46 protein-coding genes, 2 tRNA genes, 1 other RNA gene and 1 pseudogene (2 of these 50 running past the window's edge) are annotated in these 57,671 nt (G+C 58.2%); 29 read left to right on the top strand and 21 right to left on the bottom strand.

Going from position 1 to position 57,671, the window contains the following annotated elements; translation table 11 throughout:
• Positions 1-543: the beginning of a hypothetical protein gene (locus BFN10_RS12830; protein ID WP_083351507.1), read on the bottom strand. The gene continues 1,281 nt to the left of window position 1, outside the view; only the first 543 of its 1,824 coding nucleotides appear in the window; the start codon lies at positions 541-543; the stop codon falls past the left edge of the window.
• A 166-nt stretch (positions 544-709) separates the two neighbouring features.
• On the opposite strand from BFN10_RS12830, the gene BFN10_RS12835 reads away from it, so the two are divergent.
• Complete coding sequence (locus BFN10_RS12835; protein WP_071489973.1) at positions 710-1,198, top strand: TIGR00645 family protein; 489 nt, start codon at positions 710-712, stop codon at positions 1,196-1,198.
• A gap of 15 nt (positions 1,199-1,213) precedes the next feature.
• On the opposite strand, the gene BFN10_RS12840 is transcribed toward BFN10_RS12835, so the two are convergent.
• The 12 genes and pseudogenes from BFN10_RS12840 to BFN10_RS12895 all read right to left on the bottom strand — a co-directional run bounded on the left by BFN10_RS12840 (position 1,214) and on the right by BFN10_RS12895 (position 18,670).
• Positions 1,214-2,647, bottom strand: coding sequence for an ArnT family glycosyltransferase (locus tag BFN10_RS12840; RefSeq protein WP_071489974.1), 1,434 nt, complete (start codon positions 2,645-2,647; stop codon positions 1,214-1,216).
• Positions 2,648-2,763: 116 nt separating this feature from the next.
• The gene (locus BFN10_RS12845; protein ID WP_071489975.1) at positions 2,764-3,789 is read right to left on the bottom strand and encodes a hypothetical protein; all 1,026 of its coding nucleotides are present in this window, start codon (positions 3,787-3,789) and stop codon (positions 2,764-2,766) included.
• A 112-nt stretch (positions 3,790-3,901) separates the two neighbouring features.
• A pseudogene (locus tag BFN10_RS12850) lies at positions 3,902-4,111 on the bottom strand (DUF6124 family protein); the annotation flags it as partial.
• A gap of 237 nt (positions 4,112-4,348) precedes the next feature.
• Entirely contained in the window at positions 4,349-4,867 is a 519-nt protein-coding gene (locus tag BFN10_RS12855) for a cysteine hydrolase family protein (protein ID WP_071489977.1), read from the bottom strand.
• Positions 4,868-5,265: 398 nt separating this feature from the next.
• On the bottom strand, positions 5,266-7,611 hold the full coding sequence (locus BFN10_RS12860; RefSeq protein ID WP_071489978.1) for a restriction endonuclease subunit S: 2,346 nt from the start codon (positions 7,609-7,611) through the stop codon (positions 5,266-5,268).
• The gene (locus BFN10_RS12865) at positions 7,608-9,077 is read right to left on the bottom strand and encodes a type I restriction-modification system subunit M (RefSeq protein WP_071489979.1); all 1,470 of its coding nucleotides are present in this window, start codon (positions 9,075-9,077) and stop codon (positions 7,608-7,610) included. Before BFN10_RS12865 ends, BFN10_RS12860 begins: the two co-directional genes overlap by 4 nt.
• 88 nt (positions 9,078-9,165) lie before the next feature.
• A complete protein-coding gene (gene hsdR, locus BFN10_RS12870; protein ID WP_071489980.1) occupies positions 9,166-11,532 on the bottom strand; it encodes an EcoAI/FtnUII family type I restriction enzme subunit R in 2,367 nt (788 codons plus the stop codon).
• Between the two features lie 184 nt (positions 11,533-11,716).
• Positions 11,717-12,604 (bottom strand): hypothetical protein, encoded by an 888-nt coding sequence (locus BFN10_RS12875; protein ID WP_071489981.1) that lies wholly within the window; start codon positions 12,602-12,604, stop codon positions 11,717-11,719.
• Between the two features lie 573 nt (positions 12,605-13,177).
• Positions 13,178-13,574, bottom strand: a transfer-messenger RNA (tmRNA) gene (gene ssrA / locus BFN10_RS12880).
• 104 nt (positions 13,575-13,678) lie between these two features.
• Positions 13,679-13,957, bottom strand: a complete 279-nt coding sequence (locus BFN10_RS12885; protein ID WP_010206635.1) for a hypothetical protein — start codon at positions 13,955-13,957, stop codon at positions 13,679-13,681.
• Positions 13,958-14,094: 137 nt separating this feature from the next.
• Positions 14,095-16,905, bottom strand: a complete 2,811-nt coding sequence (locus BFN10_RS12890; RefSeq protein ID WP_071489982.1) for an FAD-binding and (Fe-S)-binding domain-containing protein — start codon at positions 16,903-16,905, stop codon at positions 14,095-14,097.
• Between the two features lie 70 nt (positions 16,906-16,975).
• On the bottom strand, positions 16,976-18,670 hold the full coding sequence (locus BFN10_RS12895) for a lactate permease LctP family transporter (RefSeq protein WP_071489983.1): 1,695 nt from the start codon (positions 18,668-18,670) through the stop codon (positions 16,976-16,978).
• A 248-nt stretch (positions 18,671-18,918) separates the two neighbouring features.
• Between BFN10_RS12895 and BFN10_RS12900 the strand changes: the two genes are divergently transcribed.
• Positions 18,919-19,686: an FCD domain-containing protein gene (locus tag BFN10_RS12900; protein WP_071489984.1), complete on the top strand. Its 768-nt coding sequence runs from the start codon at positions 18,919-18,921 to the stop codon at positions 19,684-19,686.
• Between the two features lie 37 nt (positions 19,687-19,723).
• Here the strand turns inward: BFN10_RS12900 and smpB are convergent, their stop codons facing one another.
• Entirely contained in the window at positions 19,724-20,206 is a 483-nt protein-coding gene (gene smpB / locus BFN10_RS12905; RefSeq protein WP_058427663.1) for an SsrA-binding protein SmpB, read from the bottom strand.
• 166 nt (positions 20,207-20,372) lie between these two features.
• Between smpB and BFN10_RS12910 the strand changes: the two genes are divergently transcribed.
• Positions 20,373-20,807: a type II toxin-antitoxin system RatA family toxin gene (locus tag BFN10_RS12910; protein WP_071489985.1), complete on the top strand. Its 435-nt coding sequence runs from the start codon at positions 20,373-20,375 to the stop codon at positions 20,805-20,807.
• Positions 20,800-21,102 (top strand): RnfH family protein, encoded by a 303-nt coding sequence (locus tag BFN10_RS12915; RefSeq protein WP_071489986.1) that lies wholly within the window; start codon positions 20,800-20,802, stop codon positions 21,100-21,102. Before BFN10_RS12910 ends, BFN10_RS12915 begins: the two co-directional genes overlap by 8 nt.
• A gap of 62 nt (positions 21,103-21,164) precedes the next feature.
• On the opposite strand, the gene BFN10_RS12920 is transcribed toward BFN10_RS12915, so the two are convergent.
• Positions 21,165-21,692, bottom strand: a complete 528-nt coding sequence (locus BFN10_RS12920; RefSeq protein ID WP_071489987.1) for an outer membrane protein assembly factor BamE — start codon at positions 21,690-21,692, stop codon at positions 21,165-21,167.
• Between the two features lie 98 nt (positions 21,693-21,790).
• Between BFN10_RS12920 and fur the strand changes: the two genes are divergently transcribed.
• Complete coding sequence (gene fur, locus BFN10_RS12925; RefSeq protein WP_003194220.1) at positions 21,791-22,195, top strand: ferric iron uptake transcriptional regulator; 405 nt, start codon at positions 21,791-21,793, stop codon at positions 22,193-22,195.
• A gap of 87 nt (positions 22,196-22,282) precedes the next feature.
• Here fur and recN read toward each other — a convergent pair whose 3' ends face one another.
• Entirely contained in the window at positions 22,283-23,956 is a 1,674-nt protein-coding gene (recN, locus tag BFN10_RS12930; RefSeq protein WP_071489988.1) for a DNA repair protein RecN, read from the bottom strand.
• A 254-nt stretch (positions 23,957-24,210) separates the two neighbouring features.
• On the opposite strand from recN, the gene grpE reads away from it, so the two are divergent.
• The 8 genes from grpE to BFN10_RS12970 all read left to right on the top strand — a co-directional run bounded on the left by grpE (position 24,211) and on the right by BFN10_RS12970 (position 34,678).
• A complete protein-coding gene (gene grpE / locus BFN10_RS12935) occupies positions 24,211-24,771 on the top strand; it encodes a nucleotide exchange factor GrpE (protein ID WP_071489989.1) in 561 nt (186 codons plus the stop codon).
• A 102-nt stretch (positions 24,772-24,873) separates the two neighbouring features.
• The gene (dnaK, locus tag BFN10_RS12940) at positions 24,874-26,790 is read left to right on the top strand and encodes a molecular chaperone DnaK (RefSeq protein ID WP_071489990.1); all 1,917 of its coding nucleotides are present in this window, start codon (positions 24,874-24,876) and stop codon (positions 26,788-26,790) included.
• A 317-nt stretch (positions 26,791-27,107) separates the two neighbouring features.
• Positions 27,108-28,232 carry a molecular chaperone DnaJ gene (gene dnaJ / locus BFN10_RS12945; RefSeq protein ID WP_071489991.1) on the top strand — a complete coding sequence of 375 codons (1,125 nt, stop codon included), beginning with the start codon at positions 27,108-27,110 and terminating at the stop codon, positions 28,230-28,232.
• 10 nt (positions 28,233-28,242) lie between these two features.
• Positions 28,243-29,049, top strand: coding sequence for a 4-hydroxy-tetrahydrodipicolinate reductase (gene dapB / locus BFN10_RS12950; protein WP_071489992.1), 807 nt, complete (start codon positions 28,243-28,245; stop codon positions 29,047-29,049).
• A 259-nt stretch (positions 29,050-29,308) separates the two neighbouring features.
• Entirely contained in the window at positions 29,309-30,445 is a 1,137-nt protein-coding gene (gene carA, locus BFN10_RS12955; protein WP_071489993.1) for a glutamine-hydrolyzing carbamoyl-phosphate synthase small subunit, read from the top strand.
• Between the two features lie 105 nt (positions 30,446-30,550).
• Positions 30,551-33,772, top strand: coding sequence for a carbamoyl-phosphate synthase large subunit (gene carB / locus BFN10_RS12960; protein ID WP_010206612.1), 3,222 nt, complete (start codon positions 30,551-30,553; stop codon positions 33,770-33,772).
• On the top strand, positions 33,769-34,245 hold the full coding sequence (gene greA / locus BFN10_RS12965; protein ID WP_060752268.1) for a transcription elongation factor GreA: 477 nt from the start codon (positions 33,769-33,771) through the stop codon (positions 34,243-34,245). The genes carB and greA overlap by 4 nt, the downstream gene beginning before the upstream one ends.
• Before the next feature lie 28 nt (positions 34,246-34,273).
• A complete protein-coding gene (locus BFN10_RS12970) occupies positions 34,274-34,678 on the top strand; it encodes an MFS transporter (RefSeq protein WP_071489994.1) in 405 nt (134 codons plus the stop codon).
• 9 nt (positions 34,679-34,687) lie between these two features.
• Here BFN10_RS12970 and yhbY read toward each other — a convergent pair whose 3' ends face one another.
• Positions 34,688-34,996 (bottom strand): ribosome assembly RNA-binding protein YhbY, encoded by a 309-nt coding sequence (gene yhbY / locus BFN10_RS12975; protein ID WP_028617972.1) that lies wholly within the window; start codon positions 34,994-34,996, stop codon positions 34,688-34,690.
• A gap of 106 nt (positions 34,997-35,102) precedes the next feature.
• On the opposite strand from yhbY, the gene rlmE reads away from it, so the two are divergent.
• The 16 genes from rlmE to BFN10_RS13050 all read left to right on the top strand — a co-directional run bounded on the left by rlmE (position 35,103) and on the right by BFN10_RS13050 (position 51,329).
• Positions 35,103-35,753, top strand: coding sequence for a 23S rRNA (uridine(2552)-2'-O)-methyltransferase RlmE (rlmE, locus tag BFN10_RS12980; protein ID WP_010206606.1), 651 nt, complete (start codon positions 35,103-35,105; stop codon positions 35,751-35,753).
• 200 nt (positions 35,754-35,953) lie between these two features.
• Positions 35,954-37,864 carry an ATP-dependent zinc metalloprotease FtsH gene (gene ftsH, locus BFN10_RS12985; protein ID WP_058427653.1) on the top strand — a complete coding sequence of 637 codons (1,911 nt, stop codon included), beginning with the start codon at positions 35,954-35,956 and terminating at the stop codon, positions 37,862-37,864.
• Between the two features lie 8 nt (positions 37,865-37,872).
• Positions 37,873-38,724: a dihydropteroate synthase gene (gene folP / locus BFN10_RS12990; protein ID WP_071489995.1), complete on the top strand. Its 852-nt coding sequence runs from the start codon at positions 37,873-37,875 to the stop codon at positions 38,722-38,724.
• Positions 38,725-38,740: 16 nt separating this feature from the next.
• Positions 38,741-40,078: a phosphoglucosamine mutase gene (glmM, locus tag BFN10_RS12995; protein WP_071489996.1), complete on the top strand. Its 1,338-nt coding sequence runs from the start codon at positions 38,741-38,743 to the stop codon at positions 40,076-40,078.
• A gap of 66 nt (positions 40,079-40,144) precedes the next feature.
• Positions 40,145-40,900 carry a triose-phosphate isomerase gene (gene tpiA / locus BFN10_RS13000; protein ID WP_015885920.1) on the top strand — a complete coding sequence of 252 codons (756 nt, stop codon included), beginning with the start codon at positions 40,145-40,147 and terminating at the stop codon, positions 40,898-40,900.
• A gap of 4 nt (positions 40,901-40,904) precedes the next feature.
• Positions 40,905-41,288: a preprotein translocase subunit SecG gene (secG, locus tag BFN10_RS28770; protein WP_003194191.1), complete on the top strand. Its 384-nt coding sequence runs from the start codon at positions 40,905-40,907 to the stop codon at positions 41,286-41,288.
• A 22-nt stretch (positions 41,289-41,310) separates the two neighbouring features.
• A tRNA-Leu gene (locus BFN10_RS13005) sits at positions 41,311-41,396 on the top strand.
• Between the two features lie 96 nt (positions 41,397-41,492).
• A tRNA-Met gene (locus BFN10_RS13010) sits at positions 41,493-41,569 on the top strand.
• Positions 41,570-41,709: 140 nt separating this feature from the next.
• Positions 41,710-42,168 (top strand): ribosome maturation factor RimP, encoded by a 459-nt coding sequence (rimP, locus tag BFN10_RS13015; protein WP_003235029.1) that lies wholly within the window; start codon positions 41,710-41,712, stop codon positions 42,166-42,168.
• Between the two features lie 47 nt (positions 42,169-42,215).
• A complete protein-coding gene (gene nusA / locus BFN10_RS13020; protein ID WP_025857112.1) occupies positions 42,216-43,697 on the top strand; it encodes a transcription termination factor NusA in 1,482 nt (493 codons plus the stop codon).
• A gap of 27 nt (positions 43,698-43,724) precedes the next feature.
• Positions 43,725-46,250: a translation initiation factor IF-2 gene (infB, locus tag BFN10_RS13025; RefSeq protein WP_071489997.1), complete on the top strand. Its 2,526-nt coding sequence runs from the start codon at positions 43,725-43,727 to the stop codon at positions 46,248-46,250.
• A 159-nt stretch (positions 46,251-46,409) separates the two neighbouring features.
• Positions 46,410-46,805, top strand: a complete 396-nt coding sequence (rbfA, locus tag BFN10_RS13030; RefSeq protein WP_003176137.1) for a 30S ribosome-binding factor RbfA — start codon at positions 46,410-46,412, stop codon at positions 46,803-46,805.
• A gap of 3 nt (positions 46,806-46,808) precedes the next feature.
• Positions 46,809-47,726, top strand: a complete 918-nt coding sequence (truB, locus tag BFN10_RS13035; RefSeq protein ID WP_034117853.1) for a tRNA pseudouridine(55) synthase TruB — start codon at positions 46,809-46,811, stop codon at positions 47,724-47,726.
• A 115-nt stretch (positions 47,727-47,841) separates the two neighbouring features.
• A complete protein-coding gene (rpsO, locus tag BFN10_RS13040; protein WP_003177875.1) occupies positions 47,842-48,111 on the top strand; it encodes a 30S ribosomal protein S15 in 270 nt (89 codons plus the stop codon).
• Positions 48,112-48,305: 194 nt separating this feature from the next.
• Positions 48,306-50,411, top strand: a complete 2,106-nt coding sequence (pnp, locus tag BFN10_RS13045; protein ID WP_071489998.1) for a polyribonucleotide nucleotidyltransferase — start codon at positions 48,306-48,308, stop codon at positions 50,409-50,411.
• Between the two features lie 297 nt (positions 50,412-50,708).
• On the top strand, positions 50,709-51,329 hold the full coding sequence (locus BFN10_RS13050) for a BON domain-containing protein (protein ID WP_071489999.1): 621 nt from the start codon (positions 50,709-50,711) through the stop codon (positions 51,327-51,329).
• 162 nt (positions 51,330-51,491) lie between these two features.
• On the opposite strand, the gene BFN10_RS13055 is transcribed toward BFN10_RS13050, so the two are convergent.
• The 4 genes from BFN10_RS13055 to acs form a co-directional block, all read right to left on the bottom strand.
• Complete coding sequence (locus BFN10_RS13055) at positions 51,492-54,410, bottom strand: DUF748 domain-containing protein (RefSeq protein WP_071490000.1); 2,919 nt, start codon at positions 54,408-54,410, stop codon at positions 51,492-51,494.
• Positions 54,411-54,498: 88 nt separating this feature from the next.
• The gene (locus tag BFN10_RS13060; protein ID WP_071490001.1) at positions 54,499-55,515 is read right to left on the bottom strand and encodes a class I SAM-dependent rRNA methyltransferase; all 1,017 of its coding nucleotides are present in this window, start codon (positions 55,513-55,515) and stop codon (positions 54,499-54,501) included.
• 57 nt (positions 55,516-55,572) lie between these two features.
• Positions 55,573-56,442, bottom strand: coding sequence for an oxygenase MpaB family protein (locus BFN10_RS13065; protein WP_071490002.1), 870 nt, complete (start codon positions 56,440-56,442; stop codon positions 55,573-55,575).
• 16 nt (positions 56,443-56,458) lie between these two features.
• Positions 56,459-57,671, bottom strand: the 3' portion of a protein-coding gene (acs, locus tag BFN10_RS13070) for an acetate--CoA ligase (RefSeq protein WP_071490003.1). 725 nt of this gene lie beyond the right edge of the window; only the last 1,213 of its 1,938 coding nucleotides appear in the window; its start codon lies beyond the right edge, outside the window; it ends in the stop codon at positions 56,459-56,461.

Consider the following 57,671-nt stretch of genomic DNA (forward strand, 5'->3'; position numbering starts at 1 on the left):
GGGGTTGGTCAGGTTGGAGCTGCTGGGGCTCAGCTGGATACCCGGATCGGTTTCCGACCATTCCGGCTGGAAGGGGATGACCTTGTTGTTGCTCAGGGTCACCGACTGCCATTCCAGGCCGTGGGGGAAGGGGAACTGGTCAGGCATGTTGAAGTTGAACGGGAACACCGGCTGCAAGTCGGTCAGGTAGTCGGAATGGGAGCTCTTGCGCAGCACGAACAGGCCATTGATGTAGGTGTCCACCAACGCCTGGGGCGTGGGGTAGTGCTTGAGCAGGGCCAGGGAGTCTTCGCCGTACTCGGCTTCGATGGGCTTGCTGGCGAGTTTGACCCGCGCCCGCTCCAGTAACAGCAGCGAACCGCCCAGGTCGGCGACGGCGTCACGCAGCTTGGGGTCCTGGATGCTGTCCAGGGAGTGTTCGAACTTTGCGGTTTTCTCTTCGAGGGTGGTCTGCTTCTGCTCGTCACTGGGGGAGCAGCCGCCAGCCAGCAGCAATGCCGCGCACAGGCCGATACTGGCCAAAGGGGATCGCACATCCATCATCTGAGTTTTTCCTGTCCGACGTCATCGAGCCGAGTTGTTATTGGGCTCGACACTAGCAGAAAAATTCTCTTACAGATGCCGCACAGGTCAGTTTTCTCGTGGTTACAGCTGTCTTGTAGCGGCTGGTATACTCGCCGCCATTTCTAGCCAAGCTGTGTGAGATCCAATGGAACGCTTTATCGAAAATACTATGTACGCCTCACGCTGGCTGCTGGCGCCTATCTATCTGGGGCTTTCCCTGGGCCTGCTGATCCTGGCGCTGAAGTTCTTCCAGGAAATCATCCACGTCCTGCCCAATGTGTTTTCCATGCTGGAAGCTGATGTGATCCTGCTGCTGCTGTCGTTGATCGACATGGCCCTGGTCGGCGGCTTGCTGGTGATGGTGATGATTTCCGGCTACGAGAACTTCGTCTCGCAGCTGGATATCGATGAAAACAAAGAGAAACTCAACTGGCTGGGCACCATGGACTCTTCGTCGCTGAAGATGAAAGTGGCGGCGTCCATCGTGGCGATTTCGTCCATCCACTTGCTGCGCATCTTCATGGACGCCAAGAACGTCGATCCGCAGCACCTGATGTGGTACGTGATCATCCACATGACCTTCGTGGTCTCGGCGTTTGCCATGGGTTACCTGGACAAGGTCACCAAACACTGATGCCCTGCGCCGGCCTTACTGCTCCACAAAGTAGTAAGGCTGGCGGTTGATCGACATCTGCTTGATCACCTTCACCGGGGTGGCCAGGTCATTGGTATGGTCCAGCAACGCAATGTTGCCGGGCTTGGCGCCGAGGTAGTTGTGCAGCTCGGCCTCGGTCTTCAGGATCGGCAAGTAGGCCTGCAGATAGAACACGCTGGCCCCGGCGATGCGTTCGTTGGGCTGGAACAGCACCACCTCCCTGCTTTCATCTTTAAACGCCTGAACCTGGCTGATCACCGGGACGAACGACTGGCGCACATCGGCCTTGGGCGCAAACCAGAACGCTGCAATCAGATAGCAGCCCACGGCCAGGGTGAACACGCCGCCCACGAGGGTTCTGTGATGTGTGTAGAGCGCAGGTTTGCGGGTTTTCAGCCACGCCAGCAGCACCCGTGCATATTCCGCGGCCAGTACGGCGGCGGCCGGGGCCAGTGCCATCAGGTACACCGTGCGTTTGCTCGAGGCCAGGGTCAACAGGGTGAACTGCGCCACCAGCCAGACGCTGAAGAACAGGTGGTAGCGGTTGCGCACCAGGCTTTTGCGGAAATGCCACAGGCCCAGGTACACCAGGATATTCCACGGCAGGAACGCCTCGGGCAGCTTGGCGATGTAGTAGTAGAACGGCTCGTAATGGCCTGCCTCGACAAACGAACCGCTGAAACGGCCGACGCTGTTGGTCAGCAGCACTTCGGCCACCGCTTGCATGCCGCCACGCTGGAACAGGAAGCCCAGCCAGATCACCAATGGCACCAGCGCCAGCAAGGTGAACAGCGCGGGCTTGAGCCAGTCGCCAAGGCGCAGGCGCTTGTCCATGAGGCTGGTGCTGACCAGATATACAAAAATCACAATGCCCGGCATCGCCAGGCCCAGCACGCCTTTGCTGAGGGTGGCAATCACCATCCCTGCGGTAAACAGTGCCCATGCGCCTGTGCTTGACCCTTCACGATCGGGCCGCACGGCCTGGTAAAACCCCAGCAGTGCGGCGGTCACGCCGAGGGTGAGCAGCGAATCCTCACCCACACCGCGCGCATTGCTCCAGTAACTGGCCATGGTCGCCAGGATCAGCGCGGCGCTGAAGGCCAGCGTCTGCGGCCGGCCGAACCTGCGCAGCATGGTGTAAAGCAGCATTACGCTGAACAACCCAGCAAAGGCCGAAGCCAGGCGCACCGCCCAAGTGGTGCCGCCAAACAGGCGAATCGCCCCGGCATCGATCCACAGGCTCAAGGGTGGTTTTTCCAGGAACGGTTCACGAAACAACTGGGGCACCACCCAGTTATTGTCCAGGTGCATGGCCATGGCGATCCCGGCCACGCGGGCTTCGGTGGAGCCTTGCAGCTCGTGGTTACCCAGGGCAAAGAAGAACAACAGACCAGCAAGCAGGAACAGCAGGGGAGCGGGACGCGTCATGGAGTGTGGCTACCAGGGCAGGAGGACCGTCCGGGGGAACGGTCATTGCAATGGGCTAGTATCCGTCGGCGTTTCTGAATATTTCGTGAACGAATGTGGGTTTTTTGTAAGGCCGGTCACGGCGCCATCAGGCTGGGCAGTGCGGCTCTACCTTCCGGGCTCAGCACCGGCTCCAGTTGCTCCCAGGTAAAACTCAGTTCGTTATCGCAGCCATCACCCTGGGCGGGCGTCGACAGTTGCAGGCCCTGGGTGTTGAAGCTCAAGTCGAACGAGGAATAACTTGTCACGGCTGGGCACCCTTCGTCGGTGGTGGTCTGCCTGGCCAGCCAGCTGCTGAAAGCGGCCGGCAACTTGACCTGGCCCGAGTAGGGCGTGTCCCATTGCTCATGGCCGCCCAACCACGTCCAGGGGTCGACCTTTTCACCGGTTTGCAGATTCCAACTGTGCAGGCCCCAACTGATGCCCCCGCGTCCGTAGCCCGCCGACCAGCGATAGAACCGCACGGTGATCCAGTGCGATGACCAGTAGAACGGCTCCACCGCGATCTCACTGGTGGTGGTGCCGCCGCTCTGGTCCAGTGAGTTGCGCCGCTCCCTGTAGAAATCGGCCTGGCCGTCCGGGTTGATGGCCATGCGCGCGAGCTCTCGGTTGATCTTGTCGATGGCCGCACCGTCGCCTTCAAGTTTCAGGATGACCTGGCCTCCTTGGGTCTTCACTTGATAGGCGTGTTCGGCGAAGGTTTTCCGTTCGACCTTTACCGCGGGTGGCACGGCTTCAAGCGCATTGTTATAGGCATCGCTGGCGCAACCGTCCGTGTCCCTGCGTTTCAGCACCAACGCGAGGCTTTTACCCTCGAGGGATTTGCTCCAGGTACCCGTCAACGTGTCGCCTTGGGGATCATCCAACTGCCAGAACCCGGTTTGCCCTTCTTCAACCCATGGCTCACTGGCGTTGACCTGAGTGAGCTGAATGGGCGTGAGAATCCTTTGATAGTAATAACTGCCATTGGCGCCGTGGGCACCGTTGAAACACACGGTGATCGCGGATTTACCCAAGGTGCCTGTCCAGACACCGGCCAGGTCGGCGGCGGTGGCAAGCAGAGGAGCGCAGGCAAGGATGAGAACGGCGAGAGGCTTGAACACGGGTATCGGACTTCCGGATGTCTGATAGAGGAGAGCAGGGTAATCGCAAGTGTGGTGGGATTCCAGACGCACAACAAAAGGCCGAGTCGCTGAACGCGTCTCGGCCTTTTGGTTACTGGAATGTTTGTGTGTCTTGAGTGAGCACCAGCACGCGCTCAACCAACAACTCGCCCAGCACGATCAGTTGCTGAGTGGCCAGCAGCTTGTGACGGTACGCGCCTTCGAGTTCGAAGGCCAGGTCGGTGGTCATGGCGTTGAGAGAGGCAAGGGTTTCGCTGGCTTGGATCAGCAGGGTTTCGGGGGAGATGTCTGGGGCGACTGTGCGCGGGTTAGCAGACCAGGCATCAAGGAACCCGGCGCATCCGAAAGTGCCCCACGCACAGCCGCCATAATACGCACCAGCGGATGCTGAAAGCTTCGCAAGAACGGATGGTGGCTTTGCAGGCGACTGGGGGAGGCTAGGCGTGTTGGTTGGAGTGCGCTAGTTCATCAATAGCGCGGCATCTTGCAGGGAAATTCCGAAGCCCGGCCCTGTTGACCTCCCCGTCGTTAGGCTCTGTTAAAAGCTCCAGTCCTCAGCCCGAACCAACTGGCAGAACGGCCCGTTGAGCGTGGCATTGTGATGAGCCACGATGGCCTCGGCTTTCATCAAGGGCGTATCAGAACAGGTATGACCGTCGGCGATAAGCACCGCATCGAAGCCAAGATCACGCGCGGCACGGCAGGTGCTGTCGACGCAGTATTGCGTTTTCATCCCAGTGACGACCACGCCGGTGGCGCCGTTGGAGCGCAGACTGCTAGCCAGATCAGTCATTGCAAAAGCGTTAGGCCGACGCTTTTCGAAAACCACTTCTCCACCCAGCAACTTCAGTTCCTCTGCAACCAGCGTAAGCGGGCTGCCCGGCTCGATTGGCGAGCCAACGGGGCCGATGTGACGCGCGAGAAAAATCGGCGCGCCTGCGCTGCGGGCTTTGTGCATCAGGGTATTCAGCGTTTCCAACAGCTCGTCGCAGCGCCAGGGTTTCTCCGGGCCGTGAATGAGTCCGACTTGGATATCGAGTATCAACAGGGCGTACATGGGTGCATCTCCTTGCGTGTGAACCAGCGACACAAGGGCATAAAAAAGGCCCTGTCCATCGCTGGCGGGCCTTTGAAGTTCGTTGATTATTGGCTCACGACACCTCGCACGCTCCGCTTGATGCGGTCGTGGTGGTGGTTGTCGAGGTGAGGCAATGGGTTGTCATGGGGCGACACTAGCATTGTGGTTGCTGGAATGCCAGGTACAACAAAAGACGTCTGTGGATGTCTCTTTTCGTGCCGGGGTAATCTGAACTGAGTTTTTAATTATTTGATTTAATTGATTAATATTGGTTTGTAAATTTCTTTGGAATACCGATTGGAACACCGAGAGAAGCCGGAATGAGCAATATGCTTCGTTTCTGTATCTTGCAAAGGACGGCCAAGGGGGGCATCTGTTTACTCGAAGCCGGGCAAGCTGAGCATGCCACCTTTGGTGCGCTTGCCAAAGCCGGTGGGCATTAGGATCTTATGTTTTTTCATCTCCGCAATTACCGCCAACCATTCGGTTTTGCCAAAGCGCAGCTTTGTGTCGTTCCAGCTATGCATGACTTCGTTCACGATGGCTTCATCGGAAACCAGGCGGCCTTCGAGAATAAAGTCGTTCCAGGCGGCATAAAGCGTCACAGTCATTTCGCAACGATCAGTATCCCAGTCCCGCATTAGCTCGATGACCTGCTCAATGGTGGCCCGCTCAGCGACCGACCAGGCGCTGCTATATGCCTGCCGATGCTGCCCAGCTTGGGACAGCGGGCGGTAAGCATGTCCAACAGTCTCGCGCTCGATGCGCTCATACCACTGATGGGTTTGCATCTGGCCTTCAACCTTATTCATCAACTGGCGATCATGAGGCCCCGCGGCATCGCGCAAGTATTCCCCTTGGATAGCGGAGAGCCCAGCTGCGTGCTCGGCCAAGTAAATCACTTTCTGCAGCTTGCGTTGTCCAAAGGTGCGCTGGTTATGAAGGCGGTGAGTGACTTCTGCGGCGAGCAGAGTACGGGCTGCTTGCTGGTGCGTACCAATGGGAGTCTGTTGGACATTACCGGCAAGAGCACGTTCGACCAAGGTGCTGGCTAGCTGTTCGTTCAATTGACGAGCCCGAGTTAGGCGGGTTTTGAGTTGGTTACAGAAGACCATTAGCTCCTCGACTTTGGCGACTATGCGGTGTTGTTCGGCGAGAGGCGGAATTGCGATCAAGAAATTAGCAATTTTACGCAAAACAAGGTTTTTATTACCCACTCCTTCGGTGCCATCTGCAGACTGTTTTTTCACAAATGGCGATCCTATCAGTAGTTGTAAGTAGTTAACGTTCAGATGGTCCCAAGGTGCTTTAATCAATCCAACACTTACAAAGATACTAAAAGGTTGATCCGTGTCGACTATGACGGGTACGCCCGTAGTGCCGATTTTCGTGAGCAGGAGATCGCCACGCTGCGGGTGGCAACGCTTCGAAAGTAACTCATGTGCTTCCTCAGAAATAAATCTTGTAGCTGTAAAGTCTAAGGTACCTCCGCTCATATCCTTCACAGATAGAAACGGTATTCCAGCGTCAATATATGTTGGCGTGTGGTGCGCTCCATCAGTTATCTGAAAAGTAATATTAGCAAGTCGCGTCCACTCCCAACTTGTTGGTATTTGGAAGGATTTATTCACCCCGTCAATCGGATCCGCTTGTTTTGGTCTCTTAAGTTTTCCCGTTTCGATCTGACGATTTTTTTCACGCTCAATTTTTTTAATCAGCTCACCTGCAGGCTCATCGCTAGGATCTTGCGTTAACAGCTTGCCCATCACGGCTAGTTGCAGCAGGGTTTGCTTGAGGGCGCCGATGCTGGGTTCGGTAGTGAACAGGGTGTGGAAGTGTTCGGCCAGGCGTTGCCAGTTGGCGGCGAACTCGGTGGCATCCCTAGCCTGCGTCAGGCTATCGAGCAGCGCTTGTACCAGTTGGGCGTGGGCGTTTCCGGCGTCGGCCTGCTGGGCTTCCAGGCGGTCGCAAAGGGTCATCAGCTCATCGACTTTTGCGACGATGCGGTGTTGTTCGGCGAGTGGGGGCAGTGGAAACGGATTTGCTTCAACAAAGTCTTTGGGCAATCGTTTCTGACCTGCTGTCCCTGTCATCTTGGTTTCGCCAACAAGCAAGAACTGCGGAGATTTCAGATAGGCCAGTACGTATCTAGGATCAAGAGTTCCGGTAACAGGACGAACAATGTGCAGCTCAGTCGTACCTGCGCCTAAACCATTCACGAGATTGGAAAAGACGCATGCTTTGCTGTTCTCAAAGCAAGGTGTGATTTTCGCCACACCAATATCCCCCTCGGCAAAATGCGTGAAACCTTGCTTCACTTCACCCCACAGACGGGGCTCTTGCGCATGCTGATCGTCGAAGCGTGTACCAATAAAAGTCATAGGCACAAACGAGACTTCAAGTGAGTCTGTTGCAGCATTGCGGGGGTTAACAAATGCCACTTGCACCAATGAACTCCACTTCCAACCTGCTGGCAATTCAAACGGCTGTGCTTCCTCGTAAATCATGGTCAGCGGCTTCTGCTTCTTAAACTTCCCCTCAGCTACCAGCCGCGCCTTCTCCTCGGCAATCCGCTTTAGCAACTTATTGGCCGGCTCATCATTCGGATCTTGCGGTACCAACTTGCCACGCACCGCCAATTCCAGAATCAGTTCACGCAGTTTCTTAATGCCGTTGGGTGCTCCGGCCAATAGCGGCAGATTATCGGTGAGCAACGCCGTCATACCTGGCGCTCCAGGGCTTCAGCCAGTACTGCTTTGAGTTGGTCGCGCAGATCGCCGATCTCGCCTTGTAGAGCGGCATAACTTCGCAGCAGCTCCTCCGGGTCGTGGTTAATCAGTTCTCCGATATGTGGATTTTTGCAGTCGAGGTTCCAGTTGCGTGTTTGCAGATCTTCGACATTGACCTTCCAGGCGAATTCGTTCTCCACCCGAGTCGCAAAGCCGTCGGTCTCGCTGCCCCACCAGGTTTCCTCGACGGCGAACTCTTCGATGCGCATGGGGCGGGTCTTGGAGTAGTTCTTAACCCCGGCCGGGTATTGGTGTTCATAGAACCACACCTGTTTGGTCGGCGTGCCCTTGGTGAAGAACAGCAGGTTTGTCTTGATGCTGGTGTAGGGGTTGAACACGCCGTTGGGCAGGCGAACGATGGTGTGCAAGTTGCACTCGGTCAGAAGCTTTTCTTTGATCCGGCTTTTAATTCCTTCACCAAACAGAAAACCATCGGGCAGTACCACGGCTGCGCGACCACCGTCTTTCAGTAGCTGCATGATCAGCACCAAAAACAAATCGGCGGTTTCTCGGGTGCGGAAAGCGGCGGGGAAGTTGGTTTCGATGCCATCTTCCTCCATACCGCCGAACGGTGGGTTAGCGACGATGCAGTGCACGCGCTCGCTTGGGCCCCAACTGATCAACGGCTTGCTTAGGGTGTTGTCGTGGCGGATCTGGTTGGGCACCTCGATGCCGTGCAGGATCATGTTCGTGGTGGCCAGCAGGTGCGGCAGCGGCTTTTTTTCCACGCCGAAAATGCTGGCCTGTAGGGTGCGTTCGTCTTCGGCGGTTTTTACATAGCGGCTGCGTTTGTGTTCAATGGCGCAAGTGAGAAAGCCACCGGTGCCGCAGGCCGGGTCCATAACCTTTTCGTCCAACTTCGGATCGACCATACGCACCATAAACTCGGTGACAGGGCGCGGGGTGTAGAACTCGCCAGCGTTACCAGCGTTCTGTAGGTCTCGCAGCAGTTGCTCGTAGAGGTTGCCGAACTCGTGGCGCTCCTGAGCCTTGTTGAAATCCACGCCCCCCTGAATCTTGTTGATCACCTGGCGCAGCAACTGCCCGGACTTCATATAGTTGTACGCGTCCTCAAACACGCTGCGCACTACAAAGGCCGAGGGTGTGTTGCTGTACTCGTGCAGGTTCTGCAGTTGGGGGAACAGGTTGTTGTCGATAAAGTCCTTGAGCGCATCGCCGGTCATGCCTTCCGGATCGGCGGCCCAGGTACGCCAGCGGCAGCTGTCGGGAATTGGCGAGCGGTAGTTGTCATCCATTAGCTCCCATTCCAGCTCGCGGTCATCGAAGATCTTCAGGAATAGCAGCCAAACCAACTGGCCGATGCGCTGGGCGTCGCCGTCTACGCCAACGTCTTTGCGCATGATGTCCTGGATGGACTTGATGGTGGAGCTAATGGACATGAAGTTCTCTCAACGCGTACCGCAAGGGGGACGAAATTCTACAGGATAGTGGGGGCGGCTGCTTTGGCAGGTCGTCGGCAGATGGCCGTTAGCTTGCGTAAAGTTCGTCTTCCAGTTCATGGATAGCCTTGTTGTAGCCAGCCTTGCCGCCAAAGGCTTTGACCAACTCCATGGGCGCGCCGAACTGGCTGAATGGGTCGAGCTGCAGGATTTTGATGTCCTCGATATGCTCGACGCCAGTATCGGCGTACTTATCCACTAAGGCCTCTAGAACCTGGCGTGCTGCGCCAGAATACTTGGCGAAATAGTTGCGCTTTTTCACCTGCTCGGCTCGCTCACGCCGTGATAGGGCAGGCTGATCGAAGGCGACGTGGCAGATCAGGTCGAACGGATCGAGCGACTTGCCCTGTTTCTTTTCCACTTCTTCGGCCAAGGCTTCCCACATCACGCCCTGGACGGCCATCTCCTCGATGATGACTTTCTTTTGTTCGGCATCACTCCAGCGCCGGAGGAAGTCGTCCAGCGAGGCGAACTGCTTTTGCACGCAGGCGCGGGTGTAGTCGTGCAGCGATTCGGTGATCAGTCGGCCATCCGGGCCGTAATACTGCACACGCTCGGCGATGACATAAATCGGGACGTTGTCGATGACGTACTTGATGCGTTTTTTGCCCTCATCTTCGCCGGTAAAATCCAGGTCATCGCCCTCGTTATCGTTGCCTGCGCTTATGCCATCTTCATCGGCAAGCGGGTCATCCGGCGGTACGGGGGAGTCACCACCTTCGGGGGCGTAGATCACCACCGGGTCGCCGTCGAAGGCTGGGTCGGCAAACAGCTCGGTGGCCTTTTTGAAGTCCATGATGGTGAACCAGTACTTGCCGTAGTCCTCGTTGATGCGAGTTCCACGACCGATGATTTGCTTGAACTCGGTCATCGATTTGATGTGCTGGTCGAGCACGATCAGCTTGCAGGTCTGAGCATCGACGCCGGTGGTCATCAGCTTGCTGGTGGTGGCAATTACCGGGTAGCGTTCTTCCGGGTTGATGAAGTTATCCAGCTCAGCCTTGCCTTCCTGGTCATCGCCGGTGATACGCATGACGTATTTGCGATTCTCGGCCACGCGCTCAGGGTTGAGGTTGACAAGCGCCTGGCGCATACGCTCGGCGTGGTTGATGTCGTCGCAGAAGACGATGGTTTTTTGAAACGGATCGGTAGCCTTGAGGAGTTCGGTAACTTTCTGCGCCACTAGTTGGGTGCGCGCCTCAATGACTAGGGTGCGATCCATGTCCTTGAGGTTATAGATGCGGTCTTCGATCAGTTCGCCGTTTTTGTCGAGCATGCCCTTGGGCGGACGCCACCCTTGCAGATCTTTGTCGAAGTCGATACGCACCACTTTATAGGGAGCGAGGAAGCCGTCCTCGATGCCTTGCTTCAGTGTGTAGCTGTAAATTGGCTCACCAAAGTAAGTGATGCTCGATACCTCTTTGGTCTCCTTCGGTGTGGCGGTGAGGCCGACATGGGTGGCGCTGGAGAAGTAATCGAGGATTTCGCGCCAGGCGGAATCCTCGGAGGCGCTGCCACGGTGACATTCGTCGATCACGATCAGGTCGAAGAAGTCGCGGGAGAACTGCTTGTAGATGTTCATCTCTTCATCAGTGCCGGTGACGGCCTGATAGAGCGACAGGTAGATTTCGTAGGAGGTATCAATCTGGCGTTTGGCGATTTTGGTCATCGCCTGGCCGAAGGGCTTGAAGTCATTGTTCTTGGTCTGGTCGACCAGGATGTTGCGGTCAGCCAGAAACAGGATGCGTTTCTTCTGTTTCGATTTCCACAGCCGCCAGATGATTTGGAAAGCGGTGTAGGTCTTACCGGTACCCGTGGCCATCACCAGTAGGATACGGTCTTGGCCACGCGCTACAGCCTCGACAGTGCGGTTGATCGCATTCATCTGATAATAGCGAGGCATGCGCCCGGAGCCGTCGTCATAGTAGGGCGCTTCGATTTTGTGTTGGGCTGTTGTATCCAGCCCCTTCCACTGGCAGTAGCGCTGCCAAAGTTCGGCAGGGCTGGGGAATTGATCAAGGGTGAGTTCTGTTTCTATCTGGCTGCCCGTGCCACTGCGGTCGTGAAACAGGAAGCCATCGCCATTGCTGGAGAACACGAACGGTACGTCCAGCGCCTCTGCATAGCCCAGGGCTTGCTGCATGCCGGAGCCAACGGAGTGCTTGTTGTCCTTTGCCTCGATCACAGCTATAGGTAGGTTGGCCTGGTGGTAGAGGATGAAGTCTGCACGGCGTGCTTCGCCACGGCTGTGAAGTTTGCCCCTGACGATAATGCGACCTTTGGTAAAGCTGACTTCCTCGCGCACCTGCTTGTGCATGTCCCATCCAGCTTGCTGAACGGCTGGGGCGATGTACTTGCTGCAGATGTCCCGCTCGGAAAGCGACTTTTTGTCCATAACCCCAATTCCCTTTCAAGCCGGCCTGGTCGCTCCATTCCGGCACTGCTGATCGTGCTCGATGGGCGTAAATGTACCTTGTTTGATAGTGGCACGGGGGAAGATCAGGTTTGGGTCGTAGAAGCTGTAGGCAAGAAGAGTCGAGGCGATGACAGCGCGAGTGTTTTGCGTGGTCCCGATTCTTTTATCTGGGATCGTTATTTGCCGCAGGCTGAAGATGACTAGGGTGGATAGGGCCACATGTGAATCGTTGGTACTGAATTAACTTCCGTCGGCGTGCGTCACCTATCTGGCGAAGCGTGTTCGGTCGCTCTCGATCCAAGTAGGTAGCAGGAAACAGCGCTGGGTCGTAGGGGATGGCGTCCAGCACGTCGATTCCATATTCGACATAAACACGTTTGCCAAGCTGTGTCAGTGCTAAGGCTTTAATTCGACGGATGTGCTCCGATATGACTCGATACCCATCATTTACCAGCAAGTCGCGCAGGTAGTGGTTCGATGCGCGTAGTGCGATCTTTACCCGAACCGACTCTCGGTGCGGTCGATCTTGCCAGTAAGCGAATAAATTGAATAAACGAGACTTCAGACATGTGATCGGGTCGATGACGGCGACCTGCACACCTTCGATATCCAGGACGGATAAATACTTGAAAATCTCTTTTTTGGGCGCCCCCCCGACGCTGTCCATTTCCAGGATATCGACGATGACCTCTTTACCGTCAACCCAGTCAATGTACGCGGCGGCAATATTTATCGTGTTGTCGTCCATCTTCGCCTTGCGAAAAGGGACGCCCATTACGCGGGCGCAATAATCAATAGAGTTGGGCTTGCCGATAAAGTCCAAGTCATCGCTAGTGACGAATCCGACATCCTCGCCTGTCATTTCGTCGATGAGGTATTGCCGGGCCCAAAGCGTAAGCGATTGCCCGCCAACGATCACAAGGCCGTAATCGGTGACAGCTGATTGAATTGAGGGGCGGTAGACGCGCTGAATTAGATCGAGCAGGAAAGCGAAGAGCTCTGAACGTTCAAGTAGGGCGAACGGGGCATCTTCGTTTACCGCCTCGGGCATCAGTTGCTTAGCGCAGAGAATCGTTGTGGGCGAGCGATTGATGCAGAGTTGCCACGAAGGGCGGCTTTGGCACGGGCAGCAGCCATTTCGAGCATCTCAGGGGCAGCAGCATAGACAGCATCAACCTGGCGGTCACGTGAGCTGCTTTTAAGGCTCATTATTTCCGCAAAGCTAAGGTCTTTTGAATGATGGTGGCCGCTGATCATGGCGAAAGTACCCATAAGGGTGAAATGGACTTGGATTTGAGGTTAGCACACTCGGTCGGTCCGCTATAGGGGAAACACTGTGAGTGCAAGGTATTAATCGACGAAATGCATGGTTCATCACCCTGTCCAGGTGCAAAGGGCCGGTTTCACCGGCCCTTTGCACCTGGACAGCTTCTGGCCGCATAAGATGCAACGATCTTTGTCAAGAGGATCATCTGTCAAGTGAAATGTCAACATGACGTGCAATTCAAGCTGGCTGGGCCTGTCGGTAAATAATCGCCTATGAAGGCTAAAGGCAATGAAGCCTTTTAACTCATTGATTACCAGGCACAAAAAAGACGTCCGTGGACGTCTTTGATTGATCATTTGGTGGAGCCGGGGGGATTTGAACCCCCGTCCGCCAGTACTCCGCTGTCGGTACTACATGCGTAGCCGTTTCTATTAAGTTAACCCTCAGCGACCCGAAGGGCAGGGTGCTTTGGGCGAGTTGTGTAAGTTTTAGCCGCTTCGTCCACAACGTACTGCACGGCGATTCTGTTCTATATGACAATCACTTTGGGTTTACAGACATCCCCTGGTGATTGCTGGACCCGAAGGTACCAGAAGCTCAGGGCTAAGGCTGCTTACGCAGCGAGAGCGAATTCCTGGCCGTAGTTTTCGTCATTGGCAACTATAAGAAGTTGCAACAGTGGATTTACGAGTTCTGTTACCAACTCGGCATGCACCTAAAGTTTCGCGACCGGCGTCGAATCCTAAACGGCCCCGTGCTTGTAACTCGTTGTTTCTTAGTGAGTGACAAGCCTATGCAGTGTACGCCAAACACTCGCGGAAGGCCAACCCGAAGGTTGGTCTTCCGCTATAGCGCTGCCTATTGGCCGCCTTTTTCGCTGTTCTGCAGGTCTTGCAGCGCCTTCGAGGTGATCTCGATGCACTTTTTGTCATCACCCGCGGCGTGGGCCGCCTTGGCCTGGGAGACGGCAGTGTCTATCTCGCCGCTTTTACCACTGGTGTCGGTGGCGAGCAGCGCTTTACCGTTGTTGATTTTGTCCAGATTGATTTTGCACAGATCGGGCTCGCCCGCCGCGAACACAGGGGAGGCCAGCATCGCAGCGGTAATGAACAAGCCAGCAAGAGCGGAACGCTTCATAGGGTATCTCCTTGCGCAAAAGGGCTCGACGCTGCTGGCGTTCAACCGCTGCCAGCGACATCACTGATAAACCTCGCTTGGCGAGGCCTATGCAGATGACTACGCCGGCGCGCAGGGGTTCTGTTTTTTTTGCAGGCTCAGTGAGCGCGGGCCTGGGTGACGCGGTCCACCAGGTAGACCAAGCCGTGATAGTCGATGCCGCCATGCTGGCTCAGGCCGATCTCACAGGTGCGGCTGGTGGAGATGCCTTCGCTGCAATATTGCACCGCATCCTTGAGGGTGCGCAGTGAGTGGGCGTTGAGTTCCGGCGTGGTGAAGCCCTTGTCGCCGGCGAACCCGCAGCAATGAATGCCTTCCGGGATCACCACGGTGTTGGAGCAGCGGCGAGCGAGGTCGATCAGGGCCTGGCTCTCGCCCAGGTGCTGGGTGCTGCAGGTGACATGCACCGCGATGGGGGCTTCCTGGGGGGTGAAGTCGAGGCGGTCCATCAGGTGCGTGCGGATAAATCCTACGGGGTCGTAAAGATCCAGGCGCGTTTCGCCCAGGTCCTGCACCAGGCGCAGGGTGCAGGGGCTGGTGTCGCAGTAGATCGGGTCGAGCCCGCCACGGCTGGCGTGGAGCAGCGCGCCGATCAGTTCCTGGCGCTTGTGTTCGGCCTGTTCCGCGTAACCTTTGGAGGCGAACGGCTGGCCGCAGCACAGGCTGTCCTGGTTGTCGGGAAATACGACTTGGTATCCGGCTTTTTCCAACAGGTTGCGGGTTTTGTCGTACAGCGACATCTGCTCTTTATCGCCCGCCGCCGGGCCCATGGCGCGTGAGACGCAGGCCGCCAGGTAGACCACCCGGGGTCGCTCGTCCGTCACCGCCGGGCTGAAGCGAATGGCTTTCTCCGGCTGCGGCATGGCGTTGGTCCACTGCGGAATCTGCCCCTTGGACAGCCTGGTCACGCCGGCCGATAGCTTCGCCAGGCGCGGGGCGCCCAGCAGCATGCGTGCGCCATTGGCCACATGCAGTGTAAAACGCGCGCCTTGCAGCGCGGTGGCGAAATGCGTGGCGAGCCAGTCGGCGGTTTTCGTACGGTCAGCATCGCGGCTGCGCAGTTTTTTCACCAGGTCGCCGGTATTAATTCCTACAGGGCAACGCTGGGCGCACAGGCCGGTGGCGGCGCAGGTGTCGATGCCCTGGTACTGATAGGCGGCTTCCAGCTCAGCGGTGTCGATACCAGCGCGTTTTTTCGCCTGGATATCGCGCCAGATCACGATGCGCTGGCGGGGGCTCAGAGTCAGGCCTTTCGACGGGCACACCGGTTCGCAGAAACCGCATTCGATGCACTTATCCACAAGCTCGTCGGCGGCAGGCAGCGGCTTGAGGTGCTTGAGGTGGATTTGCGGGTCTTCGCTGAGCACCACGTCCGGGTTGAGAATGCCGTTGGGGTCGAGCAGGCGCTTGAGTTGCCACATCAGTTTGTAGGCGTCGCTGCCCCATTCCAGCTCGACGAACGGGGCCATATTGCGGCCGGTGCCGTGTTCGGCTTTCAGCGAACCACCGAATTCCACCGCTACCAGTTGTGCCACGTCGTCCATGAACGCTTGGTAGCGTGTGACTTCTTCCGCGCTGTTGAAGCCTTGGGTGAACACGAAGTGCAGATTGCCTTCCAGCGCGTGTCCGAAAAGTATCGCTTCGTCGTAGTGATGTTTGTCGAACAGCTCGATCAAGCGATTCACGCCGATTGCCAGTTGTTCGACCGGGAAGGTCACGTCCTCGATGATTACCGTGGTGCCGGTTTTGCGCACGGCGCCGACAGCGGGAAAGGTGTCCTTGCGGATCGCCCACAGGCGGGCGTTTTCCACGGGGTCTTCGGTGAAGTCGACCTGCTTCTCGACCGGAAACTGGGCCAGGGAAGCCATGATCAGCGCCAGTTGCTCGTGCAGTAACGACGAGGACGCTGCACGCGACTCGATCAATAGGGCGCAGGCATTTTCCGATAGGTGCTGTACGAAAGCGGGCATGCCCGGCTTGTTCTGTACCGAGCGCATGCTGCGACGGTCCAGCAGCTCAACGGCCGAAACGGGTTGGGTCTTGAGGACGGTGACTGCATTGCAGCAGGTTTCGACGTCTGGAAACACAATCAACGCCGACGCTTTGTTGGGGTGATCGATCACGGTGTCGTAGGTGACCGCGCTGATAAACCCGAGGGTGCCCTCGGAACCTACCAACAGATGGCTGAGGATATCGAGGGGGTCGTCGAAATCCACCAAGGCATTGAGTGACAGCCCGGTGGTATTTTTCAGACGATATTTGTGGCGGATCTTTGCCGCCAGTTCAGTATTTGCACGGGTCTCGCGCCCCAGTGCCGCCAGACGCTCAAGCAGCGCGCCGTGCTGTTCGCGAAACGCCGCCACGCTGGCTGCGTCTTCGGTATCCAGGCGGCTGCCGTCAGCCAATACCAGGCGTATCCCGGCCAGGGTGTGGTAGGTGTTCTGCGCCGTGCCGCAGCACATGCCGCTGGCATTGTTGGCGACGATGCCGCCGATTTTGCAGGCGTTGATCGACGCTGGGTCCGGCCCGATCTTGCGTCCGAACGGCGCCAGCCACGCGTTGGCCTGGGCGCCGATCACGCCGGGCTGCAGGCGGATTTGTGTGCCTTGGCCGCGAATTTCGCGGCCATTCCAGTTGTCCCCCAGTACGATCAGCACCGAGTCGCTGATGGCTTGCCCGGACAGGCTGGTGCCAGCGGCACGGAAGGTCACTGGAACGTGGTCGCGTTGAGCCAGTTGCAGCAGCGCGACGACTTCGTCTTCCGACTCCACGCGGATTACCAGCTGTGGGATCAGTCGGTAAAAACTGGCGTCGGTGCCGAAGGCGAGGGTGGAAAGCGGGTCGTCGAAGCGTCGATCTTTCGGGATCAGTTGTGCGGCGTCGCGCAGGAAAGCAGCAGGCAGGCTCATCGGTCCTCCAGAAATAGCAGACGCCGGAACCGTTGTCCGGCGTCGATTCTTACCCTATTGCATGCAGGTCTCAGTGCACCAGCATACCGGTGAACCAGTAGGCCTGGGCCAGGGTGATCAGCCCGACGATGGTGGCAAAGAACAAGCTGTGCTTGAGGGTGAAGCGGAACAGGTCGGATTCCTTGCCCACCAGGCCGGTGGCGGCGCAGGCCACGGCGATGGATTGTGGCGAGATCATTTTGCCGGTGACGCCGCCGCTGGTGTTCGCGGCAACCAGTAGGGTGTCGTTCACACCGATCTGATGCGCAGTGGTGGCTTGCAGCGAGCTGAACAGGGCGTTGGACGACGTGTCGGAGCCTGTCAGGAAAACCCCCAGCCAGCCGAGGAAAGGCGAGAAGAACGGGAAGGCTGCACCGGTGCCAGCCAATACCAGCGCCATGGTCGACGACATGCCGGAGTAGTTGGTGACGAAAGCAAAGGCCAGCACCATGCCGATGGACAGGATCGGCCAGCGCAGTTCGTAGAAGGTCTCTTTTAAAGTGGTAAGACCAGTCTTGATGTCGATCTTCAGTACCAGCATCGAGATCAGCGCGGAGAAGAAAATCGCGGTGCCGGTCGCGGAAATCGGGTCCAGCTTGAACACGGCCGGAATCGCAGTGGGGTTGGTCACGATCGGGGCGACCTTGATCACCAGTTGATCCAGGTGCGGGATCGCAAAGTTGAACACCCAGCTGTACATCGAGCCACCGGCGGCGAACATCGCTTTGAACGGCTTGAGGGTCCAGATGGTGACCAGCACCGTGAGAATCAGGAACGGCGACCAGGCCTTGAAAATCTGCACCAGGCTGTAGGGCGAGACAGTTGTGTTGCGCGGCAGGCCGAAACCGCCCGCACTCGCGGTGACCGCAGCGCTGGAGGTGGCGCCGGCTATCTGTGCGCCCGCAGTGCGCTTGGGCTGCCAGACTTTCAGGAACAGCGTCAGGGAAATCAGGCTGGCCAGGGCCGAGGTGATGTCCGGCAGTTCCGGGCCGATGAAGTTGGAGGTGAAGTACTGGGTGATGGCAAAGCTCAAACCTGCCACCAGAGCGGCCGGCCAGGTTTCACGCACGCCGCGCAAGCCGTCCATCATGAACACCAGCCAGAAAGGCACGAACAGCGACAGCAGCGGCAATTGGCGGCCGGTCATGGCGCCGATCTTGAACGCGTCGATGCCGGTGACTTGCCCGGCCACGATGATCGGGATGCCCAAGGCGCCGAATGCGACAGGCGCGGTGTTGGCGATCAGGCACAGGCCGGCGGCGTACAGCGGGTTGAAGCCCAGGCCGACCAACAACGCTGCGGTGATCGCCACGGGGGCGCCAAAACCGGCCGCACCTTCCAGGAAGGCGCCGAAGCAGAAGCCGATCAGCAGCACTTGCAGGCGTTGGTCATCGGTAATCGACAGGACCGAACTGCGGATGATCTCGAATTGGCCGCTTTTGACCGTGAGTTTGTAGAGGAACACGGCCGCGACGATGATCCACGCGATAGGCCATAGGCCGTAGGCAAAGCCGTAACCGGCGGCGGCCAGCGCCATGTCCACAGGCATCTGGAAGGCGAAGATCGCCACCAGGATCGATAGCGCCAGGGTGATGCTGCCGGCCACATGCCCTTTGAGGCGAAACACGGCCAGGGCCAGGAAGAAGAATACGATCGGGATGACGGCCGCCAGTGCGGACAGGCCGAGGCTGCCGAGCGGGCTGTAGAGCTGTTGCCAGGTTTGCATATGGGGTGGCCCCTGATTGTTGTTGTTTGGTCAGCTTGGATAATTGGTAATACCAATTTACAATCGCTGTTGGCTAGAGTAAAAGCCTTGCCAGGGGCGTGTCAATTTGCCGCTTGCGAAACTTTGGTCGTAGGTCGGTGTGCAGGGGGCTGATCGGTTGAAAGGAAGGCGTTCTGATAGGTGCCGCAAGCGCTGCGATAGGCCAGAATAGAGCCCCGGCGAGTGGTCGGGATGGTGGAGAGTGAGTGATGGGGTTTGATCAGGTGCGTCAGCGCCGTTTGTCTGACGATATTGTCGAGCAGCTTGAGGGCATGATCCTCGAGGGCACGCTGAAGTCGGGCGAGCGCTTGCCGGCCGAGCGCGCTTTGGCTGAGCAGTTCGGGGTGTCGCGGCCTTCCTTGCGCGAGGCGATCCAGAAGTTGGCGGCCAAGGGTTTGCTCGTCAGCCGTCAAGGCGGTGGCAATTATGTGGCTGAGTCCCTGGGCTCCACGTTCAGTGATCCGTTGCTGCACCTGCTGGAGAACAATCCCGAGGCCCAGCGTGATCTGCTGGAGTTTCGTCAGACCCTCGAAGCGTCTTGCGCCTATTACGCCGCGCTGCGCGCCACGGAGGTTGATCGCGAGCGGCTGACGGCGGCTTTCGAGGTGCTACAGGATTGCTACACCCGCTGCGATGAAGTGAGTCGAGCGGAAGAGGGCGCGGCGGATGCGCGGTTTCACTTGGCGATCGCCGAAGCCAGTCATAACGCCGTGTTGCTGCACACCATTCGCGGTCTGTTCGACCTGCTGAAACGAAATGTGGTGACCAACATTGGTGGCATGTACCAGCAGCGTACGGAAACCCGCGACATGCTGATCAATCAGCATCGGGATTTGTACCAGGCGATTATCGAAGGTCGCGCCGAGCAGGCGCGCGAGGTTTCAACACGTCACCTGCTGTATGTGCAGGAAGTGCTGGAGGAGGTGCGTCAGGAAGTTCAGCGCGTGGCGCGTGCGGAGCGGCGCAAGGGGGTGTAGCCGAGGGGGGGCGCCCACGGCTGCATCGCAGCAAGGATTATTCTTCCTTGCCCTTGTTGCGCACGGCGCGATGCAGTTCGCGGTTGGAATCACGTTCGCGCTCGGAATCACGCTTGTCGTATTCCTTCTTGCCCTTGCCCAGTGCGATTTCGCACTTGACCAGGTGCTTGCTCCAATACCAGGACAGACAGACGCAGGCATAGCCCTTCTGCTGTACAGCGGCTGCGAGCTTTTCCAGTTCGCGGGCATTGAGCAGCAGCTTGCGCGTACGCACCGGGTCGGCGATCACGTGGGTGCTCGCGGTGGTCAGCGGGGTGATATGACTGCCGAGCAGCCATGCCTCGCCATCCTTGAGCAGCACATAACTGTCGACCAGTTGCAGCTTGCTGGCACGCAGACTCTTTACTTCCCAGCCGGCCAGGACCAGACCAGCCTCGAACCGATGTTCGATGAAGTAATCGTGTCGCGCCTTTTTGTTTTGCGCGATGGTCCCTGTGGGGTGTTTCTTTTGTTTAGCCATAGGGGCGGCATTATAGGGAGTTGCGAGCGTGTCGGCTACGGTCAACCTGCGTGCTTGAGCGTGTTGGATGAATCCCGGACAATGCAGGCAGTTCTCTGGATTTTTTCTTTCGCGGATCGGGCTGTTTTTTCGCGATGTTTGCCTCAGCTGTGGAAATAACGCACACATGACGACGCATATTCAACGTTCAGCGCTGCTGCCCTATCCGGCACAGGCGCTCTATGACCTGGTCAACGACGTGGCGCGTTACCCGGAATTCCTGCCGTGGTGCTCAACGGCCGAGGTGCTGGAAAGCAGTGATGACCACATGGTCGCCAGTGTCGGGGTCGCGAAGAGTGGCCTTAGTCAGCATTTTGTTACGCGTAATGTGCTGGTGCCCGGTAAGTCCATCGAAATGAATTTGCAGGAAGGGCCGTTTACCCAACTGCATGGCGTATGGGTGTTCAAGGCGCTGACGGATAAGGCCTGCAAAATCAGCCTGGATCTTTCTTTTGACTATGCCGGGCCTATTGTGCGGGCGACGTTGGGGCCGTTGTTCAACCAGGCCGCCAATACCCTGGTGGATGCTTTTTGTCAGCGAGCCAAGCAACTGCATGGTTGAGATCGAAGTGGTGTATGCCGCCGAGGATCGCCAGGTGTTGCTGGCGGTGTCGGTGCCGGTGGGCACTCATCTGCGTGCTGCGGTGCAGGCGTCCGGTATTGCAGCGCAATTTCCCGAGCTGGATCCAGCGAATTGCCCTTTGGGGATATTCGGCAAGGTGGTTGCGGACGCCGACGTGCGCGCAGTGCAGGCCGGTGACCGTATTGAGATTTACCGTCCGTTATTGGTGGATCCGAAAGAGGTGCGCCGGCTCCGCGCGGCCAAGGCGGCCCTGGCCAAGCAGCAGCACCCATAGGCCAGCCAAATGGCGGCAACAAAAAGCCCGGCATGCCGGGCTTTTTGTTGAGCGCCGCACACTTACTGCGGGCTGGTGTCCAGAGGCTGCGGCGTCGGGACGGGTACTGTCTCCACCCCGTCGACGTCTTTCTGGATCTTGTCGAGCAAGGAGCCAGGCTTGGCCGGTACTTCGGACTTCGGCTTCTCGCCTTCCTGCGCAGGCGCAGTCACGTTGTTACCGTTATCCTTGCCAAGCAGGGCTTCATCACGGCTTACGCCGGGCATGAAGTCGCCGGACAGGCTGACAAGCTGGTCATTGCCATTGAAGATGACACTGACGCGCTCCTGCTGGCGTTCACCGCCACCTGGTTGCAGGCTGTAGAGATAATCCCAGCGATCGGCATGGAAAGTGTCGGTCAGCAGGGGATTACCCATGATAAACCGTACTTGCCGTCGGGTCATTCCGGGGCGTAACTGGTCTATCATGTCCTGCGTGACGACATTGCCCTGCTGGATGTCGATTTTGTAAACCCCGGGGAATGAACAACCGGCGAGTGCGAGCAGTCCCACAAAGGTGAAACTGGTTAGCAAGAGCTTGGTGTTTTGCATCGGTGGGCGACTTCCACTATCTTGGCTGGGACAACGTAAACGCCGATCATACCCGTATTAAGAGAAGCTGCGAAGCAGCATCCGCGAGAAAGCTAACCATGGTTGAAAATAGCGAACTACGCAAAGCCGGTCTCAAAGTGACTCTGCCACGAGTCAAGATTCTACAAATGCTCGATTCTGCTGAGCAGCGCCACATGAGTGCCGAGGATGTCTACAAGGCGCTGATGGAGTCTAATGAGGACGTTGGTCTGGCCACGGTTTACCGTGTGCTGACCCAGTTTGAAGCCGCTGGGCTGGTGGTTCGTCATAATTTCGACGGCGGTCATGCAGTGTTCGAATTGGCTGACGGTGGTCATCACGACCACATGGTTGACCTGGATACCAACGAGGTTATCGAGTTCACCAGCCCGGAAATCGAAGCGTTGCAGCATAAGATTGCTGAAGAGCATGGCTTCGATCTGGTTGACCATAATCTGGTCCTGTACATCCGTAAGAAAAAGTAACAAGCGCTGCAGATTTACGCTGCAAAACGATCGAAGGCGACCTCAGGGTCGCCTTCGTGCTTTCTATAAAGAAGGAATGTTGTTCGCTCAGGCCTTTGCTGCCACGACCATTTTCTTCGCGTGCGCCAACGACTCCTTGGTCAAATCAATACCGCCGAGCATGCGCGCCACTTCTTCCACACGTTCGGACTTGTTCAGCTTGGACACGGCCGTGTGCGTCGCATCACTGCCGCGTACCTTGTGCACAAACAAGTGTTGATGACCTTGGGCTGCCACTTGCGGTAAGTGGGTGACCGTCAGTACCTGGCCTCGATCCCCCAGGCGTCGCAACAGTTGGCCAACAATTTCTGCTGTCGGCCCGCCAATGCCCACGTCAACTTCGTCGAATACCAGTGTCGGTACCCGGGAGGTTTGCGCGGTAATTACCTGGATCGCCAGGCTGATCCGCGAGAGCTCGCCGCCGGATGCCACTTTTGCCAACGCCTTGAGCGGCTGTCCAGGGTTGGCGCTTACCAGTAGTTCAACCTGCTCCAGTCCGTGGGGTTGCAGCTCGTTGCTGGTGTTGGCGTGCAGTTCGATGGTGAAGCGTCCGCCCGGCATGCCCAGGCGTTGGATCTCCAGCTCTACTGCGCTGGCCAGGCCGGTCGCGGCTTGTTGGCGCAGGTCGCTCAGTTCGCGCGCTTTCTCCTGGTAATGACGAGCGAACGAGGCGAGTTCTTCGCCCAGTCGTTCGATGGACTCGTCATTCGCATTCAGGGTCTCGATTTCATCCAGCAGCTTTTGCTGCATTGTCGCCACTTCGGTGGGCTGGATTCGATGCTTGCGCGCCAGGGTATAGATGGTGTCCAGGCGTTCTTCTATTTCCTGCAGGCGTGCCGGGTCGGCATCGAAGTGATCCAGGAAGCGATTCAGTTCGCCGACCGCTTCCTCCACCTGGATTTGTGCACTGGTGAGCAGCGTCGTAGCTTCGCTCAGCGAGCCAGAGGCATTGTTCACGCTCGACAAGCGATTGAGGCTGGCAGTCAGTGCATTGAGCACGTTGCCTGAGTCGCTTTCACTGCATTGCTCAACCACCTGGCGACAAATACCCAGCAGGGTTTCTGCGTTGGTGAGGTTCTTGTGTTCCTGCTCGAGCTGCTCCAGTTCGTTCTCGCCCAGGCCCAGGCTCTCCAGTTCTTCGAGTTGATAGCTGAGCAACTGATGGCGAGCACGTTGTTCATCGCCGGAGTTGGAGAGTCGCTCCAGTTCCTGGCGAGTCTGGCGCCAGCGCTGGGCGGCCAGTTGCACCTGGCGGGCAAGGTCTGTGGCGCCGGCGTATTCATCGAGCAGGCGGCGATGGGTGTCGGTCTTCAGGAGCGACTGGTGCTCATGCTGGCTGTGGATATCGATAAGCAGCTCGCCCAGGGCTTTCAGGTCGCCCAGTGGGCAGGGCGTACCGTTGATATAGCCGCGCGAGCGACCTTCCGCCGTGATAACCCGTCGCAGGATGCACGGGCCTTCATTATCAAGGTCGCGTTCGGCCAGCCAGGTTTCGGCCTCGGGAATATCGGCCAGGTCGAAGGTGGCCAGGATATCAGCCTTGTCTGCGCCGGGGCGCACTACGCCGCTGTCGGCGCGATCACCCAGGGTGAGACCCAGGGCATCGAGCATGATCGACTTGCCGGCGCCGGTTTCGCCTGTGATTACGCTCATCCCGCGATCCAGTTCGAGATCCAGGTGTTCAACGATGGCGTAGTTATGTACGGACAGGTGCACGAGCATGACGGCCGCTCCCAGGCTTTAGGTCTGGTTATTTATACAGTGTTTTGTTCGGGGCTGACAATCCTGGCGTTTAGCTCGATTTGCTTGAATAGACGCGTTTTTTAGCGCGCTGAGGAATGAAGGGGCAGGAATTGATCCCGGTCATGGGAAAGACTTTTGGTAACGCCTACGCCCTTGAACCTGGAAATTGTGGCCCCATATACCGGAACAGAAGCGCGAGTTGAGTTCGCGCATGATTTTGAAAGGAGAAAACTATGGCTGACGAACAGACGCAGGATACGCAAACTCCAGACGCCAATTCGGCTGTCGGCGACGAGCTGGCAACTCGCGTGCAAGTGCTCGAAGAGCAATTGGCGGCTGCGCAGGATCAGTCTTTGCGTGTTGCCGCCGATCTGCAGAACGTCCGCCGCCGTGCCGAGCAGGATGTAGAGAAGGCTCACAAGTTCGCACTGGAAAAATTCGCCGGTGACTTGCTGCCGATCATCGACAGCCTGGAGCGTGGTCTCGAGTTGTCCAATCCGGATGACGAAAACATCCGCCCAATGCGCGAAGGGATCGAGCTGACCCTGAAAATGTTCCAGGACACCCTGAAGCGTTATCAGTTGGAAGCCATCGATCCAACCGGCGGCGAACCGTTCAACGCTGAACATCATCAGGCCATGTCCATGCAGGAAAGCCATGACCTGGAGCCTAACAGCGTGCTGAAAGTGTTCCAGAAGGGCTATCAGCTCAACGGTCGCCTGCTGCGTCCGGCGATGGTCGTGGTGAGCAAGGCGCCTGCACCGGTTGCGCCTTCTATTGATGAGCAGGCTTGAAATACGCTGTAAAGCCCCCATCTATAAGTCAAGCGTTTAAGTGCTACCGCAGTTAGCCACCACTGCTGCGGCAACCAAATTCAAGTTTCGGGAGAGTAAATCATGGGCAAAATTATCGGTATCGACCTGGGGACCACCAACTCGTGTGTGTCCGTCATGGAAAACGGCAAGGCCAAAGTCATCGAGAACGCGGAAGGCGCGCGTACCACTCCGTCGATCATTGCTTACGCAAATGACGGCGAGATCCTGGTCGGTCAGTCGGCCAAGCGCCAGGCTGTCACCAACCCGCACAACACTCTGTACGCAGTAAAGCGTCTGATCGGTCGTAAATTCGACGAAGAAGTCGTACAGAAAGACATCAAGATGGTGCCTTACAAAATCGCCAAGGCTGACAACGGTGACGCCTGGGTTGAAGTAAATGGCAACAAGATGTCCGCACCGCAGATTTCGGCTGAAGTCTTGAAAAAGATGAAGAAAACGGCCGAAGATTACCTGGGTGAAACAGTGACCGAAGCGGTGATCACCGTTCCGGCCTACTTCAACGACAGTCAGCGTCAGGCCACTAAAGATGCCGGTCGCATCGCGGGCCTGGACGTAAAACGTATCATCAACGAACCAACCGCAGCTGCGCTGGCTTACGGTATGGACAAGGCCAAAGGCGACCACACCGTGATCGTTTATGACCTGGGTGGTGGTACTTTCGACGTGTCGGTCATCGAGATCGCTGAAGTTGACGGCGAGCACCAGTTCGAAGTGTTGGCCACCAACGGTGACACCTTCCTGGGTGGTGAAGACTTTGACATTCGTCTGATCGACTACCTCGTTGACGAATTCAAGAAAGAAAGCGGCATCAACCTCAAAGGTGATCCGCTGGCGATGCAGCGTCTGAAAGAAGCTGCTGAAAAAGCCAAGATCGAACTGTCTTCGAGCAATTCGACCGACGTGAACCTGCCGTACATCACTGCAGATGCCACCGGTCCTAAGCACTTGAACGTGAAGATCTCTCGCGCCAAGTTGGAAGCACTGGTTGAAGACCTCGTTCAGCGCACCATCGAACCTTGCCGCATCGCGCTGAAAGACGCCGGTATCGACGTGGGTTCCATCAACGACGTGATCCTGGTGGGCGGTCAGACCCGTATGCCATTGGTTCAACAGAAAGTTACCGAGTTCTTCGGCAAGGAAGCACGTAAAGACGTGAACCCGGACGAAGCGGTTGCCATGGGTGCTGCCATCCAGGGTGCGGTACTGGCCGGCGACGTGAAAGACGTGCTGCTGCTGGACGTCAGCCCGCTGACCCTGGGTATCGAAACCATGGGCGGCGTGATGACTGCGCTGATCGAGAAAAACACCACGATTCCTACCAAGAAATCCCAGGTGTTCTCGACTGCCGACGACAACCAGGGCGCGGTGACCATTCACGTGCTGCAAGGTGAGCGTAAGCAGGCTGCTCAGAACAAGTCCTTGGGCAAGTTCGACCTGGCCGAGATTCCACCAGCTCCACGTGGTGTGCCACAAATCGAAGTGACCTTCGACATCGATGCCAACGGCATCCTGCACGTTGGCGCGAAAGACAAGGCGACTGGCAAAGAGCAGAAGATCACCATCAAGGCCAACTCCGGTCTGTCTGATGAAGAAATTCAACAGATGATTCGTGATGCTGAAGCGAACGCTGATGCGGATGCCAAGTTTGCCGAGCTGGCTGGCGCCCGTAACCAGGGTGATGCGCTGGTTCACTCGACGCGCAAAATGGTCGCTGATGCTGGCGATAAAGTGACTGCCGAAGAGAAGGCTGCCATCGAAGCTGCTGTCGTTGCCCTGGAAACCGCCGTGAAAGGCGATGACAAGGCAGCTATCGAAGCCAAGATCGAAGAACTGTCGAAAGTGTCTGCGCCAGTTGCTCAGAAAATGTACGCCGAACAAGGTCAGCCAGCTGACGGTGCTGCGCAACAGGCAGAGCCTGAAGCCAAGCACGACGACGTTGTCGATGCCGAGTTCGAAGAAGTCAAAGACCAGAAGTAAGTTGGTCGCCCGGTTGACCGCTATCAAGCGGTGACTGGTAGGATGTCGCCGCGCGGGAGCTTGCTCCCGCGTTGGCGTGTCTGGGGTATGCGAATTTTTACAGCATGCGACAGTCTTCGGATGCTGGCGGTGTGATCGGGAATGCTCCTGCTTTCCGAGCAGTAAATACCGCATTTTTGGCCGGGTCCCTGGCTAAAAGTAGTAATGACCAGGATCGTTGAATTGACGTGAGTTGGGTCCGGGCCTGTATTGGGGCTCAACGAGTTTGGCAAGGCTCAGGAGGGTCTGGCCGAACGTCCTTAAGAGTGCAAAGACTTATGGCAAAGCGTGACTATTACGAAGTATTGGGTGTGGAGCGCGGCTCCAGCGAGACGGACCTGAAGAAGGCCTACCGTCGCCTGGCGATGAAGCATCACCCGGACCGTAATCCGGATAGCAAAGAATCCGAGGAAATGTTCAAAGAGGCCAACGAGGCCTACGAATGCCTGTCCGATCCCAACAAACGGGCAGCGTACGACCAGTATGGCCACGCCGGTGTCGACCCGAGCATGGGCGGTGGCGGTGCCGGTTTTGGTGGCCAGAACTTCTCCGATATCTTCGGCGATGTATTCAGCGACTTCTTCGGTGGTGGCCGGGGTGGTCAGCGTGGCGGCGCCCAGCGTGGCAGCGACTTGCGGTACACCCTGGAGTTGAATCTGGAAGAAGCCGTACGCGGCACCAGCGTCAATATCCGTGTGCCGACGCTGGTCAACTGCAAGCCGTGCGACGGCTCGGGGGCCAAGAAAGGCTCTTCGCCGATCACCTGCCCAACGTGCGGCGGTATTGGTCAGGTCCGTATGCAGCAGGGCTTCTTCTCTGTGCAGCAGACCTGCCCGCGCTGCCATGGCCAGGGCAAGATCATTTCCGACCCGTGCGACTCCTGCCACGGCGAAGGTCGTGTCGAAGAGTACAAAACCCTTTCGGTGAAAGTGCCGGCGGGTGTGGATACCGGTGATCGCATTCGTCTGTCGGGTGAAGGCGAGGCGGGTACGCAGGGTGGCCCTACGGGGGACTTGTACGTGGTGATCAATGTGCGCGAGCACTCGATCTTCCAGCGTGACGGTAAGCACTTGTTCTGCGAAGTGCCGATCAGCTTTGTTGATGCGGCGCTGGGTGGCGAGCTTGAGATTCCAACGCTCGACGGTCGAGTCAAGCTCAAGATCCCTGAAGGCACCCAGACTGGCAAGCAATTCCGTATCCGTGGCAAGGGCGTTGCGCCGGTGCGTGGCGGCGGTGCTGGCGACCTGATGTGTCGTGTGGCGGTAGAGACTCCGGTCAACCTGAATCGCCGTCAGCGCGAACTGCTTGAGGAGTTCCGCAGCTCGATGGAGGGTGATGACTCTCACTCGCCGAAAACCGCGGGCTTTTTCGACGGTGTGAAGCGCTTCTTCGGCGACCTGTAAGGAATTGAATATGCGACGTATAGCCGTAATGGGCGCTGCCGGGCGCATGGGTAAGACGCTGGTCGAGGCGGTGCAGCAACGCTCGCCGGCCTCCGGGCTGACGGCGGCGATCGTCCGCCCGGGCAGCACGTTGATCGGAGCGGATGCCGGTGAGCTGGCTTCGCTGGGGCGCATCGGCGTTTCGTTGTCGGGCAACCTGGAGCAGGTGGCTGACGAGTTCGACGTACTGATCGACTTCACCCTGCCGGAAGTGATGCTGAAAAACCTGGCGTTCTGCCGCAAGGCGGGCAAGGCGATGGTGATCGGCACCACCGGTTTGACGGTTGAGCAGAAGCAGTTGCTGGTGGAGGCGGGCAAGGATATTCCTATCGTCTTCGCGGCCAACTTCAGCGTGGGCGTGAACCTGTCGCTCAAGTTGCTTGATCTGGCAGCGCGCGTGCTGGGGGATGAGGCGGATATCGAAATCATCGAGACCCATCATCGCCACAAGATCGATGCGCCGTCGGGCACTGCGCTGCGCATGGGCGAGGCGATCGCTGATGCGCTGGGTCGCGACCTGTCGAAAGTGGCGGTATACGGCCGCGAAGGCCATACCGGCGCGCGTGCGCGTGACACCATCGGCTTTGCAACGGTGCGCGGGGGGGATGTGGTGGGTGATCACACCGTCTTGTTCGCCACTGAGGGCGAGCGCCTGGAAATCACGCACAAAGCGTCCAGTCGCATGACGTTTGCCAAGGGTGCGGTGCGTGCAGCGCTCTGGTTGGAAGGTCGCGAAGCGGGTCTTTACGACATGCGCTATGTGCTGGATCTGCACTAAGCAGTAGCTAAAACGGGGCCTCAAGCTTATGCTTAGGCCCCGTTTTTACCCGCTAAGCGACGTCCTGTCGCATTCCCCTGCCTTTAAGGCTCATTAGCGGTGGACCAAAAAAGCCTTTTTCTGTAAGCTACAGCTTTAGTGTGTCCACTAAAAGCGCGCAGAATAATTCAGTGAAGAAGCGGGGTGACGTGTCCATACGTCACTCCGCTTTTTTACAACCTGCGATCGCCCTTTCAGGCTTTATTTACGGGAGGTCTTCTTGACTAAGCCAGCCATACTCGCCCTTGCTGATGGCAGCATTTTTCGCGGCGAAGCCATTGGAGCCGACGGTCAGACCGTTGGAGAGGTAGTGTTTAACACTGCCATGACCGGCTATCAGGAAATCCTTACCGATCCTTCCTACGCCCAACAGATCGTTACCTTGACCTATCCGCACATCGGCAACACCGGTACTACACCGGAAGACGTCGAGTCTGATCGTGTCTGGTCGGCCGGTCTGGTGATTCGTGACCTGCCCCTGGTTGCGAGCAACTGGCGTAACACGATGTCGCTGTCTGATTACCTGAAGGCCAACAATGTTGTGGCGATCGCGGGTATCGACACGCGCCGCCTTACGCGCATCCTGCGTGAGAAGGGGTCGCAGAACGGCTGCATCATGGTCGGTGACAATATTTCCGAAGAGGCGGCGATTGCCGCAGCCCAAGGTTTCCCTGGCCTGAAGGGCATGGACCTGGCGAAAGTCGTCAGCGTCAAAGAGAAGTACGAATGGCGCTCCACGGTCTGGGACTTGAAGACCGACAGCCACGCGACCATCGAAGCCGCAGACCTGCCTTACCACGTGGTCGCCTATGACTACGGCGTGAAGTACAACATCCTGCGCATGCTGGTCGAGCGCGGTTGCCGCGTGACCGTGGTGCCGGCGCAAACCCCGGCCAGCGACGTGCTCGCCCTGCAACCGGACGGCGTGTTCCTGTCCAATGGCCCGGGTGACCCTGAGCCATGCGACTACGCCATCCAGGCGATCAAGGAAGTGCTGGAAACCGAGATTCCGGTGTTCGGTATCTGCCTCGGTCACCAATTGCTGGCCCTGGCCTCCGGCGCCAAGACCCTGAAAATGGGTCATGGCCACCACGGCGCCAACCACCCGGTACAAGACCTGGATACCGGCGTTGTGATGATTACCAGCCAGAACCACGGTTTTGCGGTAGATGAAGCCACCCTGCCGAGCAACGTGCGCGCCATTCACAAGTCGCTGTTCGACGGTTCCCTGCAGGGTATCGAGCGCACCGACAAGAGCGCGTTCAGCTTCCAGGGCCACCCTGAAGCCAGCCCGGGCCCGAACGACGTAGCGCCGCTGTTCGACCGTTTCATCAATGAGATGGCCAAGCGACGCTGACTGAGCGGCCTGCGGGCGGCCCCGGATGTCGGTGGCCCCCGCAGGCTCTTCAAAGATTGTTCAAGACGGCTTGCCGACTGACCTGCGGATTTGAGTGACAAACCCATGCCAAAACGTACAGACATAAAAAGCATCCTGATTCTCGGCGCTGGCCCGATCGTGATCGGCCAGGCCTGTGAATTCGACTACTCCGGCGCCCAGGCCTGTAAGGCTCTGCGCGAGGAGGGCTACCGCGTCATCCTGGTGAACTCCAACCCGGCCACCATCATGACCGACCCGGCCATGGCCGACGCCACCTACATCGAGCCGATCAAGTGGCAGACCGTTGCCAAGATCATCGAGAAAGAGCGTCCGGACGCGCTGCTGCCGACCATGGGTGGCCAGACCGCACTGAACTGCGCCCTGGACCTTGAGCGCGAAGGCGTCCTGGAAAAGTTCGGCGTAGAGATGATCGGCGCCAATGCCGACACCATCGACAAGGCTGAGGACCGTTCGCGCTTCGACAAGGCCATGAAGTCCATCGGCCTGGCCTGCCCGCGCTCCGGTATCGCCCACAGCATGGAAGAAGCCAATGCGGTCCTCGAGACCCTGGGTTTCCCGTGCATCATTCGTCCGTCGTTCACCATGGGCGGCACCGGTGGCGGTATTGCTTACAACCGTGAAGAGTTCGAAGAAATCTGCGCCCGCGGCCTGGACCTGTCGCCGACCAAAGAGCTGCTGATCGACGAATCCCTGATCGGCTGGAAAGAATACGAGATGGAGGTTGTCCGCGATAAAAAGGACAACTGCATCATCGTCTGCTCCATCGAAAACTTCGACCCGATGGGCGTGCACACCGGTGACTCGATCACCGTGGCTCCGGCACAGACCCTGACCGACAAGGAATACCAGATCCTGCGTAACGCCTCCCTGGCGGTATTGCGCGAGATCGGCGTGGAAACCGGCGGCTCCAACGTTCAGTTCGGTATCTGCCCGAACACTGGCCGCATGGTCGTGATCGAGATGAACCCGCGTGTGTCCCGTTCGTCGGCCCTGGCTTCGAAAGCCACCGGCTTCCCGATCGCCAAGGTCGCGGCCAAGCTGGCCGTGGGTTACACCCTGGACGAGCTGTCGAACGACATCACTGGCGGCAAGACCCCGGCGTCCTTTGAGCCTTCCATCGACTACGTCGTCACCAAGCTGCCGCGTTTTGCCTTCGAAAAATTCGCCAAGGCTGATGCGCGCCTGACCACCCAGATGAAGTCTGTCGGTGAGGTCATGGCCATCGGTCGTACCTTCCAGGAATCCCTGCAGAAAGCCCTGCGCGGCCTGGAAGTGGGCGTTTGCGGCCTGGACGAGAAACTCGACCTGAGCAACCCGGAAAGCATGAGCGTGCTCAAGCGCGAGCTGACCGTGCCGGGCGCCGAGCGCATCTGGTACGTGGCGGACGCGTTCCGTGCCGGCATGACCGTCGAAGACATCTTCGGCATGAACATGATCGACCCGTGGTTCCTGGTGCAGATCGAAGATCTGATCAAGGAAGAAGAGAAGGTCAAGACCCTGGGTCTGGCCAGCATCGACCGCGACATGATGTTCCGCCTCAAGCGCAAAGGTTTCTCTGATCAGCGTCTGGCCAAGCTGCTGGGTGTGACCGAGAAGAACCTGCGTACCCATCGCCACAAGCTGGAGATCTTCCCGGTCTACAAGCGTGTTGACACCTGCGCGGCCGAGTTCTCCACCGACACCGCGTACCTGTACTCCACCTATGAGGAGGAGTGCGAAGCCGCGCCGTCGGGTCGCGACAAGATCATGATCCTGGGCGGCGGTCCGAACCGCATCGGCCAGGGTATCGAGTTCGACTACTGCTGCGTCCACGCTGCCCTCGCCCTGCGCGAAGATGGCTACGAGACCATCATGGTCAACTGCAACCCGGAAACCGTTTCCACTGACTACGACACCTCCGATCGTCTGTACTTCGAGCCAGTGACCCTGGAAGACGTGCTGGAAATCGTGCGCGTCGAGAAGCCAAAAGGCGTGATCGTCCAGTACGGCGGGCAAACTCCGCTGAAACTGGCGCGTGCCCTGGAAGCGGCCGGCGTGCCGATCATCGGTACCAGCCCGGACGCCATCGACCGTGCAGAAGACCGCGAGCGCTTCCAGCAAATGGTTGAGCGCCTGAACCTGCGTCAGCCGCCAAACGCCACTGTGCGCAGCGAAGACGAAGCCATCCGTGCCGCCAGCAAGATCGGCTACCCGCTGGTGGTGCGTCCGTCCTACGTGCTGGGCGGTCGTGCGATGGAAATCGTCTACGAAGAAGAAGAGCTCAAGCGTTACCTGCGTGACGCGGTGAAAGTGTCCAATGACAGCCCGGTGCTGCTGGACCACTTCCTCAACTGTGCCATCGAGATGGACGTGGACGCGGTGTGCGACGGTACCGACGTGGTGATCGGCGCGATCATGCAGCACATCGAACAGGCGGGCGTTCACTCCGGTGACTCCGCTTGCTCGCTGCCGCCGTACTCGCTGCCGGCGCACATCCAGGACGAAATGCGCGAACAGGTCAAGAAAATGGCCCTGGAGCTGGGTGTTGTCGGCCTGATGAACGTGCAACTGGCGTTGCAAGGCGAAGACATCTACGTGATCGAGGTCAACCCGCGTGCTTCGCGTACCGTGCCGTTTGTTTCCAAGTGCATCGGTGTGTCCCTGGCCATGATCGCTGCCCGCGTGATGGCTGGTAAGACCCTGAAGGAAATCGGCTTTACCAAGGAAATCATTCCGAACTTCTACAGTGTGAAAGAGGCGGTGTTCCCATTCGCCAAATTCCCTGGCGTGGACCCGATCCTGGGCCCAGAGATGAAGTCGACCGGTGAAGTAATGGGCGTTGGCGATACCTTTGGTGAGGCGTTTGCCAAGGCCCAGATGGGCGCCAGCGAAGTGCTGCCGACCGGCGGTACTGCGTTTATCAGTGTGCGTGATGACGACAAGCCACTGGTTGCAGGCGTGGCCCGCGATCTGATCAACTTGGGCTTCGAAGTCGTGGCCACTGCCGGGACCGCCAAGCTGATCGAAGCTGCCGGCCTCAAAGTGCGTCGCGTGAACAAGGTGACGGAAGGCCGTCCGCACGTGGTCGACATGATCAAGAATGACGAAGTCACCCTGATCATCAACACCACCGAAGGTCGCCAGTCGATCGCGGATTCCTATTCCATTCGTCGTAACGCCTTGCAGCACAAGATCTACTGCACCACCACCATTGCTGCTGGCGAAGCCATCTGTGAAGCGCTCAAGTTCGGTCCGGAAAAGACCGTGCGTCGCTTGCAGGATCTACACGCAGGATTGAAGGCATGACCAAATACCCAATGACCGTCCAGGGCTTCAAGGCCCTGGAAGAGGAGCACGCCCACCTGACCAAGGTCGTCCGTCCGAAGCTGAGCCAGGACATCGGGACGGCCCGCGAACTGGGTGACCTGAAGGAAAACGCCGAATACCACGCTGCCCGCGAGCAGCAAGGTATGGTCGAAGCGCGGATCCGTGACATCGAAGGCCGTCTGCAGAACTCCGTGGTCATCGATGTGACCACCATTCCTCATACGGGCAAGGTGATCTTCGGTACGACCGTCGAAATCGCCAATGTCGAGACCGATGAAAGCGTGACCTACCACATCGTGGGAGAGGACGAGGCCGACATCAAGCAAGGCAAGATCTCTGTGGGGTCTCCGATTGCTCGCGCCTTGATCGCCAAGGAAGAGGGTGATGTGGTCGCTGTGAAAACGCCGAGCGGTGTGATCGAGTACGAGATTGTTGAAGTTCGTCACATCTGAAAGACGGCGCCCGCTTCGTGCGGGCGCCATGCTTTGGCAGCTCTCCCAGATGCTTTGGGTGGGCGGCCTGTGGTTGTTGCACATCGGTGTGTTGCCGGCGCTGGGCCTGATTGGCCTGGCACCGCTGCTGATCGACGAGATCGATGGACTACTCAGTGCGCTGCTGGTGGGTTTTGCGGCGGCGTGCGTGACACTCCAGGTATTGGTGCTGGTCAAGGCCGAGGGCTTGGGGAGTTTGTGGCGGGATATTCGCGGGCAACTGCTGTTGATGGCGCTGTATGCATGCGCAATGTTTTGCGTGGTGCATGTCTGGTTGCCGGAAGCGTTGCGCTGGCAGCTATTCAGCTATCTTGTGCTAGGGTTCTCCGGCCTGGTGCTGGTTTTACAGCCTGCACCGGGATGGAGTGGCGGGGCGCGCGAAGCACGCCCGTGACCCTTTTTATTACTTGAAGCGGTGTACGTTCGACAGTTGCTTGTTGACGCTGAAGTTTTTGCGATACAGCAGCGCCATCTTGCCGATGACCTGGACCAGGTCTGCTTTGCCTGCCTTGCACAGTTCTGCAATAGCAGCCAGGCGAGCTTCGCGATCAAGGATGTTGACCTTGATCTTGATCAGTTCATGATCGTTCAGTGCACGTTCGAATTCGGCTAACACACCTTCAGTCAAACCGTTATCTGCCACAATCAGAACTGGTTTCAGATGGTGGCCAATGGATTTGTACTGTTTCTTCTGCTCTTGAGTGAGCGGCATAATCTGACCCCTGCGTCTGATCTTGTAAAAAGCGGCGGCCAGTTTACCCGAGCGAGTCCGGGACCGCCCAGTTAATCACGACCCGTTTTATTTTTCGAGGTGGCCCGTGGCCCGTTCCAAAACCAGCCTTAAGTGGCTACAAGAACATTTCAACGATCCTTACGTCAAAAAGGCGCAAAAGGACGGTTACCGGTCCCGGGCCAGCTACAAGTTGCTGGAACTCCAGGACAAGGACAAATTGTTCCGCCCAGGCATGAGCGTGATCGACCTGGGTGCCGCCCCGGGTGGCTGGTCCCAGGTGGCCAGTCGTCTGATTGGTGGGCAAGGCCGGTTGATCGCTTCCGACATCCTGGAGATGGACAGCATCCCGGATGTGACGTTCGTGCACGGGGACTTTACCCAGGACGCGGTCCTGGCTGAAATCCTGGAAGCCGTCGGAAATTCGCAGGTGGACCTTGTGATTTCCGACATGGCCCCCAATATGAGTGGATTACCGGCTGTTGATATGCCGCGAGCCATGTTCCTGTGCGAATTGGCACTGGATCTGGCGGGTCGGGTATTGCGTCCGGGTGGTGATTTCCTGGTCAAAGTCTTCCAGGGTGAAGGCTTCGACGAGTACCACAAGAACATTCGCAAGCTGTTCGACAAGGTGCAGATGCGTAAGCCGGACTCCTCGCGTGACCGGTCTCGCGAGCAGTATCTGCTGGCGCGGGGGTTCCGTGGCATCGAAGGCGCCGCCAGTGATGAGCGTCTTTGAAGGTTTGAAGGGAGTCGATAGGTTTTTTTATATCGCTTTCGTCACGAAGCTTTACGAATATTGTGTAGTCAAAGTTTCACAAAGGGTTACAGACGGCGCCTGCCAGTGTTGTAGGTAATGTAGTAAGTTAGGCCGGTGAATATCATGCGAAGCGCGCGCCAGTAGCGGAGCTTGCTTCAGAGGGTAGTTAATTGAACGATATGGCAAAGAATCTGATCCTGTGGTTGATCATCGCGGCTGTCCTGGTGACGGTGATGAACAACTTCTCCAGCCCTAACGAGCCGCAGACCCTCAACTATTCCGACTTCATCCAGCAAGTTAAGGATGGCAAGGTCGAGCGCGTAGCGGTTGATGGCTACGTGATCACCGGCAAACGCAACGATGGCGACAGCTTCAAGACCATTCGTCCGGCCATCCAGGACAACGGTCTGATCGGTGATCTGGTGGATAACCACGTGGTCGTCGAAGGCAAGCAGCCTGAGCAGCAGAGCATCTGGACCCAGTTGCTGGTAGCCAGCTTCCCGATCCTGGTGATCATCGCTGTGTTCATGTTCTTCATGCGTCAGATGCAAGGCGGTGCGGGAGGCAAGGGCGGACCGATGAGTTTCGGCAAGAGCAAGGCACGCCTGCTCTCCGAAGACCAGGTGAAAACCACGCTGGCTGACGTTGCCGGTTGCGACGAAGCCAAGGAAGAAGTGGGCGAGCTGGTCGAGTTCCTGCGCGATCCGGGCAAGTTCCAGCGGTTGGGCGGCCGCATTCCTCGCGGTGTGCTGATGGTTGGCCCTCCGGGTACCGGTAAAACCTTGCTGGCCAAGGCGATTGCCGGCGAAGCCAAGGTGCCGTTCTTCACCATTTCCGGTTCCGACTTCGTCGAGATGTTCGTCGGTGTGGGCGCCAGCCGTGTTCGTGACATGTTCGAGCAGGCTAAGAAACATGCGCCTTGCATCATCTTCATCGATGAAATCGACGCCGTCGGTCGCCATCGTGGCGCCGGCATGGGCGGCGGTCATGATGAGCGTGAGCAGACCCTCAACCAGTTGCTGGTTGAGATGGACGGCTTTGAAATGAACGACGGCATCATCGTGATCGCTGCTACCAACCGTCCGGACGTGCTGGACCCTGCATTGCTGCGTCCAGGCCGCTTCGACCGTCAGGTTGTGGTGGGCTTGCCGGATATCCGTGGTCGCGAACAGATCCTGAAAGTACACATGCGCAAAGTGCCAATGGGTGACGATGTGGCTCCGGCCGTGATTGCCCGTGGTACTCCTGGCTTCTCCGGTGCCGACCTGGCCAACCTGGTCAACGAGGCCTCGTTGTTCGCTGCCCGTACCGGCAAGCGTATCGTGGAGATGAAAGAGTTCGAATTGGCCAAGGACAAGATCATGATGGGCGCCGAGCGCAAGTCCATGGTCATGTCCGAGAAAGAGAAGCAGAACACCGCTTATCACGAAGCCGGTCACGCCATTGTCGGTCGTGTTGTGCCTGAGCACGACCCGGTCTACAAAGTGTCGATCATCCCGCGTGGTCGGGCGCTGGGTGTCACGATGTTCCTGCCGGAAGAGGACCGTTACAGCCTGTCCAAGCGCGCACTGATCAGTCAGATCTGTTCGCTGTACGGTGGTCGGATTGCCGAAGAGATGACCCTTGGCTTCGACGGCGTCACCACCGGCGCTTCCAACGACATCATGCGTGCCAGCCAGATTGCACGGAACATGGTGACCAAGTGGGGCTTGTCGGAAAAACTCGGTCCGCTGATGTATGCCGAAGAAGAAGGCGAAGTGTTCCTGGGGCGTGGCGGTGGTGGTCAAAACGCCAGCTTCTCCGGTGAGACAGCCAAGCTGATCGACTCCGAAGTGCGCAGCATCATTGACCAATGCTATGGCACGGCCAAGCAGATCCTCACGGATAACCGCGACAAGCTGGATGCCATGGCGGATGCGCTGATGAAGTACGAGACCATTGATGCCGACCAGATCGACGACATCATGGCCGGCCGCACGCCGCGTGAACCTCGCGATTGGGAAGGCGGTTCGGGCACCTCTGGCACTCCGCCCGTGGTCCAGAACGAACGCCCCGAAACCCCGATTGGCGGCCCGGCAGCTGACGTCTAAGGTTTGAAATGACTTCTGTGTTGTCCTCCACCCGGTTGCCTTGCGGCAACCGGGTTCTTGATTTGGCCCATACGCATGTCATGGGCATTCTCAATGTAACCCCCGACTCTTTCTCCGATGGTGGCCGCTTCAGCCAGCGCGATGCTGCATTGCGTCATGCAGAGGCCATGGTGGCGGCGGGAGCGACCCTGATTGATGTCGGCGGTGAGTCGACTCGGCCTGGTGCTCGACTGGTTTCTCCCTTAGAGGAGCTGGAGAGGGTCGCGCCAATAGTTGAACGCATTGCGCGTGAACTGGACGTGATCATCTCGGTTGATACATCAACCCCGGCGGTAATGCGCGAAACTGCGCGCCTGGGGGCGGGAATGATTAACGATGTCCGCTCCCTTCAGCGTGACGGTGCGCTTGATGCGGCAGCGGCCACCGGTTTGCCGGTGTGTCTGATGCATATGCTGGGTGAGCCGAGCAATATGCAGGACAGTCCTCACTATGATGATCTTGTTGGTGAGGTGAGTGGATTTCTTGCCGAGCGGGTTGCGCACTGCGTTGCCGCCGGGATTGCTGTGGAAAAGATCGTCCTCGATCCTGGTTTCGGCTTTGCCAAGACCCTGCAGCACAATCTAAGTCTGTTCAAGCATATGGAGTCCTTGCATGCCCTTGGTCGGCCTCTTCTGGTCGGCGTTTCGCGCAAGAGCATGATAGGGCTTGCGCTGAATCGCCCGGTGGGTGAGCGATTGTACGGTGGTCTTGCACTGGCGGCGCTTGCAGTCACCAAGGGTGCGCGTATCTTGCGGGTGCATGATGTTGCCGAGACGGTGGATGTGGTGCGTATGATTGCCGCGGTAGAATCAGCCGAATAAGAATGATGGAGCACTTATGACTAAAAAATATTTTGGCACCGACGGTATTCGCGGTCGGGTCGGCGAGTTTCCGATTACTCCTGATTTCATGCTAAAGCTCGGCTGGGCCGCAGGTATGGCGTTCCGCAGCATGGGCGCGTGCCGCATCCTGGTGGGCAAGGACACCCGGATTTCGGGTTACATGTTCGAGTCGGCGCTGGAGGCGGGGCTGTCTGCCGCGGGTGCCGATGTGATGCTGCTGGGGCCGATGCCGACGCCGGCCATCGCTTACCTGACGCGAACCTTTCACGCTGAAGCCGGTATCGTGATCAGTGCCTCGCATAACCCTCATGATGACAACGGCATCAAGTTCTTCTCGGGCCAGGGCACCAAGCTGCCGGACGAGATCGAGTTGATGATCGAAGAGCTCCTGGATGCGCCGATGACGGTGGTTGAGTCCAGCAAGCTTGGCAAGGTGTCGCGTATCAACGACGCCTCCGGCCGATACATTGAATTCTGCAAAAGCAGTGTGCCGAGCAGCACCAGTTTTGCCGGCCTGAAGATTGTGGTCGATTGCGCCCATGGTGCGACCTACAAGGTGGCGCCGAGCGTATTCAAGGAGCTGGGCGCAGACGTGACAGTGCTGTCGGCCCAGCCTAACGGGTTGAACATCAACGAGAACTGCGGCTCCACCCATATGGAGCAGTTGCAGGCCGCCGTACTTGCCGGGCATGCCGACCTGGGTATTGCCTTTGATGGTGATGGTGATCGTGTACTGATGGTGGATCACACGGGTGTCATTGTTGATGGTGATGACCTCCTGTTCATCATTGCTCGCGACCTGCATGAGCGTAACAAGCTGCAGGGGGGTGTCGTCGGTACGTTGATGAGTAACTTGGGGCTTGAACTGGCCCTGGCGGATCTGGGTATTCCGTTCGTGCGTGCCAATGTCGGTGACCGCTATGTGATCGCGGAACTGCTTGAGCGCAACTGGCAGGTAGGTGGTGAGAATTCCGGACACGTAGTCTGCTTCCAGCACACCACGACAGGCGATGCGATCATTGCTGCGCTGCAGGTGCTTATGGCCATGAAGCGTCGTGAAGAAAGTCTGGCCCAGGCGCGCCAGGCCATGCGCAAGTGCCCGCAAGTATTGCTGAACGTGCGTTTTGCGGGCGGCTCAAATCCTATTGAGCATCCGGCTGTCAAAGAGGCATGTGAGCGTGTAACCCTGGCTATGGAGGGGCGTGGCCGTGTGTTGTTGCGCAAGTCCGGCACAGAGCCGTTGGTGCGTGTCATGGTCGAAGGTGATGACGAAACACAGGTTCGCGGCCATGCCGAAGACCTGGCAAAACTGGTAACTGAAGTTTGCGCCTGAATTCGGCTTGCCAGTGATGATGTGGTTGGGTAACATCTGCGCCCACTTTGACCGACGAGGTACAGCATGCGTCGCACTATGGTAGCTGGTAACTGGAAGATGCACGGTACCCGCGCCAGTGTCGCTGAGCTGATCAATGGCCTTCGTCACTTGGCCTTGCCGAGCGGTGTTGATATCGCGGTTTTCCCGCCTTGCTTGCATATCACCCAAGTGGTTGATGGCTTGAAAGGCAAGTCGATCCAGGTCGGCGCGCAGAATTCTGCGGTGGAAGCCATGCAAGGCGCATTGACCGGTGAGATTGCACCGAGCCAGTTGGTCGATGCGGGTTGTTCCTATGTGCTTGTCGGGCATTCCGAGCGCCGTCAGATGATGGGCGAGCGTGATGGAACACTCAATCGCAAGTTCGCAGCAGCACAGGCTTGTGGCTTGATTCCGGTGTTGTGCATAGGGGAAACCCTGGAGCAGCGCGAATCGGGCAAGACTCTTGAAGTTGTCTCGCGTCAGCTGGGCAGCATCATCGAGGAGTTGGGTGTTGGTGCGTTTGCAAAGGCAGTTATCGCTTACGAGCCGGTCTGGGCCATTGGTACCGGGCTGACTGCTACACCGCAACAGGCGCAGGATGTGCACGCAGCCATCCGCGCGCAGTTGGCGGCAGAGAATTCTGAAGTCGCACAAGGTGTGCGGCTTCTATACGGCGGCAGCGTGAAGGCGGCCAATGCGGTCGAACTGTTCGGCATGCCGGATATCGATGGGGGGCTCATTGGTGGAGCTTCCCTGAATGCAGATGAGTTCGGTGCGATCTGTCGCGCCGCGGGAAACTGAAAAAATGCTGGAAACAGTCGTAGTCGTTTTTCATCTGTTGGCTGCTCTGAGCGTAGTTGCTCTGGTTTTGCTGCAACAGGGTAAAGGTGCGGATGCTGGTGCGTCTTTCGGTGCAGGTGCTTCAAATACTGTGTTCGGAAGCCAAGGTTCCTCTACCTTTCTTAGTAAGTTTACTGCTATACTTGCCGCCGGTTTCTTCATAACCAGCTTGGGGTTAGGTTACTTTGCTAAAGAGAAAGCTCATGTGCTGACTCAAGTAGGTCTCCCAAACCCAGCAGTGTTGGAAGTACCAAAAGCAAAACCGGCTTCTGATGATGTCCCGGTGCTTCAAGAGCAAAAGTCGGCTACTCCAGCGACTGACGTGCCTCCAGCTCAAGAGCAGAAGTAAGAAGGGTTGTAAACGCTGTATTGCCGAGGTGGTGGAATTGGTAGACACGCAACCTTGAGGTGGTTGTGCCCATAGGGTGTAGGGGTTCGAGTCCCCTTCTCGGTACCAATTATCAGGAGAGCCCGCTGTTGCGGGCTTTCTTGTAGGTGGAAGGTTACATTGACCCTGTAAGGGATCGGTCGTATACTTCCGCCCCAGCTTTGTCGCGGGGTGGAGCAGTCTGGTAGCTCGTCGGGCTCATAACCCGAAGGTCGTCGGTTCAAATCCGGCCCCCGCAACCAGTTTTAGCGGAGCCCCTTTTAAGGGGCTTTTTGTTAGCTGGACACTTTCAACGCCGCTGTTCGACGGCGTTTCAAGGATGGGCGTTTCGCCCATTTTTTTATTTTGCACAGCATGCACATACATGCACGAGGGGGTTCAGGTGTCGAGCAAGCTAGAAGAGTTGCAGGCCTTGTTGGCCCCGGTGGTCGTGGCCCTAGGCTATGAATGCTGGGGTATTGAGTTTTCGGCTCAAGGTCGCCACTCAATGTTGCGCGTTTATATCGATAAAGAGGGCGGCGTGCTGGTGGACGATTGTGCCATTGTCAGCCGGCAGATCAGCGGTGTGCTGGATGTTGAAGATCCGATCTCCGTTGAATACACCCTCGAAGTTTCCTCGCCAGGCATGGAACGCCCACTGTTCACTATTGATCAGTTTGCAAAATTTGCCGGTGAACAAGTGAAGATCAAGCTGCGATCTCCCTTTGAAGGGCGACGCAACTTTCAGGGCCTTCTGCGCGGTGTAGAAGAACAGGATGTCGTGGTGCAGGTAGAAGACCATGAATTCCTGTTGCCGATCGATATGATCGACAAGGCCAACATTATTCCCAGTTTTGACTGAGACGCGGATCCCGCGGATCCAATGGCTTGCGAAAGGCGAGGCGTACGATGAGCAAAGAAGTACTGCTGGTTGTTGAGTCGGTATCCAATGAAAAGGGCGTACCGGCAAACGTGATTTTTGAAGCGCTGGAGCTGGCCCTGGCCACTGCTACCAAGAAGCGTTTTGAAGACGAAGTTGATCTGCGTGTGGAAATCAACCGCCACACCGGTGCCTATGAGACTTTCCGTCGCTGGACGGTCGTCGAAGAAGCCGATCTTGATGATCCGGCCATCGAAACCTGGCCAAGCAAGGTTGCTGAAACGCATCCTGGTGCCAAGGTCGGTGATGTCGTCGAAGAAAAGATCGAATCGATCGAATTCGGCCGTATCGCTGCACAGACCGCCAAACAGGTCATCGTGCAGAAGGTTCGCGAAGCCGAGCGCGCTCAAGTCGTTGACGCCTATCGCGAGCGCCTGGGTGAAATCATCTCCGGCACCGTGAAAAAGGTCACCCGCGATAACGTGATCGTCGACCTGGGCAACAACGCCGAAGCGTTGCTGGCTCGCGAAGACATCATTTCCCGCGAAACCTTCCGTGTCGGCGTGCGCCTGCGTGCGCTGCTCAAGGAAATCCGCACCGAGAACCGCGGCCCGCAGCTGATCCTGTCGCGTACCGCACCGGAAATGCTGATCGAGCTGTTCCGTATCGAAGTGCCGGAGATCGCCGAAGGCCTGATCGAAGTCATGGCTGCGTCCCGCGACCCGGGTTCGCGCGCCAAGATCGCGGTCCGCTCCAAGGACAAACGCATCGACCCGCAGGGCGCGTGCATTGGTATGCGCGGTTCGCGTGTTCAGGCAGTGTCGGGCGAGTTGGGTGGCGAGCGTGTGGACATCGTGCTGTGGGACGATAACCCGGCGCAGTTCGTCATCAACGCCATGTCGCCGGCTGAAGTGGCGGCAATTATCGTTGACGAGGATGCCCATGCCATGGACATCGCCGTTGGCGCAGACAATCTGGCTCAGGCCATTGGTCGTGGTGGTCAGAACGTGCGTCTGGCCAGCCAACTGACCGGTTGGACCCTGAACGTGATGACCGAATCGGACATCCAGGCTAAGCAGCAAGCTGAAACCGGTGACATCCTGCGCAACTTCATCGAAGAGCTCGAAGTCGATGAAGACCTGGCGCAGGTGCTGGTAGATGAAGGCTTCACCAGCCTGGAAGAGATTGCCTACGTACCGTTGGAAGAAATGCTCAACATCGACGGCTTTGACGAAGACACCGTCAACGAGCTTCGCGCTCGGGCCAAGGATCGTTTGTTGACTAAAGCCATCGCTACTGAGGAAAAGCTGGCAGACGCCCATCCGGCCGAAGACCTGCTCTCGCTTGAGGGTATGGACAAGGATTTGGCGATGGAACTGGCGGTGCGCGGCGTAATTACCCGCGAAGACCTGGCCGAGCAGTCTATTGACGATCTGCTCGACATCGACGGCATTGACGATGATCGTGCCGGCAAGTTGATCATGGCCGCCCGAGCCCATTGGTTCGAGTAACTAGGCGCGGCCTGAGGAGAGAAGTGCATGACGCAAGTCACGGTGAAACAACTGGCCGATGAGGTCAAAACACCGGTAGAGCGCCTGTTGCAGCAGATGCGTGAGGCAGGTCTGCCGCACACCGCCGCCGATGAAGGTGTGAGCGATAGTGAGAAGCAGTCTTTGCTGACTCACTTGAAGAGCAGCCACAAGGCGAAAGTGGAAGAACCGCGCAAGATTACATTGCAGCGCAAAACCACCAGCACCCTGCGTGTTGCTGGTAGCAAGAGCATCAGCGTTGAAGTACGCAAGAAGAAAGTCTTCGTACAGCGCAGCCCGGAAGAAATCGAAGCCGAGCGCAAACGCGAACTGGAAGAACGTCGCGCAGTAGAAAATGCTGCTCGTCAGAAGGCTGAAGAAGAAGCCAAGCGTCGCGCCGAAGAAGAAGCGCGTCGCCAGCCTGCTGCTGCGCAACCTGCTGCCACTGAAGCGGTCGCCGCGCCTAGCGCGCCAGTTGAAGCTGTGCGTGAGGCCGCTCCGGTTGCCGCTGCACCAGCACCGGCTGCTGACGCCCGTAAACGCGACGAACCTCGTCGTCCGGACAAACCACGTGCCGACGATAACAATCGTCGCGGTGGTGGTGGCGATGGCGAGCGCAAAAACGCTCCGCATCGTGCTTCGGTCAAAGAGAAAGCGCCTGCTCCACGCGTTGCCCCACGTACTACCGACGAGGAAAGCGATGGCTTCCGTCGTGGTGGTCGCGGCAAGGCCAAGCTGAAGAAACGCAACGCCCACGGTTTCCAGAGCCCAACCGGCCCTGTCGTGCGTGAAGTGAAGATCGGCGAGACCATCACTGTGGGCGACCTCGCCCAGCAGATGTCGGTCAAGGCTGCTGAAATCATCAAGTTCATGTTCAAGCTGGGCACACCGGCCACCATCAACCAGGTACTGGATCAGGAAACTGCCCAACTGGTTGCTGAAGAGCTGGGCCACAAAGTGACCCTGGTCAGCGACACCGCCCTGGAAGATTCCCTGGCCGAGTCCCTGAAGTTTGAAGGTGAGGCGGTTTCCCGTGCACCGGTTGTGACCGTAATGGGCCACGTTGACCACGGTAAAACCTCCCTGCTCGACTATATCCGTCGTGCCAAGGTAGCCGCAGGCGAAGCCGGGGGTATCACCCAGCACATCGGCGCGTACCACGTTGAAACCGACCGTGGCATGGTGACGTTCCTCGATACCCCTGGTCACGCTGCGTTTACCGCAATGCGTGCCCGTGGTGCCAAGGCGACCGACATCGTGATCCTGGTGGTTGCAGCCGACGACGGCGTGATGCCACAAACCATCGAAGCCGTTCAGCATGCCAAGGCAGCTGGCGTTCCGCTGGTAGTCGCTGTGAACAAAATCGACAAGCCGGGCGCCGATCTCGATCGCATCCGTAGCGAACTGTCGGTTCACGGTGTGACATCCGAAGAGTGGGGTGGCGACACTCCATTCGTACCGGTTTCCGCGAAGATGGGTACTGGTGTTGACGAACTGCTCGAAGCCGTTCTGCTGCAAGCCGAAGTTCTGGAACTGACTGCTACTCCATCGGCTCCTGGCCGTGGCGTTGTAGTTGAGTCCCGTCTGGACAAGGGCCGTGGCCCGGTTGCGACCGTTCTGGTTCAAGACGGTACCCTGCGCCAAGGCGACATGGTGCTGGTCGGTTCGAACTACGGCCGTGTACGTGCCATGCTCGACGAGAACGGCAAGCCAATCAAGGAAGCAGGTCCTGCTATCCCGGTCGAGATCCTCGGCCTGGACGGTACACCGGACGCTGGCGACGAGATGAGCGTGGTTGCCGACGAGAAGAAAGCCCGTGAAGTGGCTCTGTTCCGTCAAGGCAAGTTCCGTGAAGTCAAGCTGGCCCGTGCTCACGCCGGCAAGCTGGAAAACATCTTCGAGAACATGGGCCAGGAAGAGAAGAAGACGCTTAACATCGTCCTCAAATCTGACGTACGTGGTTCCCTCGAAGCGTTGAACGGCGCTTTGAACGGCCTGGGTAACGACGAAGTGCAAGTGCGCGTTGTCGGTGGCGGTGTCGGTGGTATCACCGAATCCGACGCCAACCTGGCACTGGCTTCCAACGCTGTACTGTTCGGCTTCAACGTGCGTGCCGATGCCGGCGCTCGCAAGATCGTCGAGCAGGAAGGCCTGGACATGCGTTACTACAACGTCATCTACGACATCATCGAAGACGTCAAGAAAGCCCTCACCGGCATGCTTGGCAGCGACGTCCGGGAGAACATCCTGGGTATTGCCGAAGTACGTGACGTGTTCCGCTCGCCGAAATTCGGCGCGATCGCCGGCTGCATGGTGGTTGAAGGCACTGTGTACCGTAACCGTCCTATCCGTGTACTGCGTGAAGACATCGTTATCTTCGAAGGCGAGCTGGAATCCCTGCGCCGCTTCAAGGATGACGCTTCCGAAGTACGTGCCGGCATGGAATGCGGTATCGGCGTCAAGAGCTACAACGACGTCAAGGCTGGCGACAAGATCGAAGTCTACGAGAAGGTTCAGGTTGCTCGCAGCCTCTAACTCGCGCACTTCAGGAGCCACGCAACGCGTGGGCATGCAATTGCCCCGCGCAGCGTACGGACTCTAAACGCAACGCCCGGTCTGGCTTTTGTCAGGCCGGGCGTTTGCCGCTTTCAGACCCCACGGGTTTCACCGTGTGGCAGTAACAGGTAACAAGACATGGCAAAAGAATACAGCCGTACCCAGCGTATCGGCGATCAGATGCAGCGCGAGCTGGCCCAATTGATCCGTCGCGAAGTCAAAGACCCACGCGTTGGCCTGGTCACCATCACCGCCGTTGAAGTGAGCCGTGACGTGGGTCACGCCAAGATCTTCATCACCGTGATGGGGCAGGACAACAGCGAAGAAATCGCGCAAAGCATCAAGGTGCTCAACTCGGCTGCAGGCTTCCTGCGCATGCAGTTGGCCCGTGAAATGAAGCTGCGCAGTGTTCCTCAGCTGCACTTTCACTACGATGAGAGCGTCGTGCGGGGTGCACATCTGTCGGCCCTGATCGAGCGCGCCGTGGCTGAAGACAGCCAGCACCCGTCCACACCTGAAGACGCCAAGGAGTAAGCGGTGGCTCAGGTCAAACGTATCCGTCGCAACGTCAGCGGCATCATTCTGCTCGACAAGCCCATTGGCTTTACCTCCAATGCCGCGTTGCAGAAGGTCCGCTGGCTGCTCAACGCCGAAAAGGCCGGGCACACCGGCAGCCTCGATCCACTGGCCACCGGCGTGTTGCCGTTGTGCTTTGGCGAGGCCACCAAGTTCTCCCAATACCTGCTCGACTCCGACAAGGGTTATGAAACCCTGATGCAACTGGGCAAGACCACCACCACGGCCGACGCCGAAGGTGATGTTTTGCAGGTTCGCGACGTGACCGTTGGTCGTGCTGATATTGAAGCTGCTTTACCCGCTTTTCGTGGGGAAATCAGTCAGATACCGCCGATGTACTCGGCGCTCAAGCGTGATGGCCAGCCTCTTTACAAGCTGGCACGTGCGGGCGAAGTAGTGGAGCGCGAACCGCGTTCTGTTACTATTGCGCGCTTGGAATTGCTCGCCTGTGAAGGCGACACCGCCCGGTTGGCCGTGGACTGCAGCAAAGGCACCTATATCCGTACCCTGGTGGAAGATATTGGTGAAAAGCTCGGTTGCGGCGCGTACGTTGCAGAACTGCGGCGCACCCAGGCCGGTCCTTTCAGTCTGGCCCAGACGGTCACGCTGGAAGAGTTGGAAGCGGTACACGCCGAAGGCGGCAATGAAGCAGTTGATCGCTTCCTGATGCCATCGGACAGCGGTTTGCTCGATTGGCCATTGCTGCACTTTTCGGAGCACAGCGCGTTCTACTGGCTCAACGGCCAGCCGGTACGTGCCCCGGATGCCCCGAAGTTCGGCATGGTGCGGGTACAGGATCATAACGGTCGCTTTATCGGTATCGGTGAAGTGAGCGAAGACGGGCGCATCGCGCCGCGTCGACTGATTCGGTCAGAATGACCGAACGAGTGTGGCTGTTAACAGGCACGGTCAACACTCATTTTTAGATACAGGGATTTGTCCCTGGCCTGTTGAAACTGCCCTTTGGGTGGTTTCCTGAAAAAAGGATTGCCTCATGGCTCTCGACGTTCAAGAAAAAGCACAAATCGTTGCTGACTATCAGCAAGCTGTTGGTGACACTGGTTCGCCAGAAGTGCAAGTTGCACTGCTGACCCACAACATCAACAAGCTGCAAGGTCACTTCAAGGCCAACGGTAAAGACCACCACTCGCGTCGTGGTCTGATCCGCATGGTAAACCAGCGCCGTAAGCTGCTGGACTACCTGAAAGGCAAGGATCTGGGTCGTTATCAGACTCTGATCGGTCGCCTGGGTCTGCGTCGCTAATAAGCGATTGCGCTAGAGGTTGGTTGTCTGCCGTGTGCCAGTGGGATTCCCGCTGGCCCATGGCAGGCTCCCAGCCTCAAGTTTTATCTGGACACACGTTTTACCCTGGACGAGCGTCGGGCCGATTCCCGGCATTGCCCAAGAATTTCGCAAGAAGACAAGTTCCCCAAGAGCCACAAAGAAGGTAGGACACCGTGAACCCGGTTATCAAAAAATTCCAGTTCGGTCAGTCGACCGTTACCCTCGAGACAGGCCGTATCGCCCGTCAAGCCTCCGGCGCAGTGCTGGTTACCGTTGATGACGACGTTACCGTACTGGTGACCGTTGTTGGCGCCAAGACCGCTGACCCGAGCAAAGGCTTCTTCCCTCTGTCCGTTCACTACCAGGAAAAGACTTACGCCGCCGGTAAGATCCCTGGCGGTTTCTTCAAGCGCGAAGGCCGTCCTTCCGAGAAAGAAACCCTGACTTCCCGACTGATCGACCGTCCGATCCGTCCGCTGTTCCCAGAAGGCTTCATGAACGAAGTGCAGGTTGTCTGCACCGTCGTTTCCACCAGCAAGAAGACCGATCCGGACATCGCGGCGATGATCGGTACCTCGGCGGCCCTGGCCATCTCCGGTATTCCTTTCGACGGCCCGATCGGCGCAGCCCGCGTTGCGTTCCACGAAAGCACCGGCTACCTGCTGAACCCGACTTACGAGCAACTGAAAGCATCGAGCCTGGACATGGTCGTTGCCGGTACCTCGGAAGCCGTGCTGATGGTTGAATCGGAAGCCAAAGAGCTGACCGAAGACCAGATGCTGGGCGCTGTACTGTTCGCTCACGATGAGTTCCAGGCTGTCATCAAGGCCGTCAACGAACTGGCCGCCGAAGCGGCCAAGCCAACCTGGACCTGGGCTGCTGCCCCGGAAGCCACCGAATTGCTGGGCGCTATCCGCTCCGAGTTCGGCGCTGCCATCTCCGACGCCTACACCATCACCGTCAAGGCCGACCGTTACGCTCGCTTGGGCGAGCTGAAGGACCAGGTTGTGGCCAAGCTGTCCGGTGAAGAAGGCCAGCCTTCCGCCAGCGACGTCAAAGCCGCTTTCGGTGAGATCGAATACCGCACCGTCCGCGAAAACATCGTTAACGGCAAGCCACGTATCGACGGTCGCGACACCCGCACCGTGCGCCCGCTGAACATCGAAGTCGGCGTTCTGCCGAAGACTCACGGTTCGGCCCTGTTCACCCGTGGTGAAACCCAGGCGCTGGTCGTTGCGACCCTGGGTACCGCCCGTGACGCACAGTTGCTGGACACCCTGGAAGGCGAGAAAAAAGACCCGTTCATGCTGCACTACAACTTCCCTCCGTTCTCGGTGGGCGAGTGCGGTCGCATGGGGGGGGCTGGTCGTCGCGAAATCGGTCACGGCCGTCTGGCCCGCCGTTCGGTCCAGGCCATGCTGCCTGCCGCTGACGTGTTCCCGTACACCATCCGTGTCGTGTCGGAAATCACCGAGTCCAACGGTTCCAGCTCCATGGCTTCCGTTTGCGGTGCTTCCCTGGCACTGATGGACGCCGGTGTGCCGATGAAGGCGCCGGTTGCCGGTATCGCCATGGGCCTGGTTAAAGAAGGCGAGAAGTTCGCCGTCCTGACCGACATCCTGGGCGACGAAGACCACCTGGGCGACATGGACTTCAAGGTAGCCGGTACCGCCAAAGGTGTGACCGCGCTGCAGATGGACATCAAGATCAAGGGCATCACCGAAGAGATCATGGAAATCGCCCTGGGCCAAGCCCTGGAAGCGCGCCTGAACATCCTCGGCCAGATGAACCAGATCATTGGTCAGTCCCGCACCGAGCTGTCGGAAAATGCTCCGACCATGATCGCGATGAAAATCGACACCGACAAAATCCGTGATGTTATCGGTAAAGGCGGCGCGACCATTCGTGCGATCTGCGAAGAAACCAAGGCTTCGATCGATATCGAAGACGACGGCTCGATCAAGATCTTCGGCGAAACCAAGGAAGCGGCTGAAGCAGCACGTCAGCGCGTCCTGGGCATCACTGCCGAGGCCGAGATCGGCAAGATCTACGTCGGTAAGGTTGAGCGCATCGTCGACTTCGGCGCATTCGTCAACATCCTGCCTGGCAAGGACGGTCTGGTGCACATCTCCATGCTGAGCGACGCTCGCGTTGAGAAAGTCACCGACATTCTGAAGGAAGGCCAGGAAGTGGAAGTGCTGGTACTGGACGTGGACAACCGCGGCCGTATCAAGCTGTCCATCAAGGACGTAGCAGCAGCCAAGGCTTCGGGCGTTTAATCACCCCCCAGGCTTCACGCTGAAAAAAAGGACTCTTCGGAGTCCTTTTTTTTGGGATGCAGGAAAGTACCTAAAAATCAGACGCTTAAATGAGAGCAAAAGCCGCAACTTGCATGCAGGCACGGGCGGCATCATGCAAGTTGCACGAATCCGAAATTTTCTATTTTTTATAAGTTGTTGTTTATAAAGGATTTTATTGGTGATTCGGACTTGGCACACTGCCTGCAATAACCCTGTTAACGCTGCAGCATCAAGGTTCACACACTGCAGACTTTCAATAAAACAGGAGTTACTCGTATGAAGAAGTTCGCTCTCGCTACTGCTACCGCTCTGACCCTGGCCATGGGTGCTAACGTTGCCTTTGCCCAGACTTCCCAAGCGCCAATGACCCTTGCAGCGGGTGAAGCCACCAAGGCGAAAGAAGCTACTTCCGACACTTGGATCACTACCAAAGTCAAAGCTGACCTGCTGACCGAAAAAGGTATTCCAGGTTCCGACATCAAGGTTGAAACCAATAAAGGCGTGGTTTCCCTTTCTTCTGACGTCGCTATCTCGGACTCGCAAAAAGCGACTGCCGTAGCCATCACCAAAAAAATCAAAGGTGTAACCGCTGTTTCGGCTGACGGCCTGCTGGCTGGCGGCGCGACCAAGGCGGACAACATCGACAAAACCAAAAGCGCAGCAGCAGGCGCTAAAGAGTCCACCTCCGATACCTGGATCACCACCAAAGTAAAAGCTGACCTGGTAACCGAGAAAGGCATTCCTGGTACCGACATCAAAGTCGAAACCAATAAAGGTGTAGTGTCCCTGTCTTCGACCACCCCGGTCACTGAAGCTCAGAAAACTACCGCGGTGAACATCACCAAGAAAATCAAAGGCGTTAAAGCTGTATCGGCCGACGGCCTGAAAGCAGAGTAACCCTTGGAGCTTCGTCTGAACGAGACGGCGGCGGCTTAGGGTGAGTTAGATATCCACCCGATGCACCTCTGGAGTTCATGCGACCGACCACACGGATGTGGTCATTACAGGCCCCGGCACTTGTGTCGGGGCCTGTTCTATTGTGGGCGGTTCCTACAGGGCTTATTCGGCATCCAGGTGCATTGGCGTAACGACGCGACCATCTTTCTCCGCCTGGCCCAGATTGGCATCAATGAAGTACACCCGGTCATCTTCCAATTGGCCTTTATCCACCAGGTAATCCTTGATGGTGCTGGCACGGTCCTGGCCAAGTTGGCGTAGCAGTACGTCGCTGCCACTCCAGAATTTGATCACGCCGTCGCGAAGCTTCGCGCTGCGCTCATCGCTGCTCAGATCCTTCCATTCGGCCGGCGGTTGTTGTTTCAGACGGGTGCGGTAGATGCCTTCCAGCAAGGGGGCTTTTTCCTTCTCGGGTACGACGAGCAACGACGCCTGGGCGGGTACTTTGTCACCGCGACGTTGAAGAATCTTGTAGTAGTTGTACTGGTATTCACGCTCTAGCCGCTGGGCCGCAAGGAATGGCCCATCGCTGCTGGCTGCGGCGGTGCCTTCAATTTCCAGGCGCAGGGTAGGACGCTCTTTCAGCGCTTTGGCCAGTGTGTTCAAGGCGCTTTCGGCATCCTTGTTCAACTCGCTGGAACCGGCGGCGAACGACACATTACCGAGATCTTCCGAGCCGCCACCGGTCACCAACCCACCGATAAACTTGAACGGCGCCGTTGCTGCGCGTACCACGAGGTTACGCAGGGTCTGCCATACGATCGGCATCACGCTGAATTGCGGGTTGTTCAAGTCACCGGTTACCGGCAATTCGATGGAGATCTTGCCATCACTGTCCTTGAGCAAAGCGACGGCCAGGCGAATCGGCAAGTCCACGGCATCGGCGCTGTCGACTTTCTCGCCCAATTGCAATTGCTCAACCACCACCTTGTTCTCGGCCTTCAACTGGCCTTTGGTGATTACGTAGTGCAGGTCGAGGTTCAGTCGTCCCTTGCGGATACGGAAGCCAGCGAACTTGCCGGAATAAGGCGTCAGGGTGGTCAGTTCGACACGCTTGAAGCTGGTCGCAATGTCCAGCGCCGCCATCGGGTCGAACGGGTTCACGCTGCCCTTGATAGTCACTGGCGCATAGCGATCAACCTTGCCCTTGATATCGACGCTGGCCGGTTTGGCCTGGCGACTGTCGATAGTGCCGATCTGCCCGTTGAGCTGTTGAATCGCGGTGGCGAAGTTGGGGGTAAGGCTGAAATCGGCAAAATTGGCCGAGCCGTCATTGATCGCAATCTGCCCGATGCGGATGCCCAGGGGCTTGTCCTTGCTGGCGGGTTTGGAACCTTTGTCGGGCGCTTGTGGAATCAGCAGGTCATCCACGTTGGTGGTGCGGTCGTCGTTGATCATGAAGCGCGCATACGGCTGCAGCAGGTTGACCTTGTCGATCGACAGGCTGTCGCCGTGCTGGTAGTTCACGCCTTCGAGCACCAGGCGCTGCCATTTGAGAAAGTCGCGGGTCTTGAGGGTATCCAGGGTGTGCAATTGATCGACCTGAGCCCGGCCTGTGACCTGCAACTTCAGCGGATCGGTGCTTTTGAGGTTCACATCAAGATTGCTGCCTAGCATACCGCTGCGCAGTTCCAGGCGAATGAACGGGCTGATGTAGGACTGGGCCACCCGCAGGTCGATGTCCTGGGTGTTCACTTTCAGCCTGGCACTGACCGGGTTGAGGTTGACCTCGCCGGACGCCTGGAGCTTGCCTTGCTTGCCCACGCCGGAGTCGACCTTCACGGTAAACGGGCTCCGGTTGAGGCTGTCGAAATTCTGCATGTCGACGTTCAACGGGCCGAGTTCCAGCGCTACTGCTGGCTTGGCCTGTCGATCGGCCAGGTGCACCTGGTAGTTACGCAGTTGCACGTCCTTGAGCAGCACTTGCCACGGTTTGCTTGGCGCGGCGGGTTCGGCTTTTGGCGAGTCGGCGGTGGCGGGTGCGTTTTTCGCTTCGGTTGCCTTGGCCGGTTTGCTCGGCTGGCTGGCGAACAGTTTCTGCCAGTCCAGTTGCCCGTCAGCCTCAAGGGCCGCCCAGGTCTCCAGTTTGTTACTGCGGATCTTGCCGACCACCACTTGCTGCTTGGCCAGGTCCACCGTGGTCTCGCTGACGTCCAGGCGCTCCAGGCGCACCAATGGGCGGCCGTCCGGTGCCTTGATGGCAAAGGGCGCGATGCTGGCGGCGGTGTTGGTCAGGTTCAGCTCGGTCTCTTTGGCCAGGCTGAATTTGTACTCGGTGCTGAAGTTGAGCACGCCGTCTTCAAGCACCAGTGGCAGCGCGTCACGTACATAGGGCCACCAGGCTTTCATCTTGCCGTCGGTGACCTTCAACGTGCCTTCGGAGGTGATCGGCACCAGGCTGAAATTGCCTTTCCAGTCGATCTGTCCACCTGCGGGGCCGGCTGCGACCAGGGTCATGTCGGCATTGTCTTCGGGCAGGGTGCTGAGGTTCTTCAGCTCGAAGTCGAGTGTGTCGTAGAGGAATTCGATGGGCTCGCTGGGGCGCAAGTCTTCGAAATGCACGTAGCCGCCGGCCAGCTTGATGCTGTCGATACGCAAAGGGAACGGTTTGGCATCCGGATTGGTCGGTGTTGGCTCGCTGGGTGGCAGTTTGAACAACTGCGCCAGGTTGAGTTGGCCGGACTTGTCGAACAGCAGCTCGGTCTTGGGTTTGTCCAGCTGTATATCGGCCAGGTGCAGGGCGCGGGTCCAGAGGCTGTCGATCTGCAGGTTGGCGTAGAGGCGTTCGAACCCGACTTGTTCCTTGCCGGGTTCACCGATCTTCAGGCCCCACAGGGTTAATTCCAGGCTGAACGGGTTGAGCTCGATTCGCTCGATCCGCGCCGGCACCGTGGCGTAATTGGCCAACTGCTGGTTGGCGATGCGAAGGGCGATGCCGGGGAGAATCAAAAAGCCCAGCAAGCTGTACAGGGCAAGGGCGGTCAACAAGGCGCCAGCGGCGCGAATCAATCCTTTGGGCATGGGGCGGCGCCATCTATGTCAAACAGGAGTGCCTTGGAGTATGGCACGGGTTTTCGGTTCCGAAGAGCAAGGGCCTTTGAGAAACGTCTTACAGTTGGAGTATCAGGGTTTTCAGGGGCGGTTGCTGATCCTGGGACGGGAAGTCCGCTCCAGGCGTCATGATTTTCCAGTCACGCACCGGGCGCCCGGCTTTTTCCGCGCAGCGCAGCACCTGTTCGCGCCAATCCTCCATGCTGACTTTCGCCAGGTTGTTGCAGCAGATCAGCACGCCATTGTCAGCGGTGGCCAGCAGGGCTGGCTTGAGCAGGCTCTGGTAGTCGCGCAGCAGGTCGACGGTGCCGAACGCGCTCTTGGCCCAGGCCGGTGGATCCAGCAGCACCAGGTCGTATTGACGTTGCTCCAGGCGCGGATAACTCGGCAGCTTTTGCCCACGGCGCTGGGTGATCGGCAGGCCTGCCAATTGGCGAATCGCCGGGAAGTAGTCGGACTGTACGAACTCCATGCTCGGCAATTGCGGGTTCAGCAAGCCGTTTTCGCGACCGACCGCCAGGTTGCCCTCGGCAAAGTCCAGGTTGCACACCTCGCGGGCGCCACCGGCGGCTGCGCTCAGGCCCACGCCGCAGGTGTAGGCGAACAGGTTGAGCACGCTTTTTCCGGCGCTGTTGGCCTTGACCCAGCCGCGGGTGTTACGCAGGTCGAGGAACAGCAGCGGGTCCTGCCCGGCATGCCGCCCACGCACGCGGTAACTGAGGCCCCACTCGTGACCAACCAGGTCCTCCAGTGCGGCGGGTTCGGCGCGATACACCGTGTCTTCGCGGTCGATGCGCGAATTGCCACGGGCGCGATCGTTGTACACCAGCAGCAACTCCAGGCCCATGTACTGGTTGACCTGTTGATGCAGGTCCAGCAGGTCGGCGGTTTCCAGGGATTGGTGGAAACTCTGCACCAGCAACTGCGGGCCGTAGCGGTCGATGGTCAGGCCCCCGGCGCCTTCCTGGCTGCCATGGAACAGCCGGTAACAGTCGGTGCCTTGGGCGTGCAACTCGCTGATCAGGTCTTGGCGATGATCGAGGGCGGCGCGCAGCGCCTGATTCAAGGGAGACATGGAGCGCGCCTTGCTGGGGAATTGAGGGCGCGAAGTTTAACAGCTATGCGCCGTCGCCTACATCAACCCCATCCGGCGATGGGCGCGTTGCACAGAGCCATTGCGCATCGCCCAGCGCAACATCGGGGCACTGCGTTTGACGCCGGCACGGATCATCTGGCGTTGCAGCGGGCTCTGGTGCTGGTCGAGCATCGCGCTGGCCCAATCCGGCAGCAGGTCGATCCCGGCGCGCATCATCAAGCTGCCAAATGGCTTGGCCAGCAGGCTGGGGGAGGGAGCATTCAGCAGTAGCCGCAGCACTTCGCGGCTGCGATCGTCGCACAGCAATTGCGGGCGGATGCGAGCCAGATAATCCGAAACGTCCTGCCGAGAACGCGGAACATGCCGCGCACCCAGCTGTTCAGCGACCAAGGCAATTTCACTGTAGTAACGGTCCTGGTCGCGACCGGACAGGTGCGGGTTGCAATAACGCAAGTGAGCGGCCAGGAAGTGACTGACCTCCGCCACATGCACCCAGGTCAGCAATTCCGGGTCGCTGGCCGCATAAGGCCGGCCATCCGGGGCGTGGCCGACCACCTGCAAGTGAATGGTGCGGACTTTTTCGATCAGCCATTCGGCGTCTCTGCGCGAGCCGAACGTCGTGCCCGAAATGAACTGCGAGGTCCGCCGCAAGCGCCCGAGCATGTCCTGGCGAAAGTTGGAATGGTCCCACACGCCCGCCAGGGCCAGCGGATGCAAGGCTTGCAGCATCAAGGCGCTGATGCCGCCGATGAGCATGCTGCTGAAGTCGCCATGCACTTGCCAACTCACCGAGTCGGGCCCGAACAAGCCTGGGTCGCCCTTGGGGTTTTCCAGGTCCAGTTGGCCCAGCGACAGGCCGGTCAGGCTCATCAACTGGGTTTCGATACGGCTGCGGATAAATTCCATGGCGACGTGGGGTTTCCTATCGGTTCAGGCGTTTGTCGATCAAACCGTCCACCACGCTCGGATCGGCCAGGGTCGAGGTGTCACCCAGGCTGTCCAGTTCGTTGCAGGCAATCTTGCGCAAGATCCTGCGCATGATTTTGCCGGAACGGGTTTTCGGCAAGGCCGGGGCCCATTGGATCAGTTCCGGCTTGGCGAAGCTGCCAATTTCTTTGCTGACCAGATCCAGCAGGTGTTTTTTTAACGCATCGCTGGGTTCCACGCCATTCATGGGGGTGACAAAGGCATAGATGCCCTGGCCTTTGACATCATGGGGATAGCCCACCACGGCGGCCTCGGCCACCTGGTCGTGCAGCACCAGGGCGCTTTCTACCTCGGCAGTGCCGATGCGATGGCCTGACACGTTGATCACATCGTCGATGCGCCCGGTGATCCAATAATCGCCGTCTTCATCGCGGCGTGCGCCGTCACCGGTGAAGTAGTAGCCGGGGTAGGGTTTGAAGTAGGTGTCGACCATGCGCTGCGGATCGCCGTACACACTGCGGATCTGCCCCGGCCAGCTGGCTTTGATCGCCAGTACGCCACTGCCGGCGCCGCTGAATTCCTTGCCGTGTTCATCGAGGAGTACCGGCTGTACGCCGAACATTGGCTGGGTCGCGCACCCTGGCTTGATTCGCTGGGCGCTGACCAGTGGGCTGAGCATGATGCCGCCGGTCTCGGTCTGCCACCAGGTATCCACAATCGGGCAGCGCTGTTCGCCCACGGCATTGAAGTACCAGTCCCAGGCCTCCGGGTTGATCGGTTCGCCGACGCTGCCCAGCAGGCGCAGGCTGGCGCGCGAGGTATTTTCCAGCGGGCCGTGGCCTTCGCGCATCAGCGCACGCAGGGCGGTGGGCGCGGTGTAGAAGATGTTGACCTGGTGCTTGTCGATCACCTGCCAGAAGCGCGAACTGTCCGGATAGCTCGGCACGCCTTCGAACATCAGCGAGGTCGCGCCATTGGCCAGCGGGCCGTACACGATGTAACTGTGGCCGGTGACCCAGCCCACATCGGCGGTGCACCAAAACACTTCGCCGTCGCGGTAGTCGAGTACGTACTTGAAGGTCATCGCCGCTTGCAGCAGGTAGCCGCCGGTGGTGTGCAGCACGCCCTTGGGTTTGCCGGTACTGCCGGAGGTGTAGAGGATGAAGAGCGGGTCTTCGGCGTCCATCGGCTCGGGCGGGCAGTCGCTG

Source organism: Pseudomonas extremorientalis, from assembly GCF_001870465.1.
Lineage (GTDB): Bacteria > Pseudomonadota > Gammaproteobacteria > Pseudomonadales > Pseudomonadaceae > Aquipseudomonas > Aquipseudomonas extremorientalis.

What these genes read in the sequence shown, in the direction of transcription:
- BFN10_RS12835 (WP_071489973.1), top strand. Translation starts at nt 710, where the DNA reads ATGGAACGCTTTATCGAAAATACTATGTACGCCTCACGCTGGCTGCTG.
- BFN10_RS12840 (WP_071489974.1), bottom strand. Translation starts at nt 2,647, where the DNA reads ATGACGCGTCCCGCTCCCCTGCTGTTCCTGCTTGCTGGTCTGTTGTTC.
- BFN10_RS12855 (WP_071489977.1), bottom strand. Translation starts at nt 4,867, where the DNA reads ATGTACGCCCTGTTGATACTCGATATCCAAGTCGGACTCATTCACGGC.
- BFN10_RS12860 (WP_071489978.1), bottom strand. Translation starts at nt 7,611, where the DNA reads ATGACGGCGTTGCTCACCGATAATCTGCCGCTATTGGCCGGAGCACCC.
- BFN10_RS12865 (WP_071489979.1), bottom strand. Translation starts at nt 9,077, where the DNA reads ATGTCCATTAGCTCCACCATCAAGTCCATCCAGGACATCATGCGCAAA.
- hsdR (WP_071489980.1), bottom strand. Translation starts at nt 11,532, where the DNA reads ATGGACAAAAAGTCGCTTTCCGAGCGGGACATCTGCAGCAAGTACATC.
- BFN10_RS12875 (WP_071489981.1), bottom strand. Translation starts at nt 12,604, where the DNA reads ATGCCCGAGGCGGTAAACGAAGATGCCCCGTTCGCCCTACTTGAACGT.
- BFN10_RS12885 (WP_010206635.1), bottom strand. Translation starts at nt 13,957, where the DNA reads ATGAAGCGTTCCGCTCTTGCTGGCTTGTTCATTACCGCTGCGATGCTG.
- BFN10_RS12890 (WP_071489982.1), bottom strand. Translation starts at nt 16,905, where the DNA reads ATGAGCCTGCCTGCTGCTTTCCTGCGCGACGCCGCACAACTGATCCCG.
- BFN10_RS12895 (WP_071489983.1), bottom strand. Translation starts at nt 18,670, where the DNA reads ATGCAAACCTGGCAACAGCTCTACAGCCCGCTCGGCAGCCTCGGCCTG.
- BFN10_RS12900 (WP_071489984.1), top strand. Translation starts at nt 18,919, where the DNA reads ATGGGGTTTGATCAGGTGCGTCAGCGCCGTTTGTCTGACGATATTGTC.
- smpB (WP_058427663.1), bottom strand. Translation starts at nt 20,206, where the DNA reads ATGGCTAAACAAAAGAAACACCCCACAGGGACCATCGCGCAAAACAAA.
- BFN10_RS12910 (WP_071489985.1), top strand. Translation starts at nt 20,373, where the DNA reads ATGACGACGCATATTCAACGTTCAGCGCTGCTGCCCTATCCGGCACAG.
- BFN10_RS12915 (WP_071489986.1), top strand. Translation starts at nt 20,800, where the DNA reads ATGGTTGAGATCGAAGTGGTGTATGCCGCCGAGGATCGCCAGGTGTTG.
- BFN10_RS12920 (WP_071489987.1), bottom strand. Translation starts at nt 21,692, where the DNA reads ATGCAAAACACCAAGCTCTTGCTAACCAGTTTCACCTTTGTGGGACTG.
- fur (WP_003194220.1), top strand. Translation starts at nt 21,791, where the DNA reads ATGGTTGAAAATAGCGAACTACGCAAAGCCGGTCTCAAAGTGACTCTG.
- recN (WP_071489988.1), bottom strand. Translation starts at nt 23,956, where the DNA reads ATGCTCGTGCACCTGTCCGTACATAACTACGCCATCGTTGAACACCTG.
- grpE (WP_071489989.1), top strand. Translation starts at nt 24,211, where the DNA reads ATGGCTGACGAACAGACGCAGGATACGCAAACTCCAGACGCCAATTCG.
- dnaK (WP_071489990.1), top strand. Translation starts at nt 24,874, where the DNA reads ATGGGCAAAATTATCGGTATCGACCTGGGGACCACCAACTCGTGTGTG.
- dnaJ (WP_071489991.1), top strand. Translation starts at nt 27,108, where the DNA reads ATGGCAAAGCGTGACTATTACGAAGTATTGGGTGTGGAGCGCGGCTCC.
- dapB (WP_071489992.1), top strand. Translation starts at nt 28,243, where the DNA reads ATGCGACGTATAGCCGTAATGGGCGCTGCCGGGCGCATGGGTAAGACG.
- carB (WP_010206612.1), top strand. Translation starts at nt 30,551, where the DNA reads ATGCCAAAACGTACAGACATAAAAAGCATCCTGATTCTCGGCGCTGGC.
- greA (WP_060752268.1), top strand. Translation starts at nt 33,769, where the DNA reads ATGACCAAATACCCAATGACCGTCCAGGGCTTCAAGGCCCTGGAAGAG.
- BFN10_RS12970 (WP_071489994.1), top strand. Translation starts at nt 34,274, where the DNA reads ATGCTTTGGCAGCTCTCCCAGATGCTTTGGGTGGGCGGCCTGTGGTTG.
- yhbY (WP_028617972.1), bottom strand. Translation starts at nt 34,996, where the DNA reads ATGCCGCTCACTCAAGAGCAGAAGAAACAGTACAAATCCATTGGCCAC.
- ftsH (WP_058427653.1), top strand. Translation starts at nt 35,954, where the DNA reads ATGGCAAAGAATCTGATCCTGTGGTTGATCATCGCGGCTGTCCTGGTG.
- folP (WP_071489995.1), top strand. Translation starts at nt 37,873, where the DNA reads ATGACTTCTGTGTTGTCCTCCACCCGGTTGCCTTGCGGCAACCGGGTT.
- glmM (WP_071489996.1), top strand. Translation starts at nt 38,741, where the DNA reads ATGACTAAAAAATATTTTGGCACCGACGGTATTCGCGGTCGGGTCGGC.
- tpiA (WP_015885920.1), top strand. Translation starts at nt 40,145, where the DNA reads ATGCGTCGCACTATGGTAGCTGGTAACTGGAAGATGCACGGTACCCGC.
- secG (WP_003194191.1), top strand. Translation starts at nt 40,905, where the DNA reads ATGCTGGAAACAGTCGTAGTCGTTTTTCATCTGTTGGCTGCTCTGAGC.
- nusA (WP_025857112.1), top strand. Translation starts at nt 42,216, where the DNA reads ATGAGCAAAGAAGTACTGCTGGTTGTTGAGTCGGTATCCAATGAAAAG.
- infB (WP_071489997.1), top strand. Translation starts at nt 43,725, where the DNA reads ATGACGCAAGTCACGGTGAAACAACTGGCCGATGAGGTCAAAACACCG.
- rbfA (WP_003176137.1), top strand. Translation starts at nt 46,410, where the DNA reads ATGGCAAAAGAATACAGCCGTACCCAGCGTATCGGCGATCAGATGCAG.
- rpsO (WP_003177875.1), top strand. Translation starts at nt 47,842, where the DNA reads ATGGCTCTCGACGTTCAAGAAAAAGCACAAATCGTTGCTGACTATCAG.
- BFN10_RS13050 (WP_071489999.1), top strand. Translation starts at nt 50,709, where the DNA reads ATGAAGAAGTTCGCTCTCGCTACTGCTACCGCTCTGACCCTGGCCATG.
- BFN10_RS13055 (WP_071490000.1), bottom strand. Translation starts at nt 54,410, where the DNA reads ATGCCCAAAGGATTGATTCGCGCCGCTGGCGCCTTGTTGACCGCCCTT.
- BFN10_RS13060 (WP_071490001.1), bottom strand. Translation starts at nt 55,515, where the DNA reads ATGTCTCCCTTGAATCAGGCGCTGCGCGCCGCCCTCGATCATCGCCAA.
- BFN10_RS13065 (WP_071490002.1), bottom strand. Translation starts at nt 56,442, where the DNA reads ATGGAATTTATCCGCAGCCGTATCGAAACCCAGTTGATGAGCCTGACC.